This window comes from Weissella paramesenteroides ATCC 33313, assembly GCF_000160575.1.
GTDB classification, from domain to species: Bacteria; Bacillota; Bacilli; order Lactobacillales; family Lactobacillaceae; genus Weissella; species Weissella paramesenteroides.
Window position 1 is genome coordinate 500,509 of sequence record NZ_GG697129.1, and the last position, 57,671, is coordinate 558,179.

The 57,671-nt window shown below is 37.5% G+C and carries 57 protein-coding genes (2 of these 57 only partly in view); 26 read left to right on the top strand and 31 right to left on the bottom strand.

What is annotated here, in order from left to right; genetic code table 11:
* A protein-coding gene (locus HMPREF0877_RS05345; RefSeq protein WP_002828236.1) for an ABC transporter ATP-binding protein crosses the window boundary here: on the bottom strand, positions 1-417 show its start. It extends 450 nt beyond the left edge of the window; the window shows 417 of its 867 coding nt (coding positions 1-417); the start codon lies at positions 415-417; its stop codon lies beyond the left edge, outside the window.
* Between the two features lie 186 nt (positions 418-603).
* Positions 604-1,977 carry an SLC45 family MFS transporter gene (locus tag HMPREF0877_RS05350; RefSeq protein WP_002828237.1) on the bottom strand — a complete coding sequence of 458 codons (1,374 nt, stop codon included), beginning with the start codon at positions 1,975-1,977 and terminating at the stop codon, positions 604-606.
* Positions 1,978-2,187: 210 nt separating this feature from the next.
* Between HMPREF0877_RS05350 and HMPREF0877_RS05355 the strand changes: the two genes are divergently transcribed.
* Positions 2,188-3,120 carry a LacI family DNA-binding transcriptional regulator gene (locus HMPREF0877_RS05355; RefSeq protein WP_002828238.1) on the top strand — a complete coding sequence of 311 codons (933 nt, stop codon included), beginning with the start codon at positions 2,188-2,190 and terminating at the stop codon, positions 3,118-3,120.
* Between the two features lie 58 nt (positions 3,121-3,178).
* Here HMPREF0877_RS05355 and HMPREF0877_RS05360 read toward each other — a convergent pair whose 3' ends face one another.
* Complete coding sequence (locus tag HMPREF0877_RS05360; RefSeq protein WP_040760655.1) at positions 3,179-3,544, bottom strand: DUF3021 family protein; 366 nt, start codon at positions 3,542-3,544, stop codon at positions 3,179-3,181.
* A 219-nt stretch (positions 3,545-3,763) separates the two neighbouring features.
* On the opposite strand from HMPREF0877_RS05360, the gene HMPREF0877_RS05365 reads away from it, so the two are divergent.
* From HMPREF0877_RS05365 to HMPREF0877_RS05380, 4 genes are read left to right on the top strand one after another with little or no spacing between them, the layout of a single operon-like run.
* Positions 3,764-4,723: a D-2-hydroxyacid dehydrogenase gene (locus HMPREF0877_RS05365; protein WP_002828240.1), complete on the top strand. Its 960-nt coding sequence runs from the start codon at positions 3,764-3,766 to the stop codon at positions 4,721-4,723.
* A 14-nt stretch (positions 4,724-4,737) separates the two neighbouring features.
* On the top strand, positions 4,738-5,649 hold the full coding sequence (gene rarD, locus HMPREF0877_RS05370; protein WP_002828241.1) for an EamA family transporter RarD: 912 nt from the start codon (positions 4,738-4,740) through the stop codon (positions 5,647-5,649).
* Entirely contained in the window at positions 5,646-6,245 is a 600-nt protein-coding gene (locus HMPREF0877_RS05375; protein WP_002828242.1) for a pentapeptide repeat-containing protein, read from the top strand. Before rarD ends, HMPREF0877_RS05375 begins: the two co-directional genes overlap by 4 nt.
* Positions 6,246-6,302: 57 nt before the next feature.
* Positions 6,303-6,803, top strand: a complete 501-nt coding sequence (locus HMPREF0877_RS05380; protein ID WP_002828243.1) for a YbhB/YbcL family Raf kinase inhibitor-like protein — start codon at positions 6,303-6,305, stop codon at positions 6,801-6,803.
* A gap of 74 nt (positions 6,804-6,877) precedes the next feature.
* On the opposite strand, the gene HMPREF0877_RS05385 is transcribed toward HMPREF0877_RS05380, so the two are convergent.
* Complete coding sequence (locus HMPREF0877_RS05385; protein ID WP_002828244.1) at positions 6,878-7,867, bottom strand: D-2-hydroxyacid dehydrogenase; 990 nt, start codon at positions 7,865-7,867, stop codon at positions 6,878-6,880.
* 2 nt (positions 7,868-7,869) lie between these two features.
* Entirely contained in the window at positions 7,870-9,054 is a 1,185-nt protein-coding gene (locus tag HMPREF0877_RS05390; protein WP_002828245.1) for an aminotransferase class I/II-fold pyridoxal phosphate-dependent enzyme, read from the bottom strand.
* A gap of 409 nt (positions 9,055-9,463) precedes the next feature.
* Here HMPREF0877_RS05390 and HMPREF0877_RS05395 point away from each other — a divergent pair, with 409 nt between their 5' ends.
* Positions 9,464-10,060, top strand: a complete 597-nt coding sequence (locus tag HMPREF0877_RS05395) for a sugar O-acetyltransferase (RefSeq protein ID WP_002828246.1) — start codon at positions 9,464-9,466, stop codon at positions 10,058-10,060.
* A 61-nt stretch (positions 10,061-10,121) separates the two neighbouring features.
* Here HMPREF0877_RS05395 and HMPREF0877_RS05400 read toward each other — a convergent pair whose 3' ends face one another.
* The 3 genes from HMPREF0877_RS05400 to HMPREF0877_RS10260 all read right to left on the bottom strand — a co-directional run bounded on the left by HMPREF0877_RS05400 (position 10,122) and on the right by HMPREF0877_RS10260 (position 12,138).
* Positions 10,122-10,727 (bottom strand): sugar O-acetyltransferase, encoded by a 606-nt coding sequence (locus tag HMPREF0877_RS05400; protein ID WP_002828247.1) that lies wholly within the window; start codon positions 10,725-10,727, stop codon positions 10,122-10,124.
* Positions 10,728-10,862: 135 nt separating this feature from the next.
* Positions 10,863-11,960 carry an SLC13 family permease gene (locus HMPREF0877_RS05405; RefSeq protein WP_002828248.1) on the bottom strand — a complete coding sequence of 366 codons (1,098 nt, stop codon included), beginning with the start codon at positions 11,958-11,960 and terminating at the stop codon, positions 10,863-10,865.
* Between the two features lie 4 nt (positions 11,961-11,964).
* The gene (locus tag HMPREF0877_RS10260) at positions 11,965-12,138 is read right to left on the bottom strand and encodes a hypothetical protein (protein WP_002828249.1); all 174 of its coding nucleotides are present in this window, start codon (positions 12,136-12,138) and stop codon (positions 11,965-11,967) included.
* A gap of 439 nt (positions 12,139-12,577) precedes the next feature.
* On the opposite strand from HMPREF0877_RS10260, the gene HMPREF0877_RS05410 reads away from it, so the two are divergent.
* A complete protein-coding gene (locus tag HMPREF0877_RS05410) occupies positions 12,578-14,176 on the top strand; it encodes an APC family permease (RefSeq protein ID WP_002828250.1) in 1,599 nt (532 codons plus the stop codon).
* Between the two features lie 68 nt (positions 14,177-14,244).
* Here HMPREF0877_RS05410 and HMPREF0877_RS05415 read toward each other — a convergent pair whose 3' ends face one another.
* Complete coding sequence (locus HMPREF0877_RS05415) at positions 14,245-14,841, bottom strand: TVP38/TMEM64 family protein (RefSeq protein WP_002828251.1); 597 nt, start codon at positions 14,839-14,841, stop codon at positions 14,245-14,247.
* Between the two features lie 314 nt (positions 14,842-15,155).
* Between HMPREF0877_RS05415 and HMPREF0877_RS05420 the strand changes: the two genes are divergently transcribed.
* Together HMPREF0877_RS05420 and HMPREF0877_RS05425 are read left to right on the top strand one after the other, a co-directional pair.
* Positions 15,156-15,845, top strand: a complete 690-nt coding sequence (locus HMPREF0877_RS05420) for a triose-phosphate isomerase (protein WP_002828252.1) — start codon at positions 15,156-15,158, stop codon at positions 15,843-15,845.
* A 185-nt stretch (positions 15,846-16,030) separates the two neighbouring features.
* Positions 16,031-16,993 carry a 2-hydroxyacid dehydrogenase family protein gene (locus tag HMPREF0877_RS05425; RefSeq protein ID WP_002828253.1) on the top strand — a complete coding sequence of 321 codons (963 nt, stop codon included), beginning with the start codon at positions 16,031-16,033 and terminating at the stop codon, positions 16,991-16,993.
* A 150-nt stretch (positions 16,994-17,143) separates the two neighbouring features.
* On the opposite strand, the gene HMPREF0877_RS05430 is transcribed toward HMPREF0877_RS05425, so the two are convergent.
* Genes HMPREF0877_RS05430 through HMPREF0877_RS05445 form a run of 4 tightly spaced genes read right to left on the bottom strand, consistent with a single transcriptional unit; the run spans position 17,144 to position 19,493 of the window.
* The gene (locus tag HMPREF0877_RS05430) at positions 17,144-17,923 is read right to left on the bottom strand and encodes an ABC transporter permease (protein WP_002828254.1); all 780 of its coding nucleotides are present in this window, start codon (positions 17,921-17,923) and stop codon (positions 17,144-17,146) included.
* On the bottom strand, positions 17,910-18,827 hold the full coding sequence (locus tag HMPREF0877_RS05435; RefSeq protein ID WP_002828255.1) for an ABC transporter ATP-binding protein: 918 nt from the start codon (positions 18,825-18,827) through the stop codon (positions 17,910-17,912). The genes HMPREF0877_RS05430 and HMPREF0877_RS05435 overlap by 14 nt, the downstream gene beginning before the upstream one ends.
* Positions 18,824-19,171, bottom strand: coding sequence for a DUF1048 domain-containing protein (locus HMPREF0877_RS05440; RefSeq protein ID WP_002828256.1), 348 nt, complete (start codon positions 19,169-19,171; stop codon positions 18,824-18,826). Before HMPREF0877_RS05440 ends, HMPREF0877_RS05435 begins: the two co-directional genes overlap by 4 nt.
* A complete protein-coding gene (locus tag HMPREF0877_RS05445; protein WP_040760660.1) occupies positions 19,164-19,493 on the bottom strand; it encodes a PadR family transcriptional regulator in 330 nt (109 codons plus the stop codon). Before HMPREF0877_RS05445 ends, HMPREF0877_RS05440 begins: the two co-directional genes overlap by 8 nt.
* 270 nt (positions 19,494-19,763) lie before the next feature.
* On the opposite strand from HMPREF0877_RS05445, the gene HMPREF0877_RS05450 reads away from it, so the two are divergent.
* Both HMPREF0877_RS05450 and HMPREF0877_RS05455 read left to right on the top strand, forming a co-directional pair.
* Positions 19,764-20,912: an aminotransferase class I/II-fold pyridoxal phosphate-dependent enzyme gene (locus tag HMPREF0877_RS05450; RefSeq protein WP_040760663.1), complete on the top strand. Its 1,149-nt coding sequence runs from the start codon at positions 19,764-19,766 to the stop codon at positions 20,910-20,912.
* A gap of 31 nt (positions 20,913-20,943) precedes the next feature.
* The gene (locus tag HMPREF0877_RS05455; protein ID WP_002828259.1) at positions 20,944-21,939 is read left to right on the top strand and encodes a D-2-hydroxyacid dehydrogenase; all 996 of its coding nucleotides are present in this window, start codon (positions 20,944-20,946) and stop codon (positions 21,937-21,939) included.
* 142 nt (positions 21,940-22,081) lie between these two features.
* On the opposite strand, the gene HMPREF0877_RS05460 is transcribed toward HMPREF0877_RS05455, so the two are convergent.
* The 4 genes from HMPREF0877_RS05460 to HMPREF0877_RS05475 form a co-directional block, all read right to left on the bottom strand.
* On the bottom strand, positions 22,082-22,837 hold the full coding sequence (locus tag HMPREF0877_RS05460; RefSeq protein WP_002828260.1) for a hypothetical protein: 756 nt from the start codon (positions 22,835-22,837) through the stop codon (positions 22,082-22,084).
* A 129-nt stretch (positions 22,838-22,966) separates the two neighbouring features.
* Entirely contained in the window at positions 22,967-24,274 is a 1,308-nt protein-coding gene (locus HMPREF0877_RS05465) for an NCS2 family permease (protein ID WP_002828261.1), read from the bottom strand.
* A gap of 183 nt (positions 24,275-24,457) precedes the next feature.
* Complete coding sequence (locus HMPREF0877_RS05470; RefSeq protein ID WP_002828262.1) at positions 24,458-25,744, bottom strand: O-acetylhomoserine aminocarboxypropyltransferase/cysteine synthase family protein; 1,287 nt, start codon at positions 25,742-25,744, stop codon at positions 24,458-24,460.
* The gene (locus HMPREF0877_RS05475; protein WP_002828264.1) at positions 25,741-26,607 is read right to left on the bottom strand and encodes a homoserine O-acetyltransferase/O-succinyltransferase family protein; all 867 of its coding nucleotides are present in this window, start codon (positions 26,605-26,607) and stop codon (positions 25,741-25,743) included. Before HMPREF0877_RS05475 ends, HMPREF0877_RS05470 begins: the two co-directional genes overlap by 4 nt.
* A 466-nt stretch (positions 26,608-27,073) precedes the next feature.
* Here HMPREF0877_RS05475 and HMPREF0877_RS05480 point away from each other — a divergent pair, with 466 nt between their 5' ends.
* Positions 27,074-27,763 (top strand): DUF6198 family protein, encoded by a 690-nt coding sequence (locus tag HMPREF0877_RS05480; protein WP_040760667.1) that lies wholly within the window; start codon positions 27,074-27,076, stop codon positions 27,761-27,763.
* 68 nt (positions 27,764-27,831) lie between these two features.
* Here HMPREF0877_RS05480 and HMPREF0877_RS05485 read toward each other — a convergent pair whose 3' ends face one another.
* The 3 genes from HMPREF0877_RS05485 to HMPREF0877_RS05495 are packed head-to-tail and all read right to left on the bottom strand — an operon-like array spanning position 27,832 to position 29,628.
* Positions 27,832-28,542 (bottom strand): hypothetical protein, encoded by a 711-nt coding sequence (locus HMPREF0877_RS05485; protein WP_002828266.1) that lies wholly within the window; start codon positions 28,540-28,542, stop codon positions 27,832-27,834.
* Positions 28,542-29,249, bottom strand: coding sequence for an ATP-binding cassette domain-containing protein (locus tag HMPREF0877_RS05490; RefSeq protein ID WP_002828267.1), 708 nt, complete (start codon positions 29,247-29,249; stop codon positions 28,542-28,544). The genes HMPREF0877_RS05485 and HMPREF0877_RS05490 overlap by 1 nt, the downstream gene beginning before the upstream one ends.
* On the bottom strand, positions 29,236-29,628 hold the full coding sequence (locus HMPREF0877_RS05495; protein WP_002828268.1) for a GntR family transcriptional regulator: 393 nt from the start codon (positions 29,626-29,628) through the stop codon (positions 29,236-29,238). Before HMPREF0877_RS05495 ends, HMPREF0877_RS05490 begins: the two co-directional genes overlap by 14 nt.
* A 123-nt stretch (positions 29,629-29,751) precedes the next feature.
* Between HMPREF0877_RS05495 and HMPREF0877_RS05500 the strand changes: the two genes are divergently transcribed.
* Positions 29,752-30,450: a ribonuclease H1 domain-containing protein gene (locus HMPREF0877_RS05500; protein ID WP_002828269.1), complete on the top strand. Its 699-nt coding sequence runs from the start codon at positions 29,752-29,754 to the stop codon at positions 30,448-30,450.
* Positions 30,451-30,663: 213 nt separating this feature from the next.
* Here HMPREF0877_RS05500 and HMPREF0877_RS05505 read toward each other — a convergent pair whose 3' ends face one another.
* Together HMPREF0877_RS05505 and HMPREF0877_RS05510 are read right to left on the bottom strand one after the other, a co-directional pair.
* Entirely contained in the window at positions 30,664-31,482 is an 819-nt protein-coding gene (locus HMPREF0877_RS05505; protein WP_040760670.1) for a Cof-type HAD-IIB family hydrolase, read from the bottom strand.
* Between the two features lie 52 nt (positions 31,483-31,534).
* Entirely contained in the window at positions 31,535-32,878 is a 1,344-nt protein-coding gene (locus tag HMPREF0877_RS05510; RefSeq protein ID WP_002828271.1) for a TrkH family potassium uptake protein, read from the bottom strand.
* Between the two features lie 733 nt (positions 32,879-33,611).
* Between HMPREF0877_RS05510 and rlmH the strand changes: the two genes are divergently transcribed.
* From rlmH to HMPREF0877_RS05525, 3 genes are all read left to right on the top strand, one after another.
* Entirely contained in the window at positions 33,612-34,091 is a 480-nt protein-coding gene (gene rlmH / locus HMPREF0877_RS05515; RefSeq protein WP_002828273.1) for a 23S rRNA (pseudouridine(1915)-N(3))-methyltransferase RlmH, read from the top strand.
* Positions 34,092-34,336: 245 nt separating this feature from the next.
* Entirely contained in the window at positions 34,337-35,431 is a 1,095-nt protein-coding gene (locus HMPREF0877_RS05520; RefSeq protein ID WP_002828274.1) for an alpha-hydroxy-acid oxidizing protein, read from the top strand.
* Positions 35,432-35,480: 49 nt separating this feature from the next.
* The gene (locus HMPREF0877_RS05525; RefSeq protein WP_081443724.1) at positions 35,481-36,341 is read left to right on the top strand and encodes a formate/nitrite transporter family protein; all 861 of its coding nucleotides are present in this window, start codon (positions 35,481-35,483) and stop codon (positions 36,339-36,341) included.
* 77 nt (positions 36,342-36,418) lie between these two features.
* Here HMPREF0877_RS05525 and HMPREF0877_RS05530 read toward each other — a convergent pair whose 3' ends face one another.
* A complete protein-coding gene (locus tag HMPREF0877_RS05530; RefSeq protein ID WP_002828277.1) occupies positions 36,419-37,420 on the bottom strand; it encodes a restriction endonuclease in 1,002 nt (333 codons plus the stop codon).
* A 200-nt stretch (positions 37,421-37,620) separates the two neighbouring features.
* Here HMPREF0877_RS05530 and HMPREF0877_RS05535 point away from each other — a divergent pair, with 200 nt between their 5' ends.
* On the top strand, positions 37,621-38,550 hold the full coding sequence (locus HMPREF0877_RS05535) for a site-specific integrase (RefSeq protein WP_040760672.1): 930 nt from the start codon (positions 37,621-37,623) through the stop codon (positions 38,548-38,550).
* A gap of 69 nt (positions 38,551-38,619) precedes the next feature.
* On the opposite strand, the gene HMPREF0877_RS05540 is transcribed toward HMPREF0877_RS05535, so the two are convergent.
* Positions 38,620-39,135 (bottom strand): restriction endonuclease subunit S domain-containing protein, encoded by a 516-nt coding sequence (locus tag HMPREF0877_RS05540; protein ID WP_002828280.1) that lies wholly within the window; start codon positions 39,133-39,135, stop codon positions 38,620-38,622.
* Between the two features lie 10 nt (positions 39,136-39,145).
* Here HMPREF0877_RS05540 and HMPREF0877_RS05545 point away from each other — a divergent pair, with 10 nt between their 5' ends.
* On the top strand, positions 39,146-39,721 hold the full coding sequence (locus HMPREF0877_RS05545) for a restriction endonuclease subunit S (protein ID WP_081443725.1): 576 nt from the start codon (positions 39,146-39,148) through the stop codon (positions 39,719-39,721).
* A 192-nt stretch (positions 39,722-39,913) separates the two neighbouring features.
* Here the strand turns inward: HMPREF0877_RS05545 and HMPREF0877_RS05550 are convergent, their stop codons facing one another.
* From HMPREF0877_RS05550 to HMPREF0877_RS05560, 3 genes are read right to left on the bottom strand one after another with little or no spacing between them, the layout of a single operon-like run.
* Complete coding sequence (locus tag HMPREF0877_RS05550) at positions 39,914-41,146, bottom strand: restriction endonuclease subunit S (RefSeq protein ID WP_002828283.1); 1,233 nt, start codon at positions 41,144-41,146, stop codon at positions 39,914-39,916.
* On the bottom strand, positions 41,146-42,699 hold the full coding sequence (locus tag HMPREF0877_RS05555) for a type I restriction-modification system subunit M (RefSeq protein WP_002828284.1): 1,554 nt from the start codon (positions 42,697-42,699) through the stop codon (positions 41,146-41,148). Before HMPREF0877_RS05555 ends, HMPREF0877_RS05550 begins: the two co-directional genes overlap by 1 nt.
* A gap of 32 nt (positions 42,700-42,731) precedes the next feature.
* Positions 42,732-45,590: a type I restriction endonuclease subunit R gene (locus tag HMPREF0877_RS05560; RefSeq protein WP_040760675.1), complete on the bottom strand. Its 2,859-nt coding sequence runs from the start codon at positions 45,588-45,590 to the stop codon at positions 42,732-42,734.
* A gap of 262 nt (positions 45,591-45,852) precedes the next feature.
* Between HMPREF0877_RS05560 and HMPREF0877_RS05565 the strand changes: the two genes are divergently transcribed.
* Positions 45,853-47,607: a thiamine pyrophosphate-dependent enzyme gene (locus tag HMPREF0877_RS05565; protein WP_040760677.1), complete on the top strand. Its 1,755-nt coding sequence runs from the start codon at positions 45,853-45,855 to the stop codon at positions 47,605-47,607.
* A 244-nt stretch (positions 47,608-47,851) separates the two neighbouring features.
* Positions 47,852-48,259, top strand: coding sequence for an arsenate reductase (thioredoxin) (gene arsC, locus HMPREF0877_RS05570; RefSeq protein WP_002828287.1), 408 nt, complete (start codon positions 47,852-47,854; stop codon positions 48,257-48,259).
* Positions 48,260-48,327: 68 nt separating this feature from the next.
* Here arsC and HMPREF0877_RS05575 read toward each other — a convergent pair whose 3' ends face one another.
* The 3 genes from HMPREF0877_RS05575 to HMPREF0877_RS05585 all read right to left on the bottom strand — a co-directional run bounded on the left by HMPREF0877_RS05575 (position 48,328) and on the right by HMPREF0877_RS05585 (position 50,682).
* Entirely contained in the window at positions 48,328-49,074 is a 747-nt protein-coding gene (locus HMPREF0877_RS05575; RefSeq protein WP_002828288.1) for an MFS transporter, read from the bottom strand.
* 5 nt (positions 49,075-49,079) lie between these two features.
* Positions 49,080-49,529: a LytTR family DNA-binding domain-containing protein gene (locus tag HMPREF0877_RS05580; RefSeq protein ID WP_040760679.1), complete on the bottom strand. Its 450-nt coding sequence runs from the start codon at positions 49,527-49,529 to the stop codon at positions 49,080-49,082.
* A 289-nt stretch (positions 49,530-49,818) separates the two neighbouring features.
* Positions 49,819-50,682, bottom strand: coding sequence for a PhzF family phenazine biosynthesis protein (locus HMPREF0877_RS05585; RefSeq protein WP_002828290.1), 864 nt, complete (start codon positions 50,680-50,682; stop codon positions 49,819-49,821).
* 133 nt (positions 50,683-50,815) lie between these two features.
* On the opposite strand from HMPREF0877_RS05585, the gene HMPREF0877_RS05590 reads away from it, so the two are divergent.
* Entirely contained in the window at positions 50,816-51,691 is an 876-nt protein-coding gene (locus tag HMPREF0877_RS05590; protein ID WP_002828291.1) for a LysR family transcriptional regulator, read from the top strand.
* Between the two features lie 32 nt (positions 51,692-51,723).
* On the opposite strand, the gene HMPREF0877_RS05595 is transcribed toward HMPREF0877_RS05590, so the two are convergent.
* Complete coding sequence (locus HMPREF0877_RS05595; RefSeq protein ID WP_002828292.1) at positions 51,724-52,986, bottom strand: homoserine dehydrogenase; 1,263 nt, start codon at positions 52,984-52,986, stop codon at positions 51,724-51,726.
* Between the two features lie 778 nt (positions 52,987-53,764).
* On the opposite strand from HMPREF0877_RS05595, the gene HMPREF0877_RS05600 reads away from it, so the two are divergent.
* The 5 genes in view from HMPREF0877_RS05600 to HMPREF0877_RS05620 are tightly spaced (at most 43 nt apart) and all read left to right on the top strand, a layout consistent with a single transcriptional unit that may run on beyond the window.
* Positions 53,765-54,907, top strand: coding sequence for an aminotransferase class I/II-fold pyridoxal phosphate-dependent enzyme (locus HMPREF0877_RS05600; protein WP_002828294.1), 1,143 nt, complete (start codon positions 53,765-53,767; stop codon positions 54,905-54,907).
* 3 nt (positions 54,908-54,910) lie between these two features.
* Positions 54,911-56,110, top strand: coding sequence for an aminotransferase class I/II-fold pyridoxal phosphate-dependent enzyme (locus HMPREF0877_RS05605; protein WP_002828295.1), 1,200 nt, complete (start codon positions 54,911-54,913; stop codon positions 56,108-56,110).
* A gap of 43 nt (positions 56,111-56,153) precedes the next feature.
* Positions 56,154-56,861, top strand: coding sequence for an amino acid ABC transporter permease (locus HMPREF0877_RS05610; RefSeq protein WP_002828296.1), 708 nt, complete (start codon positions 56,154-56,156; stop codon positions 56,859-56,861).
* Between the two features lies 1 nt (position 56,862).
* A complete protein-coding gene (locus HMPREF0877_RS05615; protein WP_040760681.1) occupies positions 56,863-57,627 on the top strand; it encodes an amino acid ABC transporter ATP-binding protein in 765 nt (254 codons plus the stop codon).
* Positions 57,628-57,653: 26 nt separating this feature from the next.
* On the top strand, positions 57,654-57,671 hold the beginning of the coding sequence (locus HMPREF0877_RS05620; protein ID WP_002828298.1) for a transporter substrate-binding domain-containing protein. Its footprint extends 795 nt past the window's final position; 18 of the gene's 813 nt are visible here — the first part of the coding sequence; it begins with the start codon at positions 57,654-57,656; its stop codon lies off the right edge, out of view.

Here is a 57,671-nt window from a genome sequence, read left to right on the forward strand (position 1 = left end):
ATCACCTATTAACGCCCGTGCAATGTCAGTCCGTCGTCTTTGCCCACCAGAAAGCTGACCATAGCGCTTATTAGCAAATGAACTAACACCTAATTTATGCATCACTTGATCAATTTCTGATTTATCTGCTTTACCGGTCATTTTCTGACGAATATTTAAATTTTCCGACACTGTTAACTCTGCATCTAATACACTTGTTTGGAATACCACACCAATCTTTGGTGTTTTTGTATGATAAATAATTTTGCCACTTGTTGGTGACAATAAACCAAGTAACATCGATATTGTTGTGGATTTTCCCGCACCATTCGGACCAAGAATTGCCGTAAAACTCCCCTGATCAATTGACATATCTAGCTTATCAACAGCAACTTGATCACCAAAAACTTTCGTAAGCCCTTTTGTTTCTAAATACATCCTACTCCCCTCTCAAATGATGATATTTCCCACTAGCTTACCTACTATTATACCGGCATTTTTACTACATTCTGTCATTTACAATGATTGGTCTATTTATTTAGAAAATCGGTCATATTCTAGACATAAAAAAGACGATAGGTCGTCGATAAACATCGATAAGCTACCGTCTAAAATTTTCATTAATTATCTAACAGAATCACCATGTTCAACTGATGTTTCTTTGATAAACCAAACGCTCAGTCCACCAATAATAAATAGCACTGCTGATATCATAATCATATGTGGCATTTGATTTCCTAATAATGGATAAAGAGCAAATGACATAATTGATGCAACAATTTGTGGCAAGCAGATCCATGTGTTAAATAAGCCCATGTAAGTACCATCATGCATACCATCTAAGGCATTGGTCAAAATCGTAAATGGAATTGCGTTCATTGTTACCCAGGCAATACCTAACAAAACAAATGATAATGCTGATACTGTTTTTGAACCAGTCGTTGATAGCATAAAGAACCCAACTGCTCCTAAGAACAAACCAAGTGTATAAGCTGGCTTACGTGTTTTATTGCTCAAACGTGAAATCACTAATCCCCAAATAATAGCGGCGATTGTTTCAATTGATGATAGAACACCAAACCAATTTCCAGCAGCTTGGAAGGCACCTGAAGATGCATTGGTAGTATGCCAAATGTTATCTGCTACGGTTCCAGTACCGTACGTCCATAAGTATTGGAATCCTGCCCAGCAGAAGAATTGCACAATACCTAACGTCCAGAAGACCTTTGGTGCATTTTTAATGATTTCTACAACATTAGTTTTTTCTGTTGTTTCAGTCAATCCATGATACTCTGCATACTTACTTGGTTCATATTCATCAACCTTCCAGATAGTAAATGCAGCAGAAATGGCAAGAATAATAGCACCTAAGTAAAATGACCATTTCACGGATGATGGTAATTGACCTTGTGCGGCCACATTAGCAACACCGATTGCCGTAAAGAAAAATGGGAATAGGTTAGCGATTACACCACCGATATTTCCCCAAATTGTTTGCCATGACCATGCCATGTCCTTTTGACTATCGTTGACCATATCTGAAATCATCATCTTAAAAGGTTGCATAGACATGTTTGATGACAAGTCCATGAATAAAATAGCAACGGCACCAAACCAAAGGGCTGTTGATGCTTTGAATCCAAATGATCCCGCATTTGGCAATAAGGTCATCACGATAATCGCCACGATTGATCCTAGTATAAGATATGGTAAGCGACGACCGATTTTAGGAATCCAAGTACGGTCTGAGAAATAACCAACTAACGGTTGAACAACCATACCAGCTAATGGTGGCAAAATAAAGAAGAACCCTAACTTCGTTGGATCAGCTCCTAAGGTTTGAAAGATACGTCCCATATTGGCACTTTGTAGTGAAAAGGCCATTGATGTTCCTAAATTTCCAAAGGTCATTAACATTAATGTTGCGATTGACAACGTTGGTAAATGTTTTTTACCAAAAGTATTTTTGACTCTGACATGTTTTAACTCCATAATCATAAAATTTTATATTTGCATTCAATAAATGAAAGCGCTTTACTTACAAATAAAACTATACGTCTTCAAACACTGTTATGAAAGCGCATTCTTTATGTTACCGGTAACATGTTTTCTGACCCTGCGTAAAATTACGCGCCAAATAGCAATCATGGTATGATGTAATAAGGAATTTTAGAAAACGTTTTCAAATAAAGTATCGAGGTCAATATCATGGTTTCAATATCTGACGTGGCTCACGAAGCACATGTTTCAAAAATGACTGTCTCACGAGTTATCAATCATCCTGAACAAGTATCACCCGAAATTAGAAAAGATGTACAACGTGTTATTTCACAATTAGGATATGTTCAAAATCGTGCGGGTAGAGCATTGGCAAATAATCGTCATTACAACATCGCATTTATTTTATTAGACAATGTGAATGAAATTGAACCCTATTATGCTCATCTACTCATGCATTTAACAGATGCCCTCCGTGAAGAAGGCTACACATTAGAAATGCGCCATGACCGTAATTTTGATCTAACAAACGTCGATGGTTTTTTAATTTGTGGTGCACGTCACAGTGATTTTACTGTTTTAAACAACTTACCTATCCCGGTTGTGATATACGGTACGGAATCCGGCATTACTTCAGTAGATATTGATAACCAGGCTGGTACCCTCCTTGCGACAAAATTATTAATTAGTCAACACTACCAACGCTTATTGTTTTTGGGCATGGATATCGATGAGCCATTTGCAACTAATCGTGAAATGGGTTATCGCCAAGCAATGCGTGAAGCCGATCGTGAAGTTGAAATCTATCGTTTACCTAATAACGAACATATTGTGCAACGCTTTTTACAAAATGATGATTTGAGTGCTAACACAGGTATTATCGCTGCAACCGATCGCCTAGGTCTGGGAGCCTTAAGGGCAAGTCGACAGCAAGGATTACAAGTGCCAGATGATATTGGTATTGTTGGCTTTGATGGTATTTATATTCATCAACTAGCAGAGCAACCACTGACTACAGTCCAACAACCACTTAAAGAAATTGCAGGACACATGGTGCAATTATTGCTAGCTGAGTTATCTGGTAAAACAGTCGAATCAGTATATGTCGTGCCTAAACTCATTCATGGTGAAACGACAAAATAAAAAATAGGTAAATAGCACAAATAGGCCGGGACTAAATCAATCCCGGCCTATTTTACATCTAACTTTGAATTATTTTAAAAACCACTGCTAAGACTGACCAAATCACTAGTCCAACAATAGCAAAATAGAGAAAAATCAATAGTGCATCCTTTAAATTATTTAGCGGAAACCAACCGCTGAATAACAATACAGGATAAACCGTGATAAACATTAGCAAAAAATGAATTAAACTTTGTTTAGCAAAGCTCCACTGATCAATCTCATAAATAACTGTTGTCACTCCCACAAATAATAATATCAATGCTGTAAAAAAGGTCCCTTTTGCCTCCTGGAATTTATTTTGGGTATTCAACACAAATGCAATACTACCCAAAATAATAAAAGGTATGCCCCCACGCATAATTCCTGAAAGTAATAATTTCATCTTGATTTCCCCCTTATGGATTTTCAAGATTGATGTACTATATGCTATGTATACCTTAATTATAAGTGAAACATCTCACATAACATAAAATTACGTTTCAATATTATTGATTACTTGACCAATATAATGTTCCTAATACCGCAAATCGAGAATGATTACTTTCTGCGTGTATTTTTTTGTGTGCTATACTGAGAAAAATTGCAAAAGGAAGTAGCTATCATGACAAAAATTGTTCTTTTAGACGGGTATGCATTAAACAACGATTTAGATTGGCCTCAACTCAATCAATTAGGTGACTGTACCTTCTATGATCGAACGAATGTTGATGATAAATCCGAAATTTTGCATCGAATTGATAATGCTGAAATCGTAATCACTCACAAAACACCACTAGATGATGACATCATCAGTCATGCATCCAATCTTAAATATATTGGCATTATGGGGACTGGTTATGATGTTGTTGACATTGATAGTGCCCATAAACATCAGATTACTGTAACTAACATCCCCACTTATGCAAGTGAGGCGGTTGCACAATTTACCTTCTCACTACTACTGGAAGTTACCGGACAGGTTGGACGCCACAATCAACTAGTTCACGAAAATAAATGGTCACAAGTTCCAGATTTTACATTTTGGGACAAACCCTTATTTGAATTACAAGGCAAAACATTGGGATTGATTGGTTACGGACATATTGCACAAAAGGTTGCCAAAATTGCCCACGCATTTGCAATGAACGTCATTTTCTATAATCATCATCCAAAACCCAATGCTGAAGAATGGGCAACACAAGTCTCTTTAGATGAACTATTAGCACAATCAGATGTTATTAGTCTGCATGTGATACAAACACCTGACACAATCAACATAATCAATAAATCAACAATTTCTAAAATGAAGCGTCATGTCATCATATTAAATACAGCCAGAGGAAAGTTGATCAACGAAGTGGATATGGCAGATGCCTTAAATCATCAGCGTGTTTATGCATTAGCAACCGATGTTGTACAAAAGGAACCGATTAAAGTAGATAATCCCTTATTAACTGCTCAAAATTGTATCATCACACCTCACATTGCTTGGGCTCCCTTGGAAACTCGAGCAAGATTGCTAGATATTACAATTAATAACTTAAAGAGCTACCTTTCTGGTAAACCCGTCAATGTCGTCTAAAAAGGGAGTCATCTATGGAAAATAAAAAATTAGGCGTTCAATCTGGCTTATTAGCATATATATTCTGGGGTGTATTAGGTGTTTTTTGGGAACTTATGCATACTGTACCTGCAATGGACATTTTATCCTACCGAATTCTCTGGTCAATGTTAACAATCGCCATTATTCTGACAATTCGGCGAGACTGGCCCCTGCTATTTAACACAATTAAGCAATTAGCCCACACTCATAAATTAAAATGGCTTATTCTCGCTTCATTTCTAATTTCAGCTAACTGGTTTATCTACATTTACATGGTGACTCATCAAGCAGCTACTGAAGCAAGTCTCGGATATTACATCATGCCGCTCATGAACGTAGTTGTTGCCGTCCTATTCCTACATGAACATCTATCAAAAACGAGAATTGTTGCATTGACCTTTGTTGTTATTGGCGTTGCAATCCTGACATTTCAAACAGGTTCATTACCTCTAAACACATTATTAATGGCTGGTACGTTCTGTTTGTATAGTTTAATTAAAAAGAAAGTACCACTACCAGCCCTTATCTCATTAACTTTAGAAACCCTTTTCGTTTTTCCAATTGCTATCATTTATCTACTACTAACACCTTATAATATGCTACAAGGTAACCCACATGTTACAGTACTCATTATTCTCAGTGGATTAGTGACAATCATCCCCTTACTACTGTTTGCCGTCGCTGCTAAGAACATTGACTTCATTACACTCAGTTTCATTCAATATTTGAATCCAACCATGCAATTACTAATGGCCATATTTGTTCTCAATGAAGCATTTACTTGGCATAAAGCCATTGTTTTCATTTTAATTTGGATTGGTATTGCAGTGTTCGTCTATGGCAGTATACAAAGTGCGCGCCAAACACGCCAAATTCAAAATAAATCGAGAGGAAGAAATATATGATTACCAAGCAACAACTCTCCTTAGACGAAGTAGTTCCTGGTGAAATTTACGAGGATTGTTTATTTCTATATTCTTCGGAAAGAATTCATGTGGATTCAGTAAAATTTAAAAACTGCGAGTTTCAGCAAACAGATTTTTCAGATAGCGAATGGCTTGACTGTCAGATTGAAAGCTGTCATTTTCTTAACAATGATTTCTCATCCAGCGTTTTTTACCGTACCATTTTTAACAAATGCCAACTAATGGGGACGGATTTTTCAAATAATCACTGGAAAAACACGATCATTATTGATTCAAAGGCAGACTATCTCAATCTATCTGGATCCAAAATAGAAACCAGTCAATTTGAAAAAAGTAGTCTGGTTAGCGCCTACTTTCAAAACATGCAAATTAAAAAGGGATTGAAATTTACCCAATGTGAACTCGATAAAGCTGACTTCTTAGATACTGATTTAGTTGGCGTGGATATCTCTAAAAGTTTTTTTGAAACATTAAATGTAACAATTGATCAAGTTCGTGGTTGCATAATCAGTCCGGTACAAGCCATTGCATTTATCAGTCTGCTTGGTGTTAAAATTAATGATGAAGATTTTTAGTGATTGTAAGGTCAGTATGCTAGATTAAAACTAATACTCAAAACTGGAGGGTTTATTATGAAAATTGACGTTGCCTTAGATAACAATTTTATTCCTGATAAGTACGCAAAATTTGCACCAGATCAATATCGTCTTGAAGACACACCAGTTGTAAATTTTCCGATTAAGGTCAGTGATGTCCCTACTGGTACCGAATCCTTGTCTGTCGTCTTTATCGATTACGATTCAGTGCCGGTTGCTGGTTTTGTCTGGATTCATTGGTTAGCAGCTAATCTACCAGTTGGTGATATACCTGAAGACCTTTCACATGCTAATATTTCGTATGTGCCCGGTACCAACTCACAGTATGCACAATATCGTCTGGACAATCCAGCACTTACGCAAAGCTATACTGGTCCAATGCCACCAGATAAAACTCATGACTATACACTAAAAGTTTTCGCCTTAGATACGACGTTAGACTTAAAAGCTGGCTACTTCCTTAATGATTTCCGTCGTGCAGTTAAAGGACATGTATTAGATACTGCCTCATTAGATTTACCAGCTCGTAGCAAATAATGTTTCATGTGGAACAATGCATTTTTATAACCATAAAAAGTAGGTCACTTCATTTGAAATGACCTACTTTTTCCTTAACTAACTGTATGTTCACTTGACTTACCAGACAAAATAGCTACTGTATCATCTAAGCTAATGTCCACCATGTTTTGAACAGCAATATTAGTATAGAAACCAACATGTGGTGTGATAATAACATTATCGTACTGACGTAATTGAATTAAATCTTGGTTAGGGAGCTCTTGACCTCGTAAATCAAAATTGAAGAACGTTTCTTCACCAACCATCGTATCCAATGCTGCACCAGCTAGCCTTTTCTCTGCCAATGCCGCTAACAAAGCACTTGTATCCACCACTGGTCCACGACATTCATTGATTAAATATGCGGTTGGTTTCATTAAAGCTAATGCAGCTTCATCAATCAAACCTCGTGATGTGTCATTTAAATCAACATGCAAACAGATGACATCTGCTTGTTGAAGAACTTCTTCAAACGACAAGAAAGTGAGTACATCATCCAATTCATGATTAGGTTTAATGTCATATGCGATAACTTTTGCATCCAAGGCATGAAATAGGCGTGCTGCTGTACCGCCTATCCTTCCGGCACCAATAATGCCAATTGTTAATGAGTGAATTTCACTTCCTTGTAATCCAGCCCAACGAAAATCTTGTTCACGAACACGTTGGTCAACTAATTCTTGCTTTCTAATTAAACGTAATGTGTGTGTTAGTGCTAATTCGGCTACTGATCGAGGTGAATATGCTGGTACATTGCTGACAATCAAATCATTTTCAGCTGCAGCTTTTAAATCAATCACATCATACCCAGCTGTTCGCGTTGTCAGTTGTTTGATGCCCAATTCGTGCAAGCGTGGGTAGACGTCCGATTCAATCTGAGTTCGTTGCTGAATAACTAACCCGTCAAAACCAGCCACCTGATCCACGGTCTCTGAATGTAATTCCCATTCTGCAATGGTTAACGCCACATCTGGATGACGATTACCCCACTTCTCGATTGCCGCACGTTCATCTGGCCGAACACTCAATAATAAAATTTTCATTTTTAAATCCTCTCACTTTCATTCCTTTGATCAACAACATATTGTCGTAATTGGGTCATCCCCCTTGTAATCTCAGCCATACTAGTTGCATAGCTAAGTCGTAAGTAGTGCGCACCTCCTGGACCAAAATATGAACCTGGTACTGCAGCCACAAGTCCCGTTTTAGCCAAATCATAAGCAAATTTTTCATCATCTTGTTCTAAATCAGGAGCAATTTTCGTATAAATATAGAATGCACCACTTGGTTTGGCTGTTTGAAAACCTAACTCATTCAAAGTTTCTAAAATGACATCTCGCCTTTTCTGATACTCTGTCTTCATTGGTAATGCATCATCTTGACCATTTCCTAAAGCTTCCGCCGCAGCATCTTGCATAACTGTTGCAGTACTCGTAATTGTAAATTGGTGGATCTTACTTAATTCATCAGTAAGTACTTTTGGTGCACATAATAACCCAATTCGCCAACCTGTCATCGCATGAGACTTTGAAACACCGGTAATCAAAATTGTTTGTTCTCGTAATGTTTTCGTCAATGATGCATGTGGCTGGTCATAATTTAATTCACTGTAAATTTCATCACACAATGCAAATATTGGTTTATCCCTTAAAATATCAGCCAATGCATCCAATTCTGCCTGCGAATAAGTGATACCTGTTGGATTACTTGGATAATTCAACACAACCATTTTGACCGCTGGTCCTTCATGAGCAATTGTATCTGCTAATAATTCTGGGGTTAGTTTAAAATCTGTTGCTGAAGTGTCCACCAAAATAGGCTGGCCACCAGCCACTGTGACATCGGCAATGTACAATGGGAATGTTGGTGTTGGAATAATCACTTTATCACCAGGATTCAACACAGACACAATCGCTGTATAAATCGCTTCAGTTGCACCTTCAGTAACAATTATTTCTTCAGGTGCATAGTGTTGACCATACTTGGCCGCTAAAAAATCACTCGCATTTTGACGTAGCTCCTGCGTCCCATTTGATGGCGCATAATGTGAATGATTTGCTTGAATACTACGAATGGCTGCCTGTTGCACATGCTTCGGTGTGTCGAAATCCGGTTCACCTAATGTAAAATTCACAATATTTGGAATATCAGCAGCAAAATTTGCAAAAGCTAAGATATTTGATGGTTGCACATTGACTAACTGTTTATTTAAATATTTTGTTATTTCCATAACTAATTCACTCCTTTAATGCTTAAAAACGAACAATATTATTTCTACGAAAAAAGACCCTCTCGATTGAAAACAATCTAGAGGGTTTTATAACCTTTTATTACCCCTTGCAGATTATTTTCGAACCTGCAGGGTCTTTTAACTCAAGCCAAATAGCTTTCATTTCCCACAGGTACAAACATGTGTGACATGTCTGCACCTGCTAATAACAAGATGCAAACACTATCTAATAGAAACGAAAGTTATAGTTCCAACTATTCAATTGTGACGCACGACGTAATTTCATAAATATCAGCTCTCGGATTTAATAATATTCTAACCATACTCTAATGTTTCGGCTTGTGTCAACCCTTGCAAACGATTTTCTTTTTTATGATATCCTGATATTAATGACTTGGGGGGAAAATAAATGAACTTAGATGAAAAATTTGCCTATATGGCTACGGGTCAAACTTATAATGATTTAGATCCAATATTAGTGTCTGCCAGAAAAGAATCAACAAAGTTAACAACCGCCATCAATAATGAGCAAGATATGGCAAAGAAAGAGGTGCTCATTCGCAATCTATTTGGTAGTGCGGGTATTGCACCAGATCTGAATCCAAATTTTCGTTGTGAATTTGGTCGCAATATTCACGTTGGTGATTACTTTTATGCAAATTATGATACCGTCATTCTAGATGGCGCTAAAGTTACTATTGGTGATCGTGTCTTATTCGGTCCTAAAGTTGGACTCTATACCAGCAATCATTCATTTGATGCCCGTGAACGCGAACTTGGTGGTTGCATCGCCAAACCAATTTCGATTGGTAATCGGTGTTGGTTAGCAGCTAACGTAACTGTGTTACCTGGTGTCACAATTGGGGACGACGTTATCATTGGTGCAGGGAGCGTTGTAACTCATGATATTCCAAGCAACGTTATCGCAGTTGGTAACCCTTGCCATGTATTACGAGAAATTACTGAAGCAGACAAAACTGGCTTCAACGGTCAAGATTTTATATAAAAAAAACTGAGAAGTAGATACTGGTTCTTACCAGATTATCAATACTTCTCAGCTTTTTTATTTATACGTGGCGAATAATATGTGCCGGATTTCCAGCAACAACGGTATTACTTGGTATATCGTGGGTAACCACACTGCCAGCTCCAACAACGACATTGTCACCAATTGTAACTCCTGGCAAAACAATCACTGATCCACCAAACCAGCAGTCATCACCAATCGTAATTGGCAAATCATATTGCCAACCTTCACGACGTAATTCCTTGTTATTTGGATGATGATTTGGTGTGTACAACTGCGTATTAGGTCCTAAGAAGCAGTTTTTACCAATGGTAATTTTACCAGCACTCAAAATAGTGAAATTCAAATTAATAAATGTTCCTTGGTCAATAAATAAATTGTCAGGGTACTCAATATTAGTAATTGGAAAATAAACTTCCACATCATCAGCCATATGCGGTACTAATTCATGTAATTGTTTTAGTGCCTTATCAAAATCATCTATCGCAATTTTATTCAATTTTTGAATCGCTTGCGTACTTGATTTAACAATAGCTTGTAATTGGGGTTCCTTCCCATACTGATACCAATCTCCATCCGCAACCTTCTCAAATATAGGTTTCTTTGCTAAAGCTTCAATATCTGGTTCGTCTAGTTTTTTAGGCATATTCTTCTCCGACTCACGATAAAAGCTAAAATCTCCATTTCATTATAAGTGTTTTAATGATTATTTAATACCTTTTTTAGCAAAAAAAGTTGGAACATTTTTTGTTCCAACTTTATTTTACTAAAATTTCATGAATTACAAACCAAATGAAACCAACAAGACAGCTGCCATAACGAAATTTAACACCATGAACAATTTCAAAAATGTTGATGATGAATCTGGTTCAATTTGACGATACACACGGAACCCAATCAAATTTGCCATCGAGGCAATCATCGTTCCTAGCCCACCAATATTAGTACCTAGGAATAATTCATGGGCATGATCCGTAAATGTTGAAATTAAAATTGTTGACGGTACGTTGGAGATAATTTGACTTAGAGCAAAACTACCGAACAGCACATGTGCTGGTGTATCAAATAGTGAGCTAACAAGCGTCTGTACCATATGTATATTGGCTAAATTATTTGTTGCAACAAAGAAGAACAAGAATGTTGCTAATAAACCATAATCAACCATTTTAAATATTTTGCGATTATAGATAAAGAAGACGATCAAGATAAGTGGTACCACAACATTAAATGGCAACCAGCCAAAAATTGTTGCAATCAAAACAACACCTGTACAAATCAAGAAAACTAATTGGCGATTTTCAACATGTTCAGCTGGTTTTAAATCAATTGCCAGTGGCTCCATTTTAATAAAACGCGTAATGATAATCATCAAAATCAGTGATACCACGGTCAATGAGGCAGACCAAGTGAAGAACTCACCAACACTCACCCCGTAGTGACCAAATAAGTATAGGTTTTGTGACTTACCAAATGGAAATAAAATAGCGCCAGAATTAGCAGCCATAATAATCAAGGTTGAGCCAATAATTTTTAATTGCGTTGATAGTCCTGATGCTAATCGTAAATAAATCGGCATTAACGTTAAGATAGCAATATCATTGGATAACAACATTGCACCAAAGAATGACAACAAGGTCACACTGGTCATTAACGCCCGCGCATGATGGCTTCGACTAACTAACCAGACTGATACGGCATGTAAAACACCTGCGTTCTCTAGCAAGCTAACCCAAATCATCATTGTCATTAAACTAAAAATAGTGTGCCAGTTAACAGCACCTAAATCTGGTACCACAAAAAAGGACGTAACGACCGCTAGCACCATGCTAACAGTAAACATTACGTCGCTCTTTAAGTACGTAAAAATACGATTAACCATGTGCTTATTTCTCTTCCTCGATCGCTTTACCACGGGCATTCGCTAGTCGAATAATTTCATACGATTTAGCTGCCATTAAAGAAGTAATCCCTGCCGATATCGTCATTGCCGGAATCAATAAAACAGCAAGCTTAGCAGTTGTCACTTCGGTATTATCATGATGCCTTTTAAAAATCATACCTATCTCCTTAGTTGATTCGCAAAATAATAAAGATGCAAGTATATTATCGAAAAAACTCGGACAATACGCAACAAAACTCCTGTAACATAATACCTGCTAAAAATGCTTATTTTTTCACTTTTTAATTTAAAAACGGATATGAATTTGTAATATCTTTCGCATAATTCGTTATATAACGAACAAATGTCTAATAAACAGACTTTAAGTTAGCGTTTCATCTGTAATAATCTTTACAATAAAATTACTGTTTATCTATAATAATCAACAATTCGTTACAAGCATCACTTGCTTGAAATATAAGCGCTTTCAGTTGTTTTAAAATCAAAAAGCATACTTATTATATCCAATAAATTCGTTTTATCACAGGAAAACCGCTTTGATTTGGTATTATCCCATAAGTTTGTTACAATAGTTGCTATTGTCAAAAGGAGGAACTATGAAGTCCGACAAAACAACAAAAATTGGCTTATTCCAGCTCATCATGCTAACACTAGGATCATTAATCGGTTCAGGTTGGTTATTCGGGTCTTGGGAGGCCACCCGTGTAGCGGGGCCCGCTGCAATTATTTCATGGGTAATCGGTGGTCTTGTTATCGCCGCAATTGCCTACAATTACATTGAATTGGGGGCCATGTTTCCAGAAGCTGGAGGCATGAGTCGTTACGCACAATATTCGCATGGGCCTCTATTAGGCTTTATTGCATCTTGGTCCAATTGGGTATCATTAATCACTTTGATTCCGATTGAAGCCGTTGCCGCAGTGCAATACATGAGCTCATGGCCGTGGGCATGGGCAAATTGGACCCAACAATTTTTTAGCAATGGTACGATTACGACACCAGGGTTACTACTGGTATTTGGATTTATGCTAGTCTTTACCCTCATCAATTTCTGGTCAGTTACCTTGCTAACACGCTTTACGAATTTTATTTCTCTTTTCAAAATTGGTGTGCCAACAATTACCGTTATCATGTTAACATTATCAAGTTTCCATCCTGGTAACTATGGTCATTCATTACATGAATTTATGCCGTATGGTTCTGCACCAATCTTCTCAGCAACGGCAACAGCAGGTATTATCTTTTCATTTAATGCCTTCCAAACAGTAATCAATATGGGAAGCGAAATTAAAAATACCAAGAAAAATATTAGTCGTGGTATTTTCTTATCACTACTAATTAGTGGTATTATCTATATTTTGATTCAAAGTGCCTACATTATGGCAATTGAGCCATCAACCATAGCACAACACGGTTGGCACGGTATCAACTTCAGGTCACCATTTGCCGATTTAGCAATATTGCTCGGTATTCATTGGTTATCTGTCTTACTTTACCTTGACGCCTTTATCTCACCTGTTGGAACAGGTGTGTCATTTGCAGCCTCGACTGGACGTGTACTTTTCGCCATGGAAAGTAATAAACATATGCCAAAGTTCTTAGGGAAACTAAGTTCTAAGTTCTATATGCCTCGCGCTGCGATGTTAACAAATCTAATTATCAGTATGATTATGGTTTCGGTATTCCGATCATGGTCAACCTTAGCAACTGTTATCTGTGCTTCTACTTTGATTGCCTATTTAACAGGTCCGGTGACTGCAGTCGCTTTCCGGCATACCGCACCTAACTTTAAGCGTCCTGTAAAATTAAAGATGCTATCATTCATGGCACCTGTCGCTTTTGTGCTAGCATCATTAGCAATTTATTGGTCAATGTGGCCAACTACGATTGAAGTTATCTTGGTAATTTTGCTAGGTTTGCCGATATATTTCTACTATGAATACAAGGCTAAAAACAATGATACATGGAAGGCTTTCAAATCGGCCCTTTGGTTGATCGTCTACCTTATCTTCATTTCATTGATTTCATTTGCCGGTAGTCATGAATTTAATGGTGCAGGTTGGATCAGTTATCCATGGGATTTCGTCGTTATTATTGTTATCTCATTAATCTTCTATTACTGGGGTGTCAAAAGTGCTCAGATTTTCCCTGATTATTATCAAGCTAAAAAACTAAATGATTCTGTTAGAGAATAAAAAATATAGGGTAGATAATCTCTATTGTTACAGAAAAAACGAAAGTTCCACATGGAACTTTCGTTTTTTTAATGTCCAAACATTCTTAACAACCAGTTTGCACCGTATAACATCCCCAAACTATAAATGAAAATTGATAATGGTTTACCAGCCAATATAATTATCGTAAATTCATGCCACGTCATCTTTGTCAAACTTGTTAATAGTACCAATGCATCATCTGGTGCAACTGGTGAGAAAATTAACAAAGCAAAGGTCCAATACCAACCTTTAGAGTCTAAACGATCCATATACTTATTCAGTGTATCCTCGCTGACAAAGATATCAATGACACGTCTACCATAACGACGTCCCAGCCAGAATAGGATCATGGATCCTAATACAATGCCAATGTAATTATACAAAAATCCTAGCCAAGGGCCGAACATCACAACACCAGCTGCTAATGAGACTCCTCCTGGTAGTATTGGAATAACCACCTGCACAATTTGGACAAAAACAAACAAAATTGGTGCCCAAATGCCGTATTTCTTCAGTAGCTTAATCAATGAATCCGTATCATTAAAGACGCCAATTCGATACAAATGGACGACTAACCAACCGAGTAGTACAAGCATAATAACTGATAATATTTTTATTAATAACCGTATGTAGCGTATCTTCATGTCATCCCCAAGACTACCGCCAAACTAATTTGGACTCATAAATTATTCTAAGGTTAAAATTATGATGTTAATTTAACCTTTAACGGATAGTATGGTTGAAAAATAAATATCCATTCAAACATTTTTCTCACCCTATCATTTAAGAAAATATTTTACCTAAAAATTTTACAAAAATCTATATCATTTCCTGTGCGTAGTATCCCAGCAGTGCAACTAACATTAAAAAACGAAATGTCCTTATTGTGAATGACCTATCAACAGCATGTTATACTAAGGCATATAAAGGCAATCATTCCATATGGAGGTATTATCCTATGCTAGCAGTTTTAAATTTCAAAAATTTAGTTGATTTTGAACAACAAAAACAATTTTTAGCTGATCTCAGTCAGGCAACTGTTGACGTTGACTTAAAGATTGCACCAACACTACCGGTACCAAACACTTATGATAATTTTGAAGTTGTCAGTCAAAACTTAACCATTAAACAACGCACGGTCGGTGAAATTTCGCCCAGTGTTTTACAATCATTAGGTATAACAACGAGCTTTATTGGTCATTTGGAACGTCGTAAATCATTGAATGAAGGTTTGCTGATTGTTCGCAAGCGTCTTGAAAATGCTTTAGAAAATAACATCACACCGATTCTATCAGTCGGTCAGTATAGCAACATTGACATGGTTGTTGAAGAATTAGGCATTTTACTAAAAGATGAGCCAATCACAAAGCCGATTATTATTGCCTATGAATCACTGGCTTCAACTGAAATGGGGCGTGCACTCTACTCTATTGATGAAATCCGTGATATTCATGATGCTATTCGAAAGTTTATGAAAACTAACTATCCAGAAATTTCATACCAATTAATTCTAGGTGGTCACATGGATGAAGCCGGCTCTCCAATCGCAAATGCTATTGGCTATGATGGCGTCCTAATTGGTGATCGTTACCATACCCTAGCCGCTTTTCAACCTGTACTGGATGTACTAAACAAGCTTAGTCGCTAAGTTGTTTTGAATCCCCAATGCAACACGTTTATGCTATCAAACTGACACACTCATAATTAATATATTTTTAATTAGAAGGGGTTGGGACATTTTCTGTCACAACCTCTATTTCTTATGACTTAATTGAATTTTAGTCTTATTCGCGAGATAATGAAAGCGTTACCAAAAAGAAAAGGAGATACATCATGAGTAAGGTATATCTGTCAGCAGAATTACCCGCATTGGCTACAAAAACATTAATTGATCATGGATTTGACGTTTCGATTTACGATGGTGAAGGTTTAGTTTCACATGAAACATTGCTTGAGAGCGTCCGTGATATTGACTTCTTAATTACACCACTATCAACCAAAGTAGATCGTGAAATTATCGATGCCGCACCCAAATTAAAATTAATCGCTAATTTTGGGGCTGGTTTCAATAACATCGATACGGCTTATGCCAAAGAAAAAGGTATTCCAGTCACAAATACGCCAGCTGTCTCAACTAACGCTGTTGCTGAAGTAACCATTGGACTAATGCTTGCATTGAGTCATCGCATTGTTGAAGGAAACTACAAAATGCATCGTGATGGATTCCTCGGCTGGGCACCATTGTTCTTCTTAGGACATGAGATAGCTGGTAAGACACTAGGAATCGTTGGGCTTGGTAACATTGGTAGTGATGTTGCTCGAAAAGCAAATGCGCTAGGTATGCACGTGCAATATTATAAGCGTACGCCTTTGTCTGATCCGGAAGAACGTTCAATGAAGGTTACTTACCGGCCATTTGATGAATTAATTGCAACAAGTGATTTTATCTCAATCAATGCACCGCAAACCGATGAAAATTATCATCAATTCAACGAAGCGGCTTTCAAAGCAATGAAGTCTACAGCGAACATTATTAACGTTGGGCGTGGTCCAATCATTGACGAAGCTGCTCTATTAAAAGCGCTTAAAGATGGTGAAATTGCCGGTGCAGCACTAGATGTCTACGAACGAGAACCTGAAGTTGATGATGGCTTTAAAATACTACAAAACGTTATCCTAACACCACACGTTGGTAATGCCACCGTGGAAGCTCGTGATGCGATGGCTAAAATTGTCGCTGAAAACGTCGTGTTAGTTGATAATGGCCAATCAGCAAAATTTATCGTTAACCCTTAAGATTTAGAATATTTTTCGACTTCATTTTTTAGAACACATTAAAAAATTCAATCTACTGACTAAAATACGCCATAATTATTAGACACATAACCTAACAATTATGGCGTATTTTTTCATGACTTAATAAGTTTTGAACTAGTAAAGCATAAATTAACTCTTCAAAAACATATGAACGTACACACGATATGATAAGAATGCAAAGATAAATATTTCACCAACAATCCAACATGTAGCCACGAACCCAGTATGCTGACTAACAGCAACAGTCTGATCAAGCAGACCACGAGCAGTATTCACAACCGGTGTCATAGGCTGATAATTAGCAAATAACTGAATTGGCTTTGCCATACCTTTCGTTGGCATTAATGCAGAGCTAACAAATAACAGCATCAATAGCACATATGAAAATCCCCCAGCCGATGCATAGTTATCTGCTTTTAGTGAGAACGGGATAGCTAACAAAGTAATTCCGAGACCAAATAGGACTGATAATCCAATAAACATGAGCATCGAACCAACTGTTGCATTTGGACGATACCCCATTAATACACCAACAAAAAATACCAATATTTCAGCAATCATCATAAATATCACTGAAGCTAGCACATGTGAGCCAAGTATGACCCAGCGTGAAATTGGTAGCGAATGTAATCGATTTAAAAATCCAGAAGTTCTATCCATATTGATGCGCATAGCAGTATATGCTGAACCCATAGCCATCGTCAGTAGTAAGAATCCAGGCAAAGCATAGTTAAGGTAGGTGAGTGAACTAGTATTACCTGTAGTTACGATATTGCCTCCCATGACGTAGACAAAGAATAACAACATAAATATTGGCATTGCAATAACTGTAATAATCGTATCAACATTCGTTAAATTTTGTCTAATAATACGCCAAGTAAGGACATTCAATTGCTTAATTATTTGCATAACTACCTCCCTGATTAATCACATTGAGAAAGATAGACTCTAAATCAGATTCATCACGATCAAAGCGTTCAATTGTGATTGATGTTGCAAGCAACACAGCTAGGGCCTTTTTTGCATTAACTGCAGATAATGAAATATTATGCTCCACAATGGTGTAGTCAATCCCTGCCATTGCCAATGCGTTCTCTGCTACCTTTTGCTCGCCTGATTTTACTTGAACGGTGTATGTTGTGATAACACGTTGCTTAATTTCATTTGGTGTACCATACTTTACAATTACCCCATCATGAATAAAACCTATATGATCAGAAAGTGCGTCAGCTTCATCTAGATATTGTGTCGTTAAAAAAACTGTTTTCCCTGCATCACGAATCTCACGAATCATTTGCCACAGTGCTAGTCGATTCTGCGGATCCACACCCGTAGTTGGTTCATCTAGAAAAACAATTTGCGGATTACCGATTAGTGACATTGCAATGTCCAAACGGCGACGCATCCCGCCTGAATAAGTCTTCACCTGACGATTCAAGAAGCTAGTTAAATCAAGTCGTTCAGCAAGGGTAGTGATTGCGGTCTTTCGATCTTTCACACCACGAAGTTGAGCAACTAGACGGAGATTTTCCATACCGGAAAATTCACCATCAAGCGTAGCTGTTTGTGCATTCAAACTAATCAACTTACGAACACGATTACCATCTTGTATCGGATCTAAACCCATAATCGATACTGTACCATGGTTAGGACGAGACAAGGTTGTCAAAATATTTATTAACGTACTCTTACCTGCACCATTGGCACCCAGCAAGGTGAAAACCTCACCTTGTTCAACATCAAGATCAATTCCCTTAAGAACTGCTAATTTCCCAAAGTCTTTTCTTACACCACGTACTGTGATTGCTTTCATAATTTTTCAGCCTCTGCCACTTTCTGTCGCAATCGATTACGATACTTGATCAGCCACAGTTGTTCTGGATATTGTGCCATAATATTTTCGGCAAACTCTACTGGATCTTCACCAACAATTTGTCGAACAGAGACATTTTCAACTGAACTTTCTTGAAAAATATGTAGTACCTCTTCAAGAACTTCCATTGCTGCACCACTGCCAGCAAAATTCCAAATATACTTTGTTAATGCATTAACTGTCTCCGCGTAGGGTACTGGTAATGCTTGGGTATCCTTCAAAAATTGCTTATATCGTTTCTTATCGGCAAGCATATTGTGAATACTATTTTTAATATCAGTCATTATTTTGCTCCTTCAATTCATTCATTATGGTCACTAAGAAAGTCCATTTTTGCCAAAATTCTTGTAAATAAACCTGTCCTGCTGCATTAAGTGTGTAAAACTTGCGAGGTGGCCCAAGCTCAGACTTACGACGATCTACATTGAGTAGTCCTTTTTTCTCTAGTCGCAAGAGCATTGTATAAACGGTTCCCTCAACAATATCCTCAAAGCCTAAACTATTCAGATAGGTGGTAATCTCGTAACCATACGTTTCACCATGGTCTATACGTTGAAGTACTATACCTTCCAGCGCACCTTTCAGTAATTCAGTCAAACCTTTCAATCTTTTCACCTCTATAAAATGAGTTTTATAGCTCTTATGCCACAGCAACATTAGTAAATTTTTAGCTACTATTTATTGCTAGGTACCAGTACATAGTAATAAATAGTAGCAGACATGTCAATAATTAACTCCAAAAATGTTCTATAAAGATTATTTTTAACAATGCATTAAAATACATTTTTTTGTATATTTTTCAATTTTACCTGCACAATTCTACAAAAGCATGTATAATACTATTAAAATAAAATGAGAATTTATGGGGGATTTCACATGACACGTAGCCTTTCAAAATTATTTCAAAATCCAGCACCTAATATTATGTCTGATATTGGTAAGAATGCTGCACTAATGACCGATGTCATTAATCTGTCTATTGGTGATCCAGATATGACGACCCCGGCACCAATTTTAAATGCTGCTGAAGAAGCTTTAGCTGCTGGGAAAACACATTATACGGCTAGTGATGGTGATCCAGAATATCTTGAATCGATCATTAACTTTTATCAAAAGAAGTTCAACCTAACCTATGCCAAAGAAAATGTTCGTGCAACCGTTGGCGCCGGGCACGCAACGTTCTTAGCTTTTGGTGCTATTTTAAATCCAGACGATGAAGTGATTATCTTTGCACCTTACTTCTCGCCTTATGAGGTTCAAATTGAAGCCCACCACGGAAAAGTTGTTGTTGTCAATTGCACGGCCGAAAACAACTTCCAACCAACGAAAGCTGACATTGCCGCCGCAATTACCGACAAAACGAAAGCAATTTTAGTTAATACACCAAACAATCCAACTGGTGCTGTTTATGATCAGGAGACACTACAAGCATTAGCCGACTTAGCAAAAGAACACGACATCTACTTACTTGCTGACGAAGTTTATTGGCCATTTGTTTATGGTGACAATGATTTTGTTCCGCTAGAGGCTCTTGCGCCAGAACATACCTTAGTAACTGGATCTTTGTCAAAAGTATTCGCAATGACAGGCTTTAGAATTGGTTATTTAATTGGTCCTGCGGATGTCGTAGCTGCAGCTGGACTGCTAAATGAGGGCATTGATTTTTCTGCACCGAGCGTTTCTCAGGCAGCTGGTGCTTATGGACTACAACACATTGACGAAATTACACCAGCACTCAAAGCACAATTTGGTGAGCGTTTAGAGTACGTGGCAACTGAGTTGAACAAATTACCTTGGTTAAATATCTTGCCAGTTGCTGGCAGCATCTATCTTTTTGCTGATATTTCTGCCACTGGCATGGATGATATTAAATTCAGTAATTACCTACTTGAACAAGCTGGGGTGTTAGTTATTCCTGGTCAAGCATTCGGAGATGCTGGTAAAGGATACATCCGTATTGCGGTCACACAAGACATGGCTACTCTTGAAAAGGCAGTTCAGGCTTTTTCAAAGCTATCATTTTAAATCAGGGTTTAATCACTAAGAGGGATGTTTAATGAAGAAGGTTTTACTGTACAACATCATGGACGATGAAGCTGCTGTTATCAAAGAATGGATAAAAACACATCCTGATGTTGAAGTTCATTCAAATAAAGTTACTTTAAATCCTGATACCGTTGATTTGGCCAAAGGATATGACGGTATTTCTACTGAACAAGATAATCTAATTGATAACCCAATTGTCTATCAAAAGTTACATGAATTTGGTATTAAACAAATCACCTTACGTATTACTGGTTACGATACGATTGATTTGGACTTAGCCACTCAATATCAATTAAAAGTCACCAATGTACCGGCTTATTCACCCCGTTCTGTATCTGAAATGGTCTTAACCCAGGTCATGTGGCTACTACGTCATTTAAATGTTGCGCAGCCTCGAATGCATGCCTACAATTTTACATGGGATGGCTTGCAGGCGCGTGAAATTCATGATTTAACGGTCGGTATTATTGGTGCCGGCAAAATAGGTAGTGAGGTGGCACGTATTTTCAAAGCGCTGGGTGCAACTGTCATTGCTGCTGATCCAATCCACCGACCAGAACTCAACAGTGTCTTAAAGTATGTTGATCATGAGACTGTCTATAAAGAAGCTGATATTATTACAACCCATACGCCATTATTAAAAAGCACTTATCACCTGTTTAATGAATCAGTATTTAAACAGATGAAATCTAACGCCATTTTCATCAACGCTTCACGTGGTGCTGTGGTAGATACCCCCGCTTTAATTGCTGCTTTAAAAAATCATGAGATCACTGCCGCCGGTTTGGACACGATTGAAGGTGAAGCAAACATATTTAGTGGTGATTTCTCAGAAACACCATTCGAAAACGACTATTTGAAAACCGTTTTAGAATTACCAAATGCCATTATCACGCCACACATTGGTTTCTATACGGATAATGCCATTCGCAATATGGTTGAAATTTCTATGAAGGATATGTTGACTATTATTGATGGAAATACCAGCGAACACGAACTGAATTAGACAAAACAATATTAATTGTTAGAGAGAAAAAGAGTATCAAGCCACCGATTAAAGTCAGTAGTTTGATACTCTTTACTTGTGTTCCAAAAGATTGCAGCAGATTGTCACACGCTCATTTCAAATGTTCCCATTCTTTATGTTATTACACGACTGTCCAGTCATGAATCGTTCGATCATCTGGCCCCTTAAATACCAACCACGAGTTAGTGCCACCAAAATACAAAAACAACCCAATTTCGTTGACACTTTTAAGGACAATGTCTTTAGTAGTAATGAATGTTTCGGGGTCAAAAGCATCAGCATGTTCTGCACGTATTTGTTTCGCAAAACGTGCATCAACACCTAAGCCACCATCAGCTTTCAATGGGGCATCTGCCAGCATTTTAGCACCAGCTACTAAACGCATCTCATGACGCTTTTGCCAGTAGATGGTTGCTTTGGTACCAATAAAATCAGTATTGAAAGGTACGTCGGCCATAGCAGACTTGAAGCGATGTTGCGCCTTGGTTGGCTTTCTCTTCTTTTTTGCCACCGTAATACCTAATAATGCGAATAGCGGTACAACTTCATGCCAGTATGCCGTGGCAGACTGACGCTGATCATCTGTTAATTGGCCAGTCATTGACGATTCTAACTTTAACTTAGCTTCAGCGGCAAGTTCATCAATATAGAGCGCAATCGTGTTAGTTTCTATGTTTGTTGGCGGGGTAATGATAGCTACCCGCGTGAGCGTTTCATCACCAGGCACCTGATCAATACTAATTAATTGCTCATTTTTAAAATACAATGTAACAGCGTTAATACTCGGTTCTGGCACTTTATTGGTTAAGCCAATTTGGCCATCCCCAAGTGAAATGGTCAGTGTCATATCAGTATAATCCGTATTAATGGCAGTCATCGTTTTTCCTTTCGCGCATGGTGTTTGACATTAAATGAACACTTGAATTATGTTAGTATTCTACAATAAAAAAGCGGCAAAATGAAGTTAAAGAACTTCGTTTTGCCGCTTTTGTTTCACGTGAAACTATTAACCATTCGTTTGTAAGATGTAAACAAATATAATGAAGATCAATCCTAAGGCATACATGATAGGATGAACTTTCTTACCACGTCCTGTCACTAGCATCAACAATGGATAAACGATAAATCCTAAGGCGATACCATCAGAAATTGAATATGACAATGGCATACCCAAAATAGTTAGGAATGATGCTGCAGCAACTGGGAAGTCATTCCAATCAATTGCTGACAAATTACTAGCCATCAAAATTCCAACAATAATCAATGCTGGTGCAGTCACATTAGATGTCACAACTACTAGCAATGGTGAGAAGAACAATGACAACAACAAGAAGATTCCTGTAAAGAATGATGTCAATCCTGTACGACCACCAATAGCAATTCCTGTTGATGATTCAACATAAGCTGTTGTTGGTGATGTTCCCAAAAGTGAACCACCCAACATACCAATGGCGTCGGCCATCAATGCTTTACCAGCACGTGGTAATTCGTTGTTTACCAAGAATCCACCAGAACGAGCAATTCCAATCAATGAACCAGCTGTATCAAAGAACGCAACTAACAAGAATGTTAGAATAACTGGTATCATTTGCCAAGTGAACACATCTTTTAATCCAAAAATAGCTTGTCCAAAAGTTGGTGCCAAGCTTGGTACACCAGAAACAATTGATGAAGGCAATGGAATCAATCCTGTTACCAAACCAATGATTGAAGTTGTAACCATACCAATAAAAATTGCCCCTGGTACCTTACGAGCATATAATGCAAAAGTAATTAACACACCAGCAATCGTTAGCAAGACTTTAGGATCACTCCAATTACCCCAACCAATAATCGTTGATTTATTAGCAGCAATTAAACCACCATCAACCAATCCAATCATGGCAATGAAAAGTCCAATACCACCAGCAATGGCAGCCTTTAAGTCCGCTGGAATCGCATTAATGATCGTTTCACGAATTTTGAAAACGGTCAATAGCCAGAAAATAACACCGGCAACAAAGACACCAGCTAAAGCTGTTTGCCATTTTACGCCCATGCCAATAACAACACTGTAAGCGAAGAAGGCATTGATACCAAGTCCAGGAGCAATTGCAAATGGATACTTTGCAACAACACCCATAAAGATGGTTGCAATAGCAGCAATTAGACCCGTTGCAACAAAGACAGCATTTTTGTCCATACCTGTTGCGCCAAGTACTGAAGGGTTAACGAATAAAATATAAGCCATCGATAGGAAAGTTGTTAAACCTGCTAGTAACTCAGTTTTAACAGATGTTCCTGACTCAGACAGCTTGAAGTAACGTTCAAACATGTAGATCAGACCCCTTAATAAAAAATTCAATTTTAAAACAACCACACTATTGTATTATATTTACCCGTAAAAAATCAAAGAGTATCTTATTTTTTTCGTAAATTAAGAGATGAATAGGCTTACAAAACGAACTTTAAGCATCTTTTCCCGAACGATGAACGTCAAACCACCTTTGCCCTAATTTCATTCAATTTTATCCAACGCTTGCTGCAGATCAGCAATCAAATCATCAACATTTTCAACACCAACCGATACACGAATTAAATCAGGCGTTGTTCCTGTTGCCAATAACTCTTCTTCACTTAATTGCGCATGGGTCGTTGATGCAGGATGAATGATCAATGATTTCGCATCGGCTACATTAGCTAGCAATGAAAATAGTTTCAAATTCTTGATCAGTTCTTTACCAGCCACTTCGCCTCCTTTAAGTCCAAGTGTGAAAATTGACGTCACCCCATTTGGAAAGTATTTTTCAGCTAGTGCATGGTACTTATTGTCTGGCAACCCCGGATAATTGATCCAAGCAACCTTATCATGATGACTCAAAAATTCAACAATCTTCTTTGTGTTAGAAACATGTCGTTCAACACGTAATGACAATGATTCCAATCCTTGAAGCAATAAGAAAGAATTAAATGGTGAAATCGTTGCTCCTAAATCACGTAATGATTCGGCACGTACTTTAGTTGTAAAGGCAGCTGGTGCTAAATCAGCAAAGACCAAGCCATCATATTGATCGTTTGGTTCGATAAAGCCTGGATAGCGACCACTCTTGCGATAATCGAATTTACCATCTTCAACAATGACACCGCCCATGGTTGTACCATGTCCACCAATAAATTTTGTTGCTGAATGAATCACAATATCGGCACCATGCTCTAACGGACGAACTAAATAAGGTGTGCCGAAAGTATTATCTACTAGTAATAGCACACCATTTTCATGCGCAACTTCTGCTACCGCTTCAAAATCAATCAGGTTGATTCCTGGATTACCAATACTTTCAATATAGACAGCCTTTGTATGCTCATTAATCGCATCCCCAAAGTTTTTGGGATCATCTGGATCAACAAAGTGTGTCTTAATGCCCAATTTTGGCAATGTGACATTAAATAAATCGTATGTTCCACCATACAAAGTACTGGCCGCAACGATCTCATCACCTTCACCAGCAATATTAAGAATAGCTGCCGTAATTGCCGCAGCTCCCGTTGCCAAAGTCACGCCTGCCGTACCATGTTCTAAGGCAGCAACCCGTTTATCAACCACATCGGTTGTCGGATTCGTTAAACGAGTATAAATATTGCCTGGTTCAGTCAACCCAAATCGACCCGCTGCTTGTTCAGGATCCTTAAATACGTATGATGTTGTCTGGTAAATTGGTACTGCGCGTGCCCCTGTTTCATCAACTGTCTGTCCCGCATGAACTTGTAATGTTTCAAAGTGTAGATTTTGATTTTCTTCTGTCATAAATTTTTCACGACTTTCTTTTGCATAACTTGCCCTACCCAATTCCGATAAAATTGACGGCTAGTGGTAAGCCAAGAATAGTTGACCTGTTCTTTGGAGTCATTTAAATAGTAATTGTGTGGTGGATCAACTACTAAACCACGCTGATAATCACGCTGATACTCCCGATCTAAAGTATATTGCGTGTACTCCGGATGCCCTGTCACAAACACTGCATTAGTCAACGAGTCTGCCAAAACCATTGGTCCAACTTCTGGTGCTGAAGCTATCACCTCAAGTTCACTTGGCAGTCCTGATTGTGGCAAAACAAGATCAGTGTGGCGTGACTGCGGCATTCGAAAAAGCCCTCCAGCACCAAAGCCATAAATTAAATGTGACTTGCTAAGGATGGTATCCGCTGCAAAAACACCACTAAGTTTGCGTGCCCGTAGTGCTTTTTGAAAACCATACTGTTGATATAATGCTGCCTGAGCTGCCCAACATTCATAGATGACGGGTACTTTTTGTTCACTAAAGCTCGTGAAGACTGCTTGTAGTTCGTGCCAGTAATCCACCATCTCAAATGGTAATTTTTCTACTGGTGCTCCGGTAACTATCCAACCATCCATTCTCTGTTTCAACCCATTCGACAACGTTTCATAATGGCTTTTAACAACAGCTGCTGAACTATATCTAAATTGATGTGTTTCAGGATAAAAAAAGGATAGCGCAACATTTTGTTCACTCTGACTGAGCAAGCTAATAAATTGTTCTTCTGTCTCTTGCCTGTTTGGCATTAAATTAATAATGCCGATTTCCAATGTTTGTATTGGTACTTCATCATGCGCCTTTTTAGATAAGCCATTTCTTAAATATACAGTCATAATGACATCACACCTCCTTTATCCAACAAATAAAAAACCTTCACCCTGTATCATTAAAAAAGTACAGGGCGAAGATTTCGTGTTACCACCTGATTTTCCTATTCGTTCACACAAATAGGCTCATTAAGTTCACTATGCAAGTAAACTCGGTATTTTTAACGTGTACCACTCCGAAAGTATCAGCCCATCGACCGATATTCTGACTCTAAGTTCATCTTCACTACTCACATGTATCGTCCATCTCACCAATTGGACTTCTCTGTCTACTAGTTTATAGCTACTCTTCTTTTCATAGTCTCATTTATTTTTAATTTTTCTCATACTAACATCACCCTTTTTGATTGTCAAATATTTTTGAAAATGCCCATTTATTTTAATTCGCACGCAAATCATAAAAACTCATCAATCACTTTATCAAAAGTTTGTTAGAATGAACACGAAGGTTATTTATTCTAGAGGTATTTTTATGTATAACGAACACGGGCAACTACGACGATTGTCATCACATGAAATCGTCATCTATTTTCTAGCAGGATTACTTTTCAATACATTTGGAAATGGTATTACGGTTGCCGCTAACATGGGATCAGCTCCATGGACAGCATCCGCAGCTAATCTTGCTAATCTCACAGGCACTTCAATTAGTGTATTTTTATTCTTCTATGGTGTTTTCGCTGCCACCTTAGTTTGTATCTTGCAACGAAGCATCGACTGGCCTCACGTTATTGGTAACATCATTTTCGTTGTTGCCTTTAGTAGCATTATTGGTATTGTGTCAACACGCCTAACCGCACTTGGCGTGGGCACACTACCGATTGCTTGGCAAACAATTATTGATTTTATTGGCGTTATTTTTATTGGTTTTGGTGTATCAATCACGCAACGCCTCCAATTTATTCTGCACCCCATTGATGATTTAACTAATTTGACGCGATTTATGTTTTTCAGAGGAAATGCTGCCATTTCACAAATCATTAACTTCTCATTCCCAATGCTGATTTCAATGATTGTTTGGGCATTTTCAGGTGAATTAGTTGCTATTAATATTGGTACGCTATTTTCATTTTTCTTCCAAGGTATGTTCGTTGGTTATGCTGATCACCATGTTTTCGGCCATTTGGCACACAAACTCAATAATATTAAAGTCAGCCACTAAATATATAATAAAAGTACAAATAATGCCGCCAATCCCAATCGACTGGCGGCATTATTCATGTTTAATGATTACCTAGCCTCATTATGATAACGTAACAAATACCAAATGAGAACCAGCATGACAATATCAACAATAATATCTGATATCCAATTATCTGGTATCCAAGATACAGCATACCCCATAACAAAAATCATTGTAATTAGCCCCAACACTTTAACTCGTTGTTGCCATTTATCACTGACGAATCCCATTAACCAATTATTAGTAACTACGGCTAAATTAACAAATAAATATAATGCTATCGTCGCATCAAATGAAACACCAATTTGATGCAGCGGGATGGTGGTCAATACATCTACAATCGCATCATGATAAGAAGAATTTACAAACCATTCAAGCCCTAAAAAGGCAATACTGGTGATAAACATCGCAAATACACCAACCACAAAGCGTGCAATGAGATTCCAGATGACTAATTGCTCGACCCGTGCTGGTAATAAAACATATTTTGATTTATTCCAAGATTTTGCGGCAGAAACAAACGTTCGTACACCAAGAATTAAATTAATACAAATGACTAGTGCGCCTTCATAAACAACCAATCGATCTTTAAACGTAGTTGGCTCAATCGTTCCAGAAATCTCCGCATGTGACACAAATGGTAATAATTGCCAAATAAAAATGAAAACCCCGACGATTGCACCAATTCCCATGATAAACATCGCACGGTTCAAGGAATCCTTAGCAAAAATTTTAAAGAGTCGTGTGTTAGTTAACATTATTCACGTCCTCCATTATCTTCAATATATAGTTGTGTATAGTACTGTTCCAATGATAGACCTTCTTCCTTACGAATCTTTTCAACTGACTCATAAGCTAATAAACGACCATCCTTCAAAATAATTGCATCATCCACAAGACTTTCAATCTCCTGGATGTAATGAGTAGACACAAGGACGGTTGCTTCTTCAGGCAACCAATGTAGCAATGACTGCATAATCTTTTTTCGTGCTAAAACATCAACACCACCAAAGGGTTCGTCTAATAAATAAACGGATGTATCACGTGAAATAGTCAACGCAATGAGCAATTTTTCAATGGTTCCTGTCGATAACTTTGCAATCCGCTTCGTACGATCGATCCGCATGAACTTAATCAACTCTTCCATTCGCTGCTCATTAAAATCAGGATATCCCATCTTAAAATAGTCTACAATATCGCTGACACGGTCATAATTATTTGCCCAGTCTAGTGTTGATACATATGATAAATTGGCTTTAATCTTTGCTCCCATCTTGCCATCAATCATAATATCTGAATGGGGATTGGGCTCAATTAGACCAGAAATTAAGCGCATTAAAGTTGTTTTACCCACACCGTTTTCCCCTAACAAGGCGACTGTGCGATGTGATGGTATCTTAAAGCTCAAACCACGTAGAATGACGTGTCGGCTTTTTGTATAGTGCAAATTATTAACCTGTAACATTACCCCTCCTTGTCTGTTCATCCTCATACTCTTTAATGGCACTTGCAATTAAGCCCGGTATTTCTTGTACTTGTGCAACATGCATTATCTCATTAATATACTCTTGTGTGACACGCATTTTCTTATTTAATCTAATGATATCTATCTTAGCAGCATCCTCAGTTACAAAATTACCCTGTCCTCGTTTCGTTACAATCAACCCGCGTGTAACTAACTGATTAACGGCATTCTGCACTGTACGTGTGCTAACAATTAAATTAACTGCTAAATCGCGGACACCTGGAATTTTGTGACCAATTTGGTATTTTCCTTCAAGAATCTGTTGTTCCAACCAAGTTGCTACTTGTAAATATATGGGCTGATTTGAACTAAATTCCATATTGGCTCCTTTCAGTGTTGCACTGTTATACTACACTGAAACAATAGGCACTGTCAAATTGGAAAACCATCATAAAATACGCTATTATTAGGGCAACAACTTCATGATTAAGGGTGATTTAAAATGAAAACATACGCAATTGTTGGTAATAAATACGAAGGTCTCTATACCAAACCTTGGTCAGAGGTCAAAGCTTATACACAAACAAAACCAGCTCCCAAATTTAAAGGCTTTACAACAAAAGCCGAAGCCCAAACCTGGTTTGATAGCCAAGTTTCCGCAAAAAATGACACCTCACGCCAATATAGTACTGCCTACAATGGCACATTTCACGCAAGTCCCAACCAATATTATATTTTTACTGATGGCGGTAGCCGTAATACTGGCAATACCGCTGGTGGTCACGTCAAAGCTACCGATAAAGCCGGCTGGGCAATTGCTATTTATCATGGTTCTAACCTCAATGAGCCCGTATATACTGATAGTGGCGCAGACTGGGGCCGCACCAACAATGAAATGGAAATGTTGGCACTGATCAACGCTTTGCTGCAAACCGCTAAAGTATCAACACCCGTTACAATTGTTAGTGATTCTAAGTATGTTTTAGATACTGTAACAAATTGGATGTATAACTGGGCAGCAAACGGTTGGCGTAAAAGTTCTGGGGAAATTGCCAATCTAAAAGCTTGGCAACAAATTTACGCACTGATTAAACCACTGGCAGCACGCTTATCATTTATTTGGGTTAAAGGCCATGCAACAAGTCATGGTAACATCACTGTCGATCATCTATTAAATGATGCCATGGATCAATTATCATAACAATAGATAGTTTACATCATATTGTAACGTTCTTCACAAGTTAAGGTTGGTGTTTTTCACAAAGATTCAATAATAGGGGGAACAAAAGATTAACAATTAATAAACCCGCTCAAAACAGAAAATGTCGCAAATTTTTAGAATGTATATTTATGCATAAAAAGACTAGTCCTGATACTTGATATCAGGGCTAGTCTTTTTTATGAAGTATTCTTTTTACAATAAGGTATCTACAGTTTTTAATACGCCATCATGATTGTTATCATCAACAGCTGCTGGATAAAGTGCTTTTAATGATTCATCACCATTAATCATGGCAAAGGGGTAGGCAGCGGCATTTAACATTTCCGCGTCATTTAGACCATCACCAAAAGCAACCAAATTTTCATTCAATTTTAAACCATAATGACTCGCAAGAACTTGCAGGCCATTGGCTTTATTGATATTTGGTGCGACGATGTCTACCGAGCCGTAGCCAGACGTTGTAACGTGCGCTCGACTACCTAACCGAACTCGTGCCAAATCAATGAACTCTTGTGTTTTTTCCGTCTCATAAGTTACGGTTACTTTCAAAATTGGCTCATGAATTTGATCAACAAAGTCAATGAACTGTAAATTATCATGCACTTTTTTCATTCTTGCTTTATGCAAAAGATTTAAGCGTGCTTGCGATTGTAACATAAAGGCAGTTTCTGCACCGGTAAAGACTGCACCATGCAAAGGTTTAAATGGCATTTCATTAACCACCGCCATGATATCTGTCACATCTACCACGTCTAAACCGACCATTTGTAGTATTTCACCATCTGCCGTTCTAACAACAGCACCATTATCAGCAACTAGATCATAACGTCCTGCAAAGGATTTAAAGAATGGATCCACTGAATCAACATCACGACCAGTTGCAACAACAAAATAACCGCCTTGCAACGTTATCTTATCCAAAACATCTGCAAAATGTGTTTTATGATAATGTTTCTGATCATTAAAGAATGTACTATCCAAATCGGATGCAATCATCTTGATTTCTGACATGCTCAAAGCTCCTATCATTTTCTACCTTATAGTTTACGCAATCAGCAGATTTTTAGCCAATAATTACTTCCTCAGTTGGATACTGATAACTACTTGGCTTCTCACGAATATTCATTACTGAGAACATCACCGTATATAGACCAACACGACCGATAAACATCACAATCATAATAACGATTTCACCAAAATTGGTAAGATGTGGTGTTAATCCTAATGAAAAACCAGTTGTTGAAAAGGCTGAAATAACTTCAAAGACAATATACTCCATGCCTTGACCTTTAGGAATTGTTTCCGTCACTATCAACAATAGTGAAACTGCAGCCACAAAAACAATTGAAATAACTGCTAACATCATCGCTTTAATAACAATTTTAGGACTAAAACGACGACCACCAAAATTAACTTGTTCCTGGCCACGGAGTGCGGCAAGTGATTGCATCCATAAAATACCCAATGTTGTTGTCTTAATACCACCTGAAGTAGATCCTGGCGTTCCACCAACAAACATTAGCAGTGTGATAATCATGATACCTGCTGCAGAAATATTAGATAGTGGCACAACCTCAAGTCCCGCCGTACGAGGGACAACTGCTAAGAACAAACTATCAAGAATTCGATGACCTAGTGATGAAGTATGTGCTAGGGGTGCCAAAACGTTTTCAGTAAACAAAAACATGGCAAAACTTAACCCAATTAACCATCCTGACACATTTAGCGCGACTTTAGTATGTAGACTAACTCGGCGCTGCCTGTGAAAAAGTAATAGATCTCGCCAAACAAGGAATCCCAAGGAACCTGCCGTAATCAGTAACATCCAAATAATTAAAATATAGGGATCATTCTGAAGAAATGACACTGGTTTATCAAAGAAGGTGAAGCCCGCATTTCCAAATGCTGAAATTGAAGAGGCAACACTCAGATAAATTCCTCTACCAATACCAAAACGGGGAATAAAGTCAGGCAACATCAATACGGCACCGACAATTTGAATAATCGCTGACAGCGAGAAGACGTATGACAATACACTCTTAACATCTGCTAAATTCCGCAAATTCAATGCTTGTTGTGCCATTAACCTTGCTTTTAAATCTAAACGTTGACCAGTTATTGCAAATAACAATACCGCAAACGTCATAAATCCTAATGCACCAATTTCAATCATAACCAGCAGGACAACTTGTCCAAACGTCGACCAAGTTGCTGCTGTATTAACAACTGTTAACCCCGTAATCGCCGTAGCTGATACAGCAGTAAACAGCGCATCAAGGAAATTAACATGCACACCAGTTTGCTGTGAAACAGGCATCCTTAATATAAAAGCCCCAACAAATATAATCGCCAAGAATCCAAACGTTAATACCTGTGGTGGCGTTAATTTGCTAAATATTTTTTTCATAATTAAGTATCTCCCAACTTCTTTATATTATACAGGAGCATGGCAAAAGTTTTTCACAGATTTTTGTGGATAACTTGAGGAAAAGTCCACGTATTCCACCGCTTTCTGTGGAAAACATGTGAATAACTCGCAATTTATTGTTGAGAAACCCTATTAAATCAATGCATATGTCAATGTGGATAACCTGTTAAAACTAATTGTAATGAACAAAAGGTTATTAAATTAGGCTTTTAGCTTTAAATTAGGTTAAACCTTGCACAAAAATCAAAATTTAACCTAATCATCGTTCAATTTATCAAAATTATACGTTTTTAAAACGTTTTATCTGAATTATACAGACTAATTATTCCTATAAAAACCAAAAATATCGAATGTTATCTTGGTTTTAGCTTCATATATTTTGTAAAATGATTTAAAAGCAACTTTTTATATTGTGTATAACTTTTTTCATACTTATTTATTGTGAGTATAATTTCACTAATTTAGCGTTTACAAATGCCGTTATCATCACTTTTTACAAGTTATCCACAACCATTATTCACAACAGTGGATAAATGTCTAAAAATATTCACAAAGATCGCTGTACACTTTGGTATAATAATGCTCGCAGGCATTTTTTAGGTTGTGGTTAACTTGTGGATAACGTATTTTTTACGATTTTTTTTAGTACTTATCCACATCTTATAAAACAGTTTATAAAATTAACGAACTATTTAAGAAAGGCACACAAACAATGAACATAAAAATTATCGGTGTTGGCAAATTAAAGGAAAAATACCTGAAAGATGGTATTGCAGAATACGCAAAACGTTTGCATAAATTTGCCAAAGTAGAAATTATTGAAGTTCCTGACGAAAAAGCACCCGAACAATTATCACAGGCCCAAATGGATCAAGTGATGGCAAAAGAAGGTGACCGTATCCTTAATAAAATTAAAGATAAGGAGTACGTTTTTGCATTAGCAATTAAAGGAACAGAGCGCTCTAGTGAAGAACTTGCTGCTGAAATCGATCATTTAACAACCACAGGTAAATCTGATTTAACTTTTGTGATTGGTGGATCATTAGGGTTAGCACCTGATGTTCTAAAACGTGCCAACACACAAATAAGTTTTGGTCGTTTCACATTACCACATCAATTAATGCGTCTAGTATTAACTGAACAAATTTACCGTAGTTTTATGATTAATGCACATACGCCTTATCATAAATAGTCCATACGAATCGCAAATTTTTTGACCAAATTTTGTATATATAAACATGATTAAATACATTTTCTAATTTCCATGAAATGTCCCATATGTGATTAAATAAACAATGATTTTGCATGATAAACGATATTAATTTTAATATTAAATCTTGTATTCAGGAATTAAATAGTGTAAGGTACTCCTTGTAGGTTTAGTGTAAACGCTTACACTAATTGAGGGTTTATTTAATTTTAAGGAGATTTATACATATGTCAGAATACATTGCGAGTGAACGTGAAGGAAAAATTGATTTTGTTAATACAAATGATTTAGAAGAAGCTGCTGCAAATGTGATCCCAAAAGGTGGGTATGGGTACATTAAAAGTGGCGCTGGCGATCTAATCACATACAAGAACAATATTAAGGCATTCGATAAGAAGGTAATTGTTCCTGGTGTTTTACGTGATGTTGAAAATCCAGATACATCCGTTGATTTCCAAGACATGCATCTAACAGCACCAATTATCATGGCACCAGTTGCTGCCCATGGTTTAGCTCACGTTGAAGGTGAAAAGTATTCAGCGAAAGGTGTTGCCAACTTCGGTTCAATTTTCACGGCTTCATCATTCGCATCAACAACACTAGAAGATATTCGTGAAGCTGGTGGTCAAGATGCTAACCAATGGTTCCAATTCTACATGAGTAAGGACAATGGTATTAATGACCAGATTATTGCAACTGCTGAGCGCAATGGCTCAAAGGCTATTGTTTTAACTGCTGATGCAACCCTTGGTGGTAACCGTGAAGCTGACAAGCGCAATCACTTTACTTTCCCATTAGCAATGCCAATTGTGGCTGCCTACCAATCTGGTGTCGGTCAAACAATGGATGCTGTCTACAAGTCTGCTAAGCAAAAGTTAGCACCTCGTGATGTTGAATACATCGCCAGCCATACTGATATCCCTGTCTATGTTAAGGGTGTTCAGTCTGCTGAAGATGTTTACCGCTCACTAGATGCTGGGGCGCGTGGAATCTGGGTAACAAACCATGGTGGCCGCCAATTAGATGGTGGACCCGCAGCCTTTGAATCATTAGAAATTGTTGCTGAAGCAGTTAATGGTCGCGCACCCGTTGTCTTTGATAGTGGTGTTCGTCGTGGTCAACACGTCTTCAAGGCCCTTGCTTCTGGTGCTGATCTTGTTGCTATCGGTCGTCCTGTTATTTACGGTCTATCACTTGGTGGTGCAACCGGTGTTGAACAAGTCTTTAACTTCTTTAAGGATGAGTTGGCTCTAGTTATGCAATTAGCTGGTACTCAAACGATCGATGACGTTAGAAAGTTTACTTTACGAGACGCTTGGTAATAAAAAATAAACTCAAATAAAAATATTGACTGATATATTAGGAGAAGACATGGATATACCACAAGATAGAGATTATGCTGCTGAAATTCCCAGTGTAGCAGCAAAAGAAGCACCCGTTGAGAAATCACCGTTATTTAAAAAAATCGATGATGCCTTAATGAATAAAGTTGCATTATTTAACAATAGTTATGCGCGTTATGCAGCTCGTTCAATGTTGGCAACATTATTCTTAACGTTAGGTACTGCGGCAGCCTTTGGTACTGCCATACAAGCCGAAAAGTTTTTACCAGGATCTGGTAAGTTTACCTTTGCCTTTATGTTTAGCTGGTCACTGGTTATGATTATCTTTATGGGAGCCGAACTAGGTACCTCTAATATGCTTTTCATGACGGTTGGTGTTTACCGGAAGAAACTAAAGTTCTCTAAAGCCGCTAAAATTCTTGGCACAACACTATTGTTTAACCTAATTGGTGGTATCATTTTTGCTTATATGGTTTCCTTAACCGGTCCATTCCAAGACTTACCAGCTGGTAATTACTTGTTTACCGGAATCGCTGCCAAATTAAGCAAGTCATCAATTCAGATCTTCGTTGAAGCAATCTTTGCTAACGTTATCGTTAACACAGCATTCTTTATCAACTTACGTATGAAGGATGATGCAGGTAAAGTTATGGCCATTATTTTCGTCATCTTTATCTTCGCATTCCTGGGATACGAACACGTTATCGCTAACTTCCCAGCATTCTCATTAGCATTTTTCGCATCACATGGAACGATTCCTGGCATGACACTTGTTAGTGTTATTCATAATTTGTTCTTTGCTTTGATTGGAAACTATGTTGGTGGTGGTTTGTTAATTGGTATGACCTATGCTTGGTTGAACCGCACAAAGACATCATACGTTGACTAATAAACATTTCATAGACATGTAAAAAGCATTGCAGCTGGTGGGGCTGCAATGCTTTTTAGTGTACATAACTTTAGAAATTAATTCTCAGAAAATAGCTGATCATCAATAACAACAATCGTTTTCTCTCTAACACCCATTTGTTGCTCAAATAATAAGTCAATTAATTCTTCACCATTAATTAACGTAATGAGGTTAGCTCCCTGACGTGAACGATTAACAGCATCTTTCGTATATGTGGATGTTGTTACAAAAATACCACGGTCCGCATTGTTACCGCTGATTGTTCCCGCAAAATTACTGATATCCGGACCGGTAACTTGACCTTTAGCAAAACGCTTTGTTTGTAGAACCACCTTATATGTCAATAATTCAGGTGTACGTAAATAACCAATCCCATCAATACCACTATCACCTGATTTTGGTGTTAAAGCCATTTCAATACCAATCTTACGAAGTAGATTAACAACTAATTCTTCAAATTTATAAGGATTCATATTTTGTAATTTACGCAGTAACTCTTTACGCCAAACTTCGTCCTCATCAACTTCCGTCATTTCGCCATCACTGGTTACATCAGCATTAACACTCGTTTCTTCCTGTGCCGCTTGTTTAGCAGCCTTTTTCTGCTTCCGCTTCTTTGCCTTTGTTTCTTCCCAGACAGGTATCGATTTTGAGTAAACATCTTCCCATATATCAAATGTTTCCCAATTGATACGACGGCCTTCATCCGTTAATTCCCAAACTCCTCTGGTAGGTGAAGTTAGTAGTCCAGCTCTTTTTAAATTAGACATTGCAAACTGTTGATGTAGATTTAATACACTGTAGCCAGAATCACCAGTTGCTTCACGTTCTTCTTGAGTATAACAATCATACTCACTCGCTTTCTCTTTAACTAATTTTGCCTTAGTTGGACCGCCAAATTCCTTTAAAGCTTTAATAATGGCAATTGCTGAAATTTTTTCAATTTGTGATGACTCAGCATTAAAATAGGAGATCCAAGATTTCGGCATCTTTACCTGTTTTGAATCTACTTTTCTATCCAATCCAAATTTATCTGCCCATACATTATTTACTACCATATCATTATCTCATTTCATTCATAATCAATTACAATAATTATACTACGACTGAAGTATAGCTATTTTATAGTGTGACTAATTACAACTAGTCTGCCTTGCAAAAAATTCTAAAACTTGTTTATTGCTTTATTAGCAAATAGTTCTGATTATTAAGTTGCCTTACTAAATCAGTAAGGTAATACTTTTCAGGAGGTGACCTTATGTCACAAAATAACACGTTACTTTTTCATGACTACTATCACCAATGGATGAAGCTCTACAAGGAGGGGGCTGTTCGGAAAATAACTTATGCTAAATATCAACAAACTCACAAACAACTCAGAAAATTGGTGCCTAATTTACGATTATGTGATTTAAACCGACAAGTCTATCAGGAACTTTTGAATTTATATGCTGAGACGCATGAAAAGCAAACTGTATTAGACTTTCACCATCAAGTTAAATCCGGCATTTTAGACGCTTTAGAAGAAGGGTTGCTAACTATTGATCCAACTAGAAAAATTGTTATAAAGGGTACCGTGACACAACAGCACAAAATTAAGTATCTCAATCAACAAGAACTAACAAAGCTTCTTGCACAGCTGACCCTCGGTGATGAACTCTCATTAGACTATTTCTTTCTACTGATTGCCAAAACCGGTTTACGTTTTAGCGAGGCATTAGGTATCACACCCAATGATTTTGACTTATCAAGATTAACCTTATCAGTCAATAAAACTTGGGACTATAAATCTGCCAAGGGGCAATTTACACCAACTAAAAACACCGCATCAATGCGGAAAGTACCAATAGATTGGCAAGTTGCAATGCAGTTTGCACAACTAATAAAAGATTTACCAAAAAATCAGCCAATCTTTATCACACCTGGTAAAAAATTCTACAATGAAACCGCTAATGACAAGCTTGCTCGTTATTGTAAGCGAGCAGGTATTCCCGAAATTAGCGTTCACGGGCTACGCCATACACATGCATCGTTGTTACTCTATGCTGGTGTCTCAATTGGCTCCGTTGCTCAACGTTTAGGTCACTCAAATATGAACACAACCCAACGAACCTATTTACATGTTATCCAAGAATTAGAAAACGCTGATACCGATAAAATCATGCGCTACTTAACAACATTAATGTGATTTAACAAATTTTATTATAAAAGTATTGATTAAGATCATGTGTTATCAAAATACAGCATGGTCTTTTCTTTAATTTAACGCCGATGGTGGATGAAATCGCAGCGATAAGGTACTGTTTTGGTCAGGAGCGAAAAGGATAGTTGTTCGCTGGTTGACAGTGATGAGATTATCAAGTGATAAAAAAAGCTGTCCTATTTTCATCTGTTCATCTTCATTTCTGGCAATTCTAAATTCAGTAGCGGATACATTATTCCAATCCGATCGTGGCATTTTTGTTCCAGTAGTCATATTGGCTACAACTTTATATCTAGGGCTCTGAATTAGACTAAATATAAATTTAGGAGAGATACATGGAGCTGCTCTTAATACCCAAAAATCACCTATTGCAATACCTTGAAATGTTGCAAAAAACCAATTATTTAGATATGGACGTAATTTTCCATAAAGAACATCATTTTTTTGAAAATAAATTCCCTTTCTAGAGTCACCTATTTCAAATACGTCATTCTTTAATCGTCCCTCACCTGAAATAATATTTTCATATTCAATTCTAGGCAGTGTCTCTTTTCGACTTGTAGTAGACACACGATTAACTATAGTTTTAAACTTACGCTTTTCCCAAGAGAATACCTCAAATCTTTTTCAACATTTTGTAAATGCTTGGGAAAAGCGTAGGTTAATAGATAATACAAAATTAATTACAAAGGGAACCACTCCAAAAGATAAGTCAGGTGTGGGAAATGTAAATTTTATTAAAGTTGAAAATTTGTCTAATAACCAAATATATCCTGTTCAAAAGATTTCTCAAGAGGAACATGATAGTTATCTAAAGCGATCTCGCCTCCAAGCAAATGATATTTTATTTTCAATAGCAGGAACTTTAGGTCGCATTGCTATTGTCGGCTCCTCCTTACTGCCCGCAAATACAAATCAGGCTTTGTCAATTATTCGTGGATATGATTTCGATAGTGACTTTTTGATTACGTCACTTAGTGGCCATGTAGTTGCTGAGTACATTAGAAAGAACCCAACTGTTGGTGCTCAGCCTAACCTGTCTCTTGAACAAGTTGGAAACTTAATAATTAGTTCACCAATTGAAGAAGAACAAGAAAAAATTGGTTCTTTTTTCAAACTATTAAATCATCTAATAACTGTCAACCAAGACAAGTGATTATATTTTTGAAAAAATTAATTTTTTCATTTACGCTCTAAAAAAGCCATCAGAGTTAACTGATGGCATACTAAAATCATTGTATTAAAATATAAACAATTCACAAAAGCAATTAATTATTTTTCTTTAAAAATCAAACCATTAAAAAATATTACTGCACTGACTAGAATACATAACCATTTTGAATTTTATTTATATAAACATTTTTTGAAGCAACGCCTTTTTCTCTTTTTTTAACAAATCTACCTTACGCTGGTTGACAACTATGAGATTATCTAAGAGTCTTAGTAAATCAACAACTTCATCCTGCTCTTTTTGACTCGGTAAATTAAATTCAAATTTTGATAAATTCGGCCAACTAATTCCAAAGACTTTTAAACCTGTACCAGTTCGGTATCCAAAATGCTTAAAGTTGCCAGTATGGAGCAAATGATACAAAAATGTGGCATTGGTGGCTTGTGGACGTAAGGCAATTGTATGTAATCCTGCAACTAAGTTTTCATCTGGTAATGCTTGAATAACAGCAGGTGAAGCAATCCCTTGATAATCCTCAGAAGCATCTGCCACAATAAGATCATTTACTGACAATGTATCATATTGATTGGGTTTAATATTTGGTAAAACAGATTTTTTATTAATAATGTCTGCTATGCCAGTATGAATATCACCATAATGAATATACTTATAACCCGTACTTTCGTTACACTCCACATCATGAGACAACGAATAAGACTTGACCTTATTAACCACATCACCCAATCTACGCTTTTCCCAAGCGTCAGTAAATCCCTTAAATCGTAATTCAGGATTATTTTGTCCATTTTTAGGAAATAATTTTTGCAAATATCCAGTTTTCTTCTTCTTAAGTAAATCTACCTTACGCTGGTTGACAGTGATGAGATTATCAAGTGTTTCAAAAAAATCTCCTATTTTATCTTGCTCTCTTGCGTCTGTAGGTTTTTCAATCAAATAATTTGATATATCTAGAGGGGTAATTCTTTTTTGACTATTAGATGTTCCTGATGAAATATTTTCCATAAATTTTGTGGATTTATCAGATAATAGAAGTTGCTTTAAAAAAGATAATTTCAGACTCTCAGATGTAAATGGCATAAACTCACTGGATGACACTGCATTATTTCCTGCTCGTTTTACATACCAAACTCGTTTTTGGCGAACATTCAACTTATTTATAAGTAAGACATTGTCACCTATTTGTAATCGATTACTGTGAATTGTTGACCCTAAAACAATATTTGGAGTTTTATTATTATCATATGCAGGCATACTATATTCAGTAAATAGTGTATTAGGTGTTTTCTGTGGATCTACAGAGACTCTTCTAAAGTCTCCCATACTTTTTAATCTACGCTTTTCCCAATCGTCCGTGAATCCTTTAAATCTTAGCTTTGGTTGCATCCCCATTATTCTTCACCTGTTTCTACTAACTCTGCTACCATTGCTTCGAATTCAGCCGTTAATTTAGCAATTTCAGCGTCTGTTTCTTCGATTTCCTTTTGTGTAGCGGCCAAGTCAATTGGTTCTTCTTCCTCAAAAGTGTCAACATAGCGGGGAATGTTTAAGTTAAAATCATTTTCGATAATCTCGTCACGACTTGCAAGGTGTGCATACTTTTCAACATCCTCGCGCTTATCATAAGTATCAACAATTCGCGCTAATTGTGTATCCGTTAAATTATTTTGATTTTTTCCTTTTTCAAAATCAGCTGACGCATCAATAAAGAAAACATCTTGATTGCTACGATTCTTTTTGAACACAAGTACCGTTGTTGGAATCGATGTACCAAAGAATAAGTTGGCTGGTAGACCAATAACTGCATCTAGCACATTATCTTGCTCGATCATGTAACGACGAATCGTACCTTCGGCTGCACCTCGGAATAGGACACCATGAGGCAATACAACAGCCATTGTTCCTGTTACATTTAAGTGTGCCAACATGTGTTCAACGAAGGCAAAATCGGCCTTAGACTTAGGAGCAGTTTTACCGTATTTACGGAAGCGTTCATCGTCCAACTTACCATCTGTGTTCCACTTTGCAGAGTAGGGTGGGTTAGCAACAACAGCATCAAATTGTTGGCCTTCAAAATAATCATTTTCTAATGTATCACCCTGTTGCACGCTAAATTGATTGTAACTAACACCATGCATTAATAGATTCATACGGCCCAAATTATAAGTCGTACGGTTAAGTTCTTGACCATAATAATTACCAACAGTAGCATAATCACCAATTCGCAACAAAAGTGATCCTGAACCCATAGTTGGGTCATAAACATTTTGCAATGTATCATGACCTTTAGTAACGATTTGTGCAAGTAATTTTGAAACTTGTTGTGGTGTGTAGAACTCACCTGCTTTTTTACCTGCATTTGCCGCAAATTGACCAATTAAATACTCGTAAGCATCACCTAAGACGTCAATTTGTACTTCATCATGGCCCATATCTAAATCGGCTAGATTCAACAAAACCTTCTGCATAAGGGCACTACGCTCAGCAACTGTGTTTCCTAAACGAGTTGAGTTAAGGTCTAAATCATCAAATAAACCACGGAAATCTTCTTCTGACTCCTCACCAATCGTTGATGATTGAACAGCATTAACTGCTGTCTGTAACTTTTCAACATCAAAACGGCCAGCTTGTGCATCTGCCACCAATGTTTCAAACAAAAATTCTGGCGCAACAAAAAATCCCATCGCTTCCGTAATGTCATCAACCAAATCATCACGCATCTCATCATCAGCGTATGCTTCCGCAAATGTAATATCATCATTAACTAACAACTCTTTAACATAAGCCGACACGCCATCAGACAAAAATCTATAAAAAATTAGTCCTAAAATGTAATTTCTAAATTCACTGGCGTCCATATTACCGCGTAAATCATTGGCAATTGCCCATAATTTACGTTGTAACTCTGCTTGTTGTGTTGCTTGTACTGTATGTGTCTCTGACATGAGGTTTCTCTTTCTTCCTGTTTTTTATCTAATTAAACTAGTGTAAATCGCTGAATCGTTTCCTGGATAAAGCCTTTTAGTCGTTTCTTAATGTCTCGTTTTGCTTTAAATCCATAACCAGCATCATTCAAGTCTTTATTCATTTCATTTTGGTCTGCTTGTCCATAGAACTGTGTATCAGCAATCTGTTTCTCAATAATATTTACTGGTAACTTCACATCCTCGGCGAATTCCGAAACCGCAACTTCACGTCGTTTAGCCAAATAGGCATTTAATGAATCTCCAATATTGTCGCCACTTTGTAATGTTGGTACCATTTCATCCAAGAATGCTGCAATCAAGTCCGCCTTAGATTTCAATTCATCAGTTGCTGCCTTGTCTAGCAAGCGCTTAATTTTGTTCACATCAGCTTGCCGACCGTCTTTATTATCAAGATTAATTGCTTTCACTAAATTCACGATATACTGCACATCAATACGATCGGTTGATAACAAATCAATTTGGAAATCAATATCTTCTAAAATAGATGTTTTATCTTTTTTCGGTCTAACACCTATCTGATGATAAACTTCCTGATATTTACCTTGAAATGATTCTAAATCTTGATCAGTAAAACTATCAACGTCCGACCATTCAAAATCGTCATAAACACGGATCTGGTTATAGGTACGCATTACATCACGAAAGGCGACCACAAACGTACTTAAAACATCTTCACCTTGATTGTATAGTTCGTCAACATCTTGCGGTCTTTCAACAATTTTGTGGAGTTGCAAGACATGCTCATTCAGCTCACTCAATAATTCATCATATTGCTTAACATAGAAGGATGATTCATCACCTGCAGAGAAGAGCGTAATCGCATCATCTGTTGCTTTCTTAAGGTTGCGGTAATTTACAATTGACCCAAATGGTTTTGTATCTTTCTCAACGCGATTAGTTCGTGAATAAGCTTGAATCAGACTATGCCACTGTAATTTTTTATCCGTATATAATACAGACAATCGAGGAGAATCAAATCCTGTCAAAAACATTCCGACAACGATTAAAATATCAATATTTTCATCACGAGTTTGCGCATTATGATCTTTCATACGCTGTGAAATATCATTGAAGTAACCTTTAAAATCTTCAGTACTAAAATTAGTGTGATAAGTTTCATTATAATCTGAAATGACATGATCTAAACCATGACGAGAAGTATCAAAGGTTGAACCTTGATTATCTTGATTAGAATCCTCATTTGCCGTCCAGGTAAATACAGTTGTCACTTTTAGGTCACTATGACTAGCCTTGATTTTTTGTTGGAAAAGGGTGTAATAACGTAGAGCTATTTCCGTGTTTGGGACAGCTAAAATTGCATTGTAGGTACGCTTTTTCGTTTTATTATCATGATTTAACATGATATGGGTCACAATATGATCTAACCGTTCTTCGCTCTCCATCGCTTCCCGCGTATCAATACCCGCAACATCTTCATCACTGATATTATCTTTACCCACAAGTGTGCTCATTTGTTCAACGTTAAAGCCTAGTACGTTGTGATCTCTAATTGCATCTTTAATTAAGTAACGATGCAATTCTTCATCATACAATGTTTCAGTCGTTCGTTTATCCGAACCGATATTTTGACTAAAAATAGGGGTACCCGTAAAGCCAAAATGTTGAGAATTTGCAAACCACTTATTCACATTCTTACGCATCTCACCAAACTGACTACGATGAGCCTCATCCTCAATAAAAATAACACGTTTATCATGATAACTAGTTAGTAATCCTTTATATTTTGGATTATTAACGGCATTATTCATTTTTTGAATAGTGGTAACGATCAACGCGTTATCATGAGATTGCAGCTGCTTAACCAAACTACTGGTATTCGTTGTCAAATCCAAGGCTGTTTCACCCGGAATTGCAGTCATATATGAATTAAAATTTTTAGATGTTTGGATATCTAAATCACTACGATCAATTAAAAAAATGACTTTCTCAGCATCAGTATCACGTGCTAATAATTGACTTGCTTTAAACGAAGTAACTGTTTTCCCTGAACCAGTTGTATGCCACACAAAGCCGTTTTTATCAGGATGATCTTGTGCTTGCTTTATAATTGCTTCGACAGCATAGATTTGATAAGGACGCATGATCATTAAACGTTCCTTCGCCGAATCAAAGATTGTATATTTGGCAATCAGGCTATGCAAACGTTCCTTCGTAAAGAATGAGGCAGAAAATGCGTCTAAATCGTTCAACCAATTATTTTCTCGATCCGTCCAATAAAACATGAAGTTAGCATTTAAATCGCCATCTCCGTTCGCAAAGTAGCGCGTTTCACCACCATTAGAAATAACAAATAATTGTACAAACCTAAATAGTCCACGCATACTTTCACTTTTATAACGTACGACCTGATTAAAAGCTTGTCGGAAATCTACGCCACGACGTTTTAACTCAACTTGAACAATTGGTAACCCATTAATTAAGACTGTCACATCATATCTATTCTCATGCGTACCTGAAACCGTTATTTGATGGGCAACCTCATACTGATTATTTTCAAAATGCAATCCATCAAAAATAGTTAAATAAACAGTTTCATCATTGTCACGCTGAATACTAATTTTTCCCATCGGATTAGCATCTGAACCACGTAATTGACGCGCAATTTGATAATGTGACTTTGCACCAACTAATTCATTCAATACACGTTTAAACTCAGAATCCGTTAAACGTTCATGTTGTAAATTTTCAATATTCTGTTCGTCTAAAGTTTGACGAAAATGTGATAATAAGCTCATTTCATCAGGTAAGTTAACGGTTTTATAGCCCAAACCATTAAATCGCTGTACTAACTTATTCTCTAAAACTTGTTCTGATTCATGCTCACTCATTAGCCCACCCTCTATAAAATGCATATACTATTAATCAAAATTATACTACTTTTACATCCTTGAAACCGCATATTTAGCAAGCCTTTTGGCGATATTTTCCTATCTCAAATCTGCAATTTCTCAAAACAAATTCAAACAAACCTCTTTACTTACAAAAAGTAAGTGTTAAACTAGAATTTGTTCGTTAATTGAACACAACCAGGAAAATAAAACTAAGAACGATTTTATACCGCTCTTTCAGATTTGAAAGGAAGTATTTGCCATGTCAAAGATGATAGCAGGACAAGCATTAGCAAAAGTTTTAGAGAAGTGGGACGTTGATCACGTCTACGGTATAACAGCAGATTCAATCAATAATTTAGTTGATGGTTTGTACTTAGAACGCGAAAATATTAAGTACATTCAGGTACGCCATGAAGAAATTGGCGCTTTAGCAGCTGCGGCCGATTCAAAACTAACTGGTACAATCGGGGTTGCTTTTGGTTCAGCCGGACCAGGTTCAGTACATATGTTAAATGGTTTGTATGATGCAAAAATGGATCATACACCCGTTTTGGCTTTGGTCGGTCAATCAGCGACTGGGGTAATGAATACTAACTTCTTCCAAGAAATGAATCAGGATCCCATCTTTGCGGATGTTGCGACATTCCATAAGCAAGTTGTCAACGCTGATCAAATTCCTAAAGTAATTGACGAAGCTATTCGTTCAGCGTATGCCACACGATCAGTATCAGTTGTTATCTTACCAGATGACTTATCTGGACAAGAAATTGACTACAATGAATTCAAAACTGCAAATTTGAAGCAAAACCAATTAGACTTAGCCATCTCATCAGATGACGTTACGCGTGTCGCAGAGGCTATTAAAGCTGCCAAGCGACCAATCATGTACGTTGGCCAAGGTGTCCGTGGCGCACGTGAAGCAGCAGTGGCTGTTTCTGAAAAATTTGGACTACCAGTCTTATCATCGGCCCCCGCAACAGACGTTTTCCCAACAAGTCACCCAAATTACATGGGTGCCCGTGGTCGTTTAGGTGCAAAGTCTGGTTTTGAAGTTAGCCAAGCCAGTGACTTGATCTTATTTATCGGTACCAACTTCCCATTTGCACGTTATATGCCACAAGATAAGACAATTATTCAAGTGAATAATAATTTGGCTGATTTAGGTAAGCAAATTGATGCAAATATCACCGTGTTAGCTGATGCACACCGCTTCTTAGCAGCCTTAGCAGATACTGATTATCAAGCTGAACCAACTGCCTTCCTCAAGGCAGCCCAAAAAGATCGCGTTCTATGGTTAAACTGGTTAGATAAGCTTGCCAACGATGACGATAAGGGACTCCGTGCTGAAGGTGTATTAAAGGCCATCAAGGAGAATGCGACCGACAATGCTGTCTTTGGTCTTGATGTTGGTAACAACACTGAATGGTCACTTCGTCAATTACCTTTTGATAATGATCAAAAGTTTACGATGTCAGCTTGGTACGGTACAATGGGATTTGGACTACCAGCTGGACTAGCTGGTAAGTTAAGCTTCCCAGAGCGCCAAGTTTGGTCTATTTCTGGTGATGGTGGTTACGCCATGGTCATGCCTGATCTATTGACCGAAGTAAAGTACAACCTACCTGTTATCAATGTCGTCCTAGAAAACCGTTCATTTGGATTCATTGCTCACGAAAAAATTCAGGCAAACCAAGCACCTTATGGTATTGATCTATTAGGCGCCGATTGGGGAAAGATGGCTGATAACATGGGAGCTATTGGCTTCACTGTGACAAACCTTGCCGAATTGCATGATGCCATGATTAAAATCAATGACCTACAAGCAAACGGTAATACAAAGCCAATTGTATTGGATGCCAAAATTCAAGATATTGACCCAATTGATACAAACTTTATGCCTCTTGAAACCAGTATCTTTGGCAAAGAAATGGTACAAAATTACCGTGAAACTTATGACCTATCTGCAGATGAGCAACCTGCATTTAGTGATATTCTAAAAGAATTTGAAAATTAATTTAATTAGTTAAAATCTCTCACTTCCTACAAACCAACTAATTAAATTTATTGAATATATGACAAAAATGCTTTAGAACCACCAACTTATCCAATTAAAGCGGGTAGGTTGGTGGCTCTATTTGTATACAACACTTACTGATGTTCCTGATTAGAATTTTATTGTTAATTGTTACCGACCAGCTTATAATTCAAGATAAATATCGCACACTGCTTTTAATTAATCTTAAGGACAACAATTTATTATGAAAAAAATATATTTCATTTGTACGGGTAATTCTTGTCGTAGCCAAATTGCTGAAGGCTATGCAAAATTATATTTTGCTAACCAGAACGTCGTGATTCGTAGTGCTGGCGTTGAGACACATGGACTCAACCCACGGGCAGTTGCGATTATGCAAGAAGATGGTGTTGATATTTCTCAACAAACCTCAGACTTAATTGATCTAGATTATTTTAATCAATGTGACCTTATTGTCACATTATGTGGGGATGCTCGTGATAAGTGCCCAGTCATCCCCAATATGGGTAAACACCTACATTGGGATTTACCTGATCCAGCCCGTGCAACTGGCTCAGACGAAGAAATTATGGCAATATTTCGTCAAGTACGGAATGAAATTAAACAACGTGTGCAAGAACTAATCAATTAAAAACTAAAAAAGGACAGCTATTATGTCATCTGAAATTCATTCAGTGACTGCCTAGCTGTCTTTTTTTATTAAATATAATGTACATTAACTTGGCCAAAACTTACCTGACCACGTAAATGAACTGTAATACCTTCTACATCAGAAATAACGCTATCAGGGACATTTACTGTACCCATTGTATACTCCAGTTCATTCGATACTTGCCAGTCTTTTGGTATGAATAGTTCTGCTTGACCCATTGACACATTCAAATTTACGACCAAATCGGATTGTGCAGGGACAACATCATCAAAGTATGCTTTTAAATCTCCTAAACTTACTTCAAAAGTCACTTGTTCTAATTGCTTATTGTGCAAATATCGTGTACTAGAGGTCACTTTGTCCACAAAATACAAAGCCGTATCAGTATCTTCATTGGTATGTGCATTAAAATGTCTGCTATGAATATTTTCCTCGAAGTAGTGTGCGCCATGATGATAATTCATCATTCGTTTACGATGGTGCTTTGCAATCCAAGGATGAAAAATCAACGATAGGCCAATATTCACAAGAATAGCAATTAAGATAATCATCCAAATCGAAATATGGGCAATTCCCAACGCACTAGCGTATACAATACTCAATGCTGCTAGCGAAAAAACAATACCACTAATCCAAAGACTAACTAAACTAGTGATAAAAGTTGCTGCTAAAAACAGTGTAAAAATTAACGTCCAGGGACTATATGAATAGGTGAACCAATCGAGTTGGCTACCTAACAAAATTGCTGCACCAATCAGGGCAAAACTTCCCCAAAACCATCTACCTTTTTTCAAATCAATTAACTCCTCTCGTCTAACTGACGTTTAAATTCTTGATAATATGCTCGTGAAACATAGAGCTGTTTGTGACTGTTTCGAAATCTAACTAAGTTTCTACGTAATGAATGATCAACTGAAAAAATTTGTTGCAGATTAACAATCGTTGATTTTGAACTACGTATAAAAGTAAGTGGCAAGCTTTCTTCTAACTCATATAACTTTAGTGATACTTCGTAAGTACTGTCAGCTGTATGTGCACAAACTTTTCGATCAACTGTCTCAAAGAATAAAATATTTTCTAAATCAATAAAATAACGAATACCTTCCTGATAGAAAGCAATTTTTGGTTGTTCTTTAAATTGCTCAGTTATCTCCTGCATTAAACGATTTATCTGATCATTCACGTCAGGCGTACGAATTGTTATTTCAGTGTCTGTCAGTCGTTCGTCGACTTCAAGATTGATTTTCACCCGTGCCACCTCCTTCTTTAATCAAAGCTTTGATGTTTATTATTTAACACTGAAAATCGCAAAAAAGAAAGGCAAATTGCCTATGTGGTAAGATTCTGTGCGTAACAGGTGCATATATTATGATAAACTCAATCCAAAATATGTATGTGAATTTAAAAAAGCCACCAATCTAATTAAAATTGGCGACTTTCTAGCTATCTTATAATCACTGGTCTATCATTATTTCCCATAAGTATTATTAGTTGGGAAAGTAGGTTTGCTTCTAATTGTTCTGGATTATCTCCTCAAATCAGATAGATAGTTGGCCATCAATACAAATTTCTGCAAATCCACCTAATAAAATTTGATTATCATCAGAAAACTTGACGCTGACATAGCCGTCTCGTCCTAAACAAGATCCCTGGCTAGCCACATAATCTGATGAACTTAATAACTGATGGTCTCTAACCATAACCGCGACACAGCCATTACCACTTCCACAAACCGGATCCTCATCTGCGCCTTCATTGGGAGCAAACGACCGTACTTCAAAATTTGTCTGACTATTTTCTGGATATTGACCAAAGACTGTCACACCAGTCACACCCTCTGCAATCGCTTGTGATAATAGATTCATATCTGGTTGCAGAGCAAGCACTTGTTCGGCACTAGATAATTGCAATGTATACCAAACTGCTCCCACATCAATTGTTGCCGCTAAATGAATCTCGCTAGCAGATACACCCAGAGCCTTGCTAAAAGCCTTAACTTGTTCTGCCTGCAACGGACTTTTTTTAGATTCAGGTAATGTCAAAAATAACCCCGCATCAGTTACGTCAATCCGTACCAATCCCTGTTGACATTCCTGAACTAAATACTGCCCGTGTTTTGGTATCAAACCTGACTTTAAAACCGCGTAAGCTGATCCGATCATTGGATGTCCTGCAAACGGCAATTCATTTTGTGGTGTAAAAATACGTAACCGATAATCTGCTTGTGAATTAGTTGGCGTACAAACAAAAGTTGTTTCAGACAAATGAATCCAGTTTGCAATTTGTTGCATTTCAGTTGTTGAAAGTTTATCACCATCTAATACCACGGCCACTGGATTGCCTTTAAATGGTACTTGAGTAAAAACATCGATTTGCTTGAAGGGTGTTATTCTCTTTAACATATTTTTGCACACTTTCTTTTGAATATTTAAACACGACACAAATCTTGATGAATAATTGTGTCTAGTATATATTGGTTTGTAAAATTAGAAAAACAAATATTTCTTATTTAAACATTAGAAAGAGTAATGCGTCATGAATTCATTTTTAATTTTACAAAAGGTTATCGAACTTGGTAGCTTTACTAAAGCTGCTGAAGTACTAGGTTATACACAATCGTCGGTTAGTCAAATCATTGCCTCACTTGAAGACCAGCTTTCAATAAAACTACTAAATCGTTCGCGAACAGGTGTGACCCTAACTTTGGAGGGTCAACAACTTTATCCACTGATTCAGCAAACAATTCGCCAATATCAAGCCGTCCAAGAAAAAGCAACTGAAATACGGGGATTAGAGACTGGCGTTATTCGTATTGGAACAATCTCAAGCATTACCGTGCACTGGCTGCCCAATCTTATTAAAAAATTTAAAACGAATTACCCCAACGTAGAATTTGTACTTTATCAAGGTGACTACAACTCAATCGCTGATTGGATTCGCACAAATGCGGTTGATTTTGGTTTTACAACACCTGCTATGGCAAAAGACTTCAAGACTATTCCCATCAAAACTAATGAAATGTTAGCTGTTTTACCAAAAAATCATCCACTAGCAGCATACCCAGGAAAGCCATTAAGTTTAGATGCCATAAAAGATGATCCGCTAATTTTGATTGAAGAGGGTGGTTTTAGTGAACCATTAAATGCTTTTGCAGCCGCTGGTGTGACACCCAATATAAAATACCGCATCCATGATGATTATGCGATCATGACGATGGTGGAAGCGGGGTTAGGAGTCAGCATTTTAGCTAAACTTGTACTACAACGCATGCCATTTAATATTGTGACACGTCCATTGGATCCAGTAATTAACCGTGAGCTTGCGATTGCTTGTCAAAATAAACAGCGTCTCCCAATCGCTAGCCAGTATTTTATTCAAGAAATACTCGCTAATAAGGCAGATTTACGATAACAAGTAAAAAAGATAGGGGCATCACATCCCAATCAATCTAGCACCGGATATGCTGCCGTCATTGTTAACTTTTCTGTACTTTTTAATTTTTCAATCATTGTCCGAAACTGTTGCACAGAAATTGATTTGGTCTTATAGCTCAACTCGGTCGCTAAATTATTTTTTTGTTTGCTAAGGGTTTGTTGATGTTTGTGATGATTAGGGGTTAGCGTTACGCGTGCTTCATCTTTTGATACCAGGGTTAAAAAATAATGATCCTTTTGTTGTTGCGGTACTAATAAATCAGTTGTTCGCCTAAAGTTGTTAAACTTCGCACCAGTTTGATGTTGCTGCAAATCCTTTACTGTCGCAAGAACGTCACTCAAGACGCTGTTAGCAGTAGGTAGTTCGCCGGCACCGGCACCATAAAACATGACTTCACCAACAGATGAACCCGTCACTAACACCGCATTGTTTTCATTTTTGATTGTTGCAAGTGGGTCATCTTTGCGGACAAACATTGGTTCGACAGAAACCGATAACTTATCATCCACAGGTCTGGCTTGACCAATCAGTTTAATGACATATCCCCATTTTTGTGCCCGTAAAATATCTGCCTTTGTAATTTGCGTAATTCCTGTCACAAAAATGTTTTCCAAAGGAACAGTCACACCAAAAGCAAATTGCGTTAAGATGGCCATCTTGTATGCTGCATCTTTGCCGCTGACATCATTCGTTGGATCTGTCTCAGCCAGTCCCAACTCCTTTGCCTGTTGAAGCGCCTCATTGTAAGTCAGTTCATTTTCACTCATTTGTGTCAAAATATAGTTACTTGTTCCATTGATAATTCCTGCAACTGACGTTATTTGATCAGCAGCAAAAGATGTTGCGATGGTTCTTAAAATAGGAATACCACCAGCCACGCTTGCTTCATATAGGAGATTGACATGATTTTTCTGTGCATGTTCAATTAATTCATTACCATAAGTCGCCAGTAAGTCTTTATTAGCCGTAATCACATTTTTACCACTATCAAGTAGTGCTTCAATGTATGATTTAGCCGGCTCAATTGTTCCCATAACCTCAATCACAATCTGAATTTCATCATCATTAACGATGTCAGCGATATGATTGGTTAGTTTAATACCTGCTAAATCAACATGACGTTGTTTTGCCAAATTTGCAACAACAATCGTTTTAATTTGTAGCTGACACCCACTGGTTGCGAGTATCTTTTGCTGGTTATTTTGGATAATTCGTACGACACCTGTACCGACAGTACCTAGACCAACAATGCCAAGTTTAATTGTTTTCATCAAATCTCCCTCTAACTTACTTCAAAATCTTTTATTAACTAAAAAACGCCCTGGAAACTAATTCCAGGACGCAAAATGCGTGATACCACCCTTGTTCTCAACCAGTTCACACTAGTTGACTCAGTAAGTCCCATCAGACTCAGATACGGTAATGGGTATCAAACACACTAATTTTACCAACTCGACTCAATCAGTGAAGATTTCAAGACCATATTCGTAAATCGTTTGTCACTTACTCTCAGCATAGGTAAGCTCTCTGTAGAAAACGACTTTTACTACTCATCTCTTCATTATCTTTTAATATATTGAGCTAAATTATAGATTTCAATTTTTTATTTGTCAATCGCAATATTCCAATTAAAATAACGATTTTTCGTCAGATACTCATCAATCAGAAACAAAACCATCACATAAATTTCCGTTTGACAGAAAAAATGACAAGTGATACTATGAGAAAAATTAAAAATAAATTAGACGTTGAAAAGAAGAGTAATTGTTTAAACTAGTAGACAGAGAAGCCCGCTCGGTGAAAAGGGTAATTCGTGCGAACAATGAAGATGAGCTTAGAGTCTAGATATTGGTCATCCGGCTGATATTCTCGGTGTGGTGCCCGTTACAATCACCGGGTTTACTGAAAAGTGAACTTATTGAGCCTATTTAGTGTGAACTAATGGGAAACTCAGGTGGTACCACGAAGCTTTCGCCCTGTGCATTTATTGCATAGAGTGAAAGCTTTTTTATTTTGCTACGCAGCTATATTAGAAAGGACGTATAAATAATGGCCAAACAAGAACAACTAGAAACATATTTAGTACAATCTGGTAACAGAACCGATGATCAAAAGACGGGTGCTGTCTCGACACCTGTGTATTTTTCAACTGCCTTCAGACACCCTGGACTGGGGGACTCAACTGGTTATGACTATGCTCGTGAGACAAATCCAACACGTGACGTTCTGCAAAATACGCTCAGCAAACTAGAAAATGGTTATCAGGCTTTTGCGTTAAGTTCTGGTATGGCTGCTATCCAGTTAGCTTTTTCAAAATTTAAAACTGGCGACAAAATCATTATCTCTGATGATTTGTATGGTGGTTCATTTCGATACTTTGATGATTTACATGAGAATTATGCCATTGACTTTATTACTTGGGATGGGCAAGATTTCAGATTTTTGGCTGATGCGGTTGCTGATCCGGCAGTAAAAGCAGTTTGGTTAGAAACCCCATCAAATCCCACAATGAAAGTTATTGATATTCAGAAAACAGCTGCCATTGCTCATCAATATCAAACAGAAGTCTTTGTTGACAATACTTTTTACACACCAATTATCCAACGGCCATTAGATGACGGTGCTGATGTTGTTGTGCACAGTGCGACAAAGTATTTGGGTGGTCACAACGACATATTAGGTGGGGCAGTTGTGTGTAAAAGTGCTGAAAATGCTGAGATCTACGAAAAAAATCTCACAACAACTGGTGCGGTCCTAGATCCATTTTCGTGTTGGTTATTAATTCGCAGTCTTAAAACTTTACCATTACGTATTGAAAAACATGAAAAAAATGCTCAAGCGATTGTGGCCGCTCTCCAAACTAACCCTTTGATTACACAGATTTTATACCCTGGTCGCGGGGGCATGATCAGTTTTTATATTCATGATGAAAGCTTAGTTGATCCATTTCTAAGACATCTAAAAATCATCTCTTTTGCTGAAAGTCTTGGTGGTGTTGAAAGTTTAATCACGGTACCAGCCACACAAACGCATGCTGATTTAAGTGAAGAACAGCGTCAAAAGAAGCATATTACGAAGAGCTTACTGCGTTTCTCGGTCGGCATCGAGGACAGTGAGGACCTAATTCAAGACATTCAACAGGCATTGGCACAGGCAGAAATAGCGTTAACCGCTAATGCAACGGAGGTTTAAAATATGAGCGAATACAAATACAATGATGCAACAAAGATTATTCATGACACCGTCCGTCCTGATCCACAGACTGGTGCGGTCAATGCACCAGTTTATTTTTCTTCAACCTTTGCACAAAAAGACCCGTTAGAGCTGGGAAAGTATGACTATGCCAGAAGTGGCAATCCAACTCGCGATCAGGTAGAAGAGAGCATCGCTAATTTAGAAGGAGGTTCTCGTGGTTTTGCCTTTGCGACTGGCATGGCGGCAATTACTGCTGCATTTTTGACCCTACATCAAGGCGACCACATTATTATCACTAAAGATGTATACGGTGGCACTTTCCGCTTAGTAACTGAGTTATTACCTAACTATGGTATCAGCCATACGTTTGTTGATCTTAACGATGAAGATGCACTAGAAGCGGCTTACCAAGAAAATACAAAAGTGGTGTATGCCGAAACACCCTCTAATCCAACACTCACCGTTGTCGATTTAGAAGCAACTGCTAAATCAGCACATGCCCATGGTGCCTTGTTATTTGCCGATAACACTTTTATGACCCCACTTTATCAAAAGCCATTATCGCTTGGTGCTGACTTAGTCATTCACAGTGCAACAAAATTTCTTTCCGGTCATTCGGATATTCTGGCTGGACTTGTCGTTACCAACGATGCAGCTTTAGGGGATGCTGTCTACTTCATTCAAAATGCAATGGGGGCAACGCTCAGTGTTGGTGATTGTTGGTTATTATTACGTGGTCTAAAAACGCTAAAAGTTCGCCTACAAACTGAAACAGAGAATGCAACAAAACTTGCCCAATGGTTACAACAACAACCCGCTGTCAAAGCAGTTAATTACCCTGGGTTAGAAAGTGATAAAAACTATGCCATCCAATCTAAGCAAGCATTGTCTGGTGGTGCTGTTTTATCATTTGACATTGCTAGCGAAGATAACGTTCGAACCCTAGTACAACATTTAAAGTTACCTATTTTTTCTGTTTCTTTGGGTGCTGTTGAAACCATTCTTTCATATCCTTGTACAATGTCACACGCAGAACTTAGCCCAGATGAACAACAAGCAAGTGGCGTAACACCTGGCTTACTTCGTCTATCTGCCGGACTTGAAGATTTTGAAGATTTAAAACAAGATTTCGCCCAAGCACTAACTTATATACCAGCCTCATCTACCACACAACCTAAGCCTGCTGTTGCCGAAGGTTAGTGATGGCAACCATTAAAATTAAAAATAGTTTAGGAGAAAACACATGTGGGAAATAATCACGACTTCTCTCCCGCAATTAATCGTGGCCGGCATTAAATACACCGTGCCTTTGTCATTGATTTCTTTTGCGTTGGGCTTGATTCTCGCTCTCATTACCGCTCTGGTTCGAATTTCCCAAAAAGGAAAAGAATTTAAAATTATCAAAGGAATTTTCAATTTTTACGTTTGGCTTTTCCGTTCAACGCCACTGTTAGTTCAATTATTTATTGTCTATTTTGGCTTACCTTATTTAGTTATTCCAGGCATCCTTGATGAGGGAATCAAATTAACACCATTTGTTGCGGGTGTTATTACCTTTTCTTTAAACACTGGCGCTTACGCATCCGAAACAATTCGAGCAGCCATTACTTCGGTTCCCCAAGGCCAATGGGAAGCGGCTTCTTCAATTGGCATGACTCGTAGTCAAACATTACGACGTATCATTCTACCTCAAGCAATCTATCTGTCTGTACCACCATTAGCCAATAGCTTTATTAGTTTGGTTAAGGATACATCACTAGCTGCAACCATTACAATTGTTGAAATGTTTGAGGTTAGTCAGCAAATTGCGGCTGAGAATTATCAGCCACTTATTATGTATTCCTTGGTGGCCTTGATTTATGCTGTCTTTTGTTCGTTACTAACCATCGGTCAGCATTATCTTGAAAAACACTCACACAAGCATTTAACCAAAACAGTGGGAGGTGCATAAGTTGCAATTAGAAGGATTAAATAAAAGTTTCGATGGGCAACAAGTTTTAACAGACATTACCCTTGAGTTGCCAGAGAAGCAGACAACGGTTATTGTTGGGCCCTCTGGTTCAGGTAAATCTACTCTTTTACGTTCATTGAACCTACTTGAGCGTCCAGAAAGTGGTCATTATCACTTATCAAACCTAGCCATTGATTTTTCACACGATATCTCAACCAAACAAGTATTAAATGTCCGCAAAAAAACAGGGATGGTTTTCCAAGACTATAATTTATTCCCACACAAAACGGTCATTCAAAATATTATTGAAGGACCAATCCAAGTATTAAAGAAAGACAGGAAAGAAGCGCTACAAGAAGGACAGAATTTACTGGATAAAGTTGGTTTAAAGTCTAAAGCTGACGCATATCCTGAACAATTATCTGGTGGTCAAGCGCAACGTGTTGCCATTGCGAGATCATTAGCCATGCATCCTGAATACATCCTATTAGATGAACCAACCTCTGCCTTGGATCCTGAACTGGAAGCAGAAGTATTACAGGTTCTGGATGAATTAGCGCAGGAAAAACAATCACTTGTTATCGTCACCCATAACTTATTCTTTGCCCGTCAGATTGCGGATAAAATTGTCTTTGTGGAGAATGGTCAGATTATTTTCGACGGCAGTCCACAGGAATTTTTCAATGAAAATCAAGAAAACACTCGGATTAATCGGTTTATTTCAGCAATGACGTTTTCCGATGTTGAAGCAGAAGCATTAAAATAATTTAGATAAATGGAAGGATCTAACATATGAAAAGAACACGAGTC

Bases quoted from the DNA above. Each gene is read 5' to 3' on its own strand.
- HMPREF0877_RS05565 (WP_040760677.1), top strand. From the start codon at position 45,853: ATGTCAAAGATGATAGCAGGACAAGCATTAGCAAAAGTTTTAGAGAAG.
- HMPREF0877_RS05425 (WP_002828253.1), top strand. From the start codon at position 16,031: ATGAGTAAGGTATATCTGTCAGCAGAATTACCCGCATTGGCTACAAAA.
- HMPREF0877_RS05400 (WP_002828247.1), bottom strand. From the start codon at position 10,727: ATGCCTAAAAAACTAGACGAACCAGATATTGAAGCTTTAGCAAAGAAA.
- HMPREF0877_RS05385 (WP_002828244.1), bottom strand. From the start codon at position 7,867: ATGAAAATTTTATTATTGAGTGTTCGGCCAGATGAACGTGCGGCAATC.
- arsC (WP_002828287.1), top strand. From the start codon at position 47,852: ATGAAAAAAATATATTTCATTTGTACGGGTAATTCTTGTCGTAGCCAA.
- HMPREF0877_RS05595 (WP_002828292.1), bottom strand. From the start codon at position 52,986: ATGAAAACAATTAAACTTGGCATTGTTGGTCTAGGTACTGTCGGTACA.
- HMPREF0877_RS05490 (WP_002828267.1), bottom strand. From the start codon at position 29,249: ATGTTACAGGTTAATAATTTGCACTATACAAAAAGCCGACACGTCATT.
- HMPREF0877_RS05415 (WP_002828251.1), bottom strand. From the start codon at position 14,841: ATGAAGATACGCTACATACGGTTATTAATAAAAATATTATCAGTTATT.
- HMPREF0877_RS05390 (WP_002828245.1), bottom strand. From the start codon at position 9,054: ATGGAAATAACAAAATATTTAAATAAACAGTTAGTCAATGTGCAACCA.
- HMPREF0877_RS05495 (WP_002828268.1), bottom strand. From the start codon at position 29,628: ATGGAATTTAGTTCAAATCAGCCCATATATTTACAAGTAGCAACTTGG.
- HMPREF0877_RS05375 (WP_002828242.1), top strand. From the start codon at position 5,646: ATGATTACCAAGCAACAACTCTCCTTAGACGAAGTAGTTCCTGGTGAA.
- HMPREF0877_RS05460 (WP_002828260.1), bottom strand. From the start codon at position 22,837: ATGACTGCCATTAATACGGATTATACTGATATGACACTGACCATTTCA.
- HMPREF0877_RS05585 (WP_002828290.1), bottom strand. From the start codon at position 50,682: ATGTTAAAGAGAATAACACCCTTCAAGCAAATCGATGTTTTTACTCAA.
- HMPREF0877_RS05410 (WP_002828250.1), top strand. From the start codon at position 12,578: ATGAAGTCCGACAAAACAACAAAAATTGGCTTATTCCAGCTCATCATG.
- rlmH (WP_002828273.1), top strand. From the start codon at position 33,612: ATGAACATAAAAATTATCGGTGTTGGCAAATTAAAGGAAAAATACCTG.
- HMPREF0877_RS05465 (WP_002828261.1), bottom strand. From the start codon at position 24,274: ATGTTTGAACGTTACTTCAAGCTGTCTGAGTCAGGAACATCTGTTAAA.
- HMPREF0877_RS05530 (WP_002828277.1), bottom strand. From the start codon at position 37,420: ATGGTAGTAAATAATGTATGGGCAGATAAATTTGGATTGGATAGAAAA.
- HMPREF0877_RS05450 (WP_040760663.1), top strand. From the start codon at position 19,764: ATGACACGTAGCCTTTCAAAATTATTTCAAAATCCAGCACCTAATATT.
- HMPREF0877_RS05505 (WP_040760670.1), bottom strand. From the start codon at position 31,482: ATGTCAGAAATCAAGATGATTGCATCCGATTTGGATAGTACATTCTTT.
- HMPREF0877_RS05405 (WP_002828248.1), bottom strand. From the start codon at position 11,960: ATGGTTAATCGTATTTTTACGTACTTAAAGAGCGACGTAATGTTTACT.
- HMPREF0877_RS05600 (WP_002828294.1), top strand. From the start codon at position 53,765: ATGGCCAAACAAGAACAACTAGAAACATATTTAGTACAATCTGGTAAC.
- HMPREF0877_RS05360 (WP_040760655.1), bottom strand. From the start codon at position 3,544: ATGAAATTATTACTTTCAGGAATTATGCGTGGGGGCATACCTTTTATT.
- HMPREF0877_RS05610 (WP_002828296.1), top strand. From the start codon at position 56,154: ATGTGGGAAATAATCACGACTTCTCTCCCGCAATTAATCGTGGCCGGC.
- HMPREF0877_RS05535 (WP_040760672.1), top strand. From the start codon at position 37,621: ATGTCACAAAATAACACGTTACTTTTTCATGACTACTATCACCAATGG.
- HMPREF0877_RS05525 (WP_081443724.1), top strand. From the start codon at position 35,481: ATGGATATACCACAAGATAGAGATTATGCTGCTGAAATTCCCAGTGTA.
- HMPREF0877_RS05355 (WP_002828238.1), top strand. From the start codon at position 2,188: ATGGTTTCAATATCTGACGTGGCTCACGAAGCACATGTTTCAAAAATG.
- HMPREF0877_RS05475 (WP_002828264.1), bottom strand. From the start codon at position 26,607: ATGACTGTATATTTAAGAAATGGCTTATCTAAAAAGGCGCATGATGAA.
- HMPREF0877_RS05380 (WP_002828243.1), top strand. From the start codon at position 6,303: ATGAAAATTGACGTTGCCTTAGATAACAATTTTATTCCTGATAAGTAC.
- HMPREF0877_RS05590 (WP_002828291.1), top strand. From the start codon at position 50,816: ATGAATTCATTTTTAATTTTACAAAAGGTTATCGAACTTGGTAGCTTT.
- HMPREF0877_RS05480 (WP_040760667.1), top strand. From the start codon at position 27,074: ATGTATAACGAACACGGGCAACTACGACGATTGTCATCACATGAAATC.
- HMPREF0877_RS05510 (WP_002828271.1), bottom strand. From the start codon at position 32,878: ATGAAAAAAATATTTAGCAAATTAACGCCACCACAGGTATTAACGTTT.
- HMPREF0877_RS05420 (WP_002828252.1), top strand. From the start codon at position 15,156: ATGCTAGCAGTTTTAAATTTCAAAAATTTAGTTGATTTTGAACAACAA.
- HMPREF0877_RS05550 (WP_002828283.1), bottom strand. From the start codon at position 41,146: ATGGGGATGCAACCAAAGCTAAGATTTAAAGGATTCACGGACGATTGG.
- HMPREF0877_RS05435 (WP_002828255.1), bottom strand. From the start codon at position 18,827: ATGAAAGCAATCACAGTACGTGGTGTAAGAAAAGACTTTGGGAAATTA.
- HMPREF0877_RS05430 (WP_002828254.1), bottom strand. From the start codon at position 17,923: ATGCAAATAATTAAGCAATTGAATGTCCTTACTTGGCGTATTATTAGA.
- HMPREF0877_RS05440 (WP_002828256.1), bottom strand. From the start codon at position 19,171: ATGACTGATATTAAAAATAGTATTCACAATATGCTTGCCGATAAGAAA.
- HMPREF0877_RS05560 (WP_040760675.1), bottom strand. From the start codon at position 45,590: ATGAGTGAGCATGAATCAGAACAAGTTTTAGAGAATAAGTTAGTACAG.
- HMPREF0877_RS10260 (WP_002828249.1), bottom strand. From the start codon at position 12,138: ATGATTTTTAAAAGGCATCATGATAATACCGAAGTGACAACTGCTAAG.
- HMPREF0877_RS05455 (WP_002828259.1), top strand. From the start codon at position 20,944: ATGAAGAAGGTTTTACTGTACAACATCATGGACGATGAAGCTGCTGTT.
- HMPREF0877_RS05395 (WP_002828246.1), top strand. From the start codon at position 9,464: ATGAACTTAGATGAAAAATTTGCCTATATGGCTACGGGTCAAACTTAT.
- rarD (WP_002828241.1), top strand. From the start codon at position 4,738: ATGGAAAATAAAAAATTAGGCGTTCAATCTGGCTTATTAGCATATATA.
- HMPREF0877_RS05555 (WP_002828284.1), bottom strand. From the start codon at position 42,699: ATGTCAGAGACACATACAGTACAAGCAACACAACAAGCAGAGTTACAA.
- HMPREF0877_RS05350 (WP_002828237.1), bottom strand. From the start codon at position 1,977: ATGATTATGGAGTTAAAACATGTCAGAGTCAAAAATACTTTTGGTAAA.
- HMPREF0877_RS05605 (WP_002828295.1), top strand. From the start codon at position 54,911: ATGAGCGAATACAAATACAATGATGCAACAAAGATTATTCATGACACC.
- HMPREF0877_RS05520 (WP_002828274.1), top strand. From the start codon at position 34,337: ATGTCAGAATACATTGCGAGTGAACGTGAAGGAAAAATTGATTTTGTT.
- HMPREF0877_RS05365 (WP_002828240.1), top strand. From the start codon at position 3,764: ATGACAAAAATTGTTCTTTTAGACGGGTATGCATTAAACAACGATTTA.
- HMPREF0877_RS05500 (WP_002828269.1), top strand. From the start codon at position 29,752: ATGAAAACATACGCAATTGTTGGTAATAAATACGAAGGTCTCTATACC.
- HMPREF0877_RS05485 (WP_002828266.1), bottom strand. From the start codon at position 28,542: ATGTTAACTAACACACGACTCTTTAAAATTTTTGCTAAGGATTCCTTG.
- HMPREF0877_RS05470 (WP_002828262.1), bottom strand. From the start codon at position 25,744: ATGACAGAAGAAAATCAAAATCTACACTTTGAAACATTACAAGTTCAT.